The sequence below is a fragment of the Kitasatospora sp. NPDC096147 genome, from assembly GCF_044763225.1.
In the GTDB taxonomy this organism is placed as follows: domain Bacteria; phylum Actinomycetota; class Actinomycetes; order Streptomycetales; family Streptomycetaceae; genus Kitasatospora.
The window spans coordinates 1-55375 of record NZ_JBIWFX010000017.1 but is presented as its reverse complement, the minus strand read 5'-3'; the positions used below and the strand labels follow the sequence as shown (position 1 = coordinate 55375).

Below are 55375 nucleotides of genomic sequence, written 5' to 3'. Positions count from 1 at the left end.
GACCGCCGACGCCTGCGTCACGGTGGACGAGATCGGCGTCGGCGTCCGGGACGCACAGGACGCCAACCTCGACTACCCCGGCACCGCGACCGGCGTCACCGTCTGCCCCCAGGGGTACGTGCTCACCACCGGCGAGCGCTCCTTCGCCCGGGGGACGTACCGCGAGTTCGGCTGGTACCGGATCGGCACCGAGTACCACGACCTGCCCGCACGGACCCTGACGGTGCGTGAGCTGCCCGTACCGCCCGCCCCGCCCGTCCACGGCGAGCTGGTCTTCGACCAGACCTTCGACGGCCCGCTGGCCACCGGCACCACCTGGAACGCCTCGACCACCAGCGCCTACCGCTACGGCGACCACAATCCGGACGACGACAAGCTGGACTGGATCGACCCGTCGGCCGTCGCGACCTCCGGCGGGGTCTCCTCGTTCACCGCCGCCCCCGGCCCGCACGTGCTGGAGAACGGGCGCCGGGCCTGGGACACCGGCCTGCTCACCACCGAGAACACCGCGCAGGACTTCCTGGTCCGCCCGGGCGACTACGCCGAGGTCCGGCTCCAACTGCCCGGCGGCCAGGGCGCCTGGCCGGCCCTGTGGACCTGGAAGGACGGCGACAACGAGATCGACTCCTTCGAGTACCACCCCGACAACCCGAACCTGCTCGAACTCAGCAACCGCATCCGGCCCGCCTCCAGCTACTACACCGACCCCGACACCGTGTACCCAGGCGCCTGGATCACCATCGGCGTCCACTACGGCACCACCACCAACGACTTCTACGTCAACCACCGGCTGGTCTTCTCCGACCGCACCGGGGTCCCCGAGGACTGGTCCGCCCACCTGATCCTCAACCTCTCGGTGGACGCCGGGCAGTGGCACCCCGCCCCGGCCACCGACGACCCCATCGTGCTGAACGCCGACTTCCTCCGGGTCTGGCGCCCGGCCACCGGCTGACCCCGCGCACCCCGCACCCCGCACCTCGCACCTCGCAGAGCGGCGGTGCCGCGCCGACGCTCCGTCAGCGCAGCACCGCCGCCAGCAGGTCCGCCCCCAGGCTCGTGGTGGTGGCCAGGTCCAGGGCGTAGTGCACGTACCGGCCCTGCCGGCGGGTGGTGAGCAGCCCGGCCCGGCGCAGCACCGCGAGGTGCCGGGAGACCTCCGGGTCGGTCAGGTCCCATGCCCGGGCCAGCTCGCCGGTGGTGTGCGGCCCCCGGGCCAGCGAGCGGACCAGCCGCAGCCGGACGGGGTGGGCCAGGGCGTCCAGGCGCAGCCGGACGGCCTCCAGCGGCACCGGCTCGGGGTGTTCGGCTTCCCCGACGGGGTAGTGGACCACCGGCTGCCAGCCGACCGCGTTGACCGCGACCAGGTGCGGGTGACCGAAGACCGAGGGCAGGAAGGTCACCCCGGCCGGGCCCGCCTCGGCCGTGTTGTCCTGGAGCTTGTCGAGGACCAGCGAGCGGCCGTCCTCGGCCACCGTGATCGCGGTGGAGACGGCGGCCATCGCCGCGCCGAGGCCCTGACGCCGCATCAGGTCCTGCTTGGTCCGGACGTCCTGGGCCAGCCGGGCGGCGATGCCGGGCCAGGCCCGGTCGAAGAAGGCCGTGGCGCACTGCTCCAGGGTCTCCCGGATCCGGGCCCGGACGGCCGCCGGGTCGGTCAGCAGCCGCTCGGCGAACGCCTCCTGGGCCGCGCCGCGGGCCTGTGCCCGGCCCAGCGCGTCGGCCCGGACCACCGGGTCGGTCAGCGCGGAGCGGCCCGCGTGGGTCAGCCGGTTGCTGCCGCAGGTGGTGACCAGGGCGGAGCGCACGTACCGCTCGTCGTCGATCAGGTCCACCTCGTCCAGCTCCTCGGCGAGGGTGGCACGCGGCCGGGCCGGGACGAGGAAGTCGGCGCGCGAGGAGCGCCAGAGGAACTCCGCCTCCTGGAGCCGCTCGGCCAGGTCCGGGCGCAGCGCGGCGCGCGCCCCGGCCGCCCAGCCGGCCAGCTGCGGGTGGTGGTCGGGGGCGGCCAGCACGTGCAGCATCGCGGTGAGTTCGGCCAGCGGCGAGACCGCGAAGCGGATGTGCCGGGGCGGGGTGCCGGTGAGGTCGATGCGCAGGGTCACCCGGACATCCTCCCTGGTCCCGGGCGGTGCCGGGCCCCGGGTTGACGGGAATCGTCAACCGACGTGACCCGCGCCGCCGTCCGGCCGCACGGTGTCCGCCATGACCACCACCGCAGCGCGCCCCGCACCCCGACCCTCCCCCCGCCCCGTGCCCGGCTCCCCCACACTCCGTCAGCTGATGGCCGCCGGGGGCGGTCCGCGCTACGCCGTCGCCCTGGCGGTGGACGCCGTGGGCACCGGGCTGCTCCGGCCCTTCCTGCTGCTCTACGGCATCACCGTGCTCGGCCTGTCGGCGGCGGGGGCCGGCCTGGCCATGACGGTCGGGATCGTGGCGGGCCTGGCCTGCCTGCCCCCGCTGGGCCGCTGGCTCGACCGGGGTGCGCGCAGCACCGCCGTCGCCGCCTCGATGCTGATCCGGGTGGCCGGGGTGCTGGTGCTGCTGGCCGCACCGGCCGGGAGCACCGTGGCCTTCACCTGCGCGGCCCTGCTGCTCGGCATCGGCAACCAGTCCTGGCCGGCCGCCCACGCCGCCCTGATCTCCACGGTCAGCACCGGCCGGCTGCGGGACGCCGCGCTGGCGGGCGCCCGCTCGGTCCGCAACGCGGGCCTCGGCGTCGGGGCACTGCTGGCGGCCGGTGCGATGGCCGCCGGGCCGGGCGGGCTGCGGGTGCTGGCGGTGGGCTCGGGGGTCGGCTACCTGGTGGCGGCCGTGCTGGCCCGCTCGGTGCGGGTGAGCGCCGATCCGACGGTCCGTCAGGCGGCGGACGCCGGGCCCGCTCCCCGGATGGGAGCGCTGCTGGGGGCCAACGTGCTGTACGCGTTCTGCCTCAACGTGCCGGAGATCGCGGTGCCGCTGGTGCTGGTGACGGAGCTCGACGCCTCGCCGGCCTGGGCGGCGGCGGTGTTCGTCACCAACACCGTCCTGGTGGTGGCCTTCCAGGTACCGGTGACCACCTGGACCGCCCGCTGGTCGCGCGGGACGGTGCTGGTCGCCTCCGGGGTGGTGCTGGCGGTGGGCTACCTCGGTTTCCTGTTCGCCACCGACCTCGGCCCGGCGGCGGTCCTGCTGGTCTCGGTGCCCTTCACCTTCGGCGAGATCCTCTACGCGGGCAGCTCCACCGCCCTGGTCACCGCCCTCGCCCCGCCCGCCCTGTTGGGACGCGCCCTGGCCCGCTTCCAGTTCTCCACCGGCTTCGGGCTGGCCGTCTCCCCCGCCGCCATCACCGCCCTGGCCGCACACGGACCGGCCACCCTCTGGGGCGCCCTCGCCGCCGGCACGGCCGGCGCGTCCACCGCCGTCTGGCGGGGACGCCACCGCGCCTAGCGCGGCCTCCGGGGCCCGGCGGTGAGCAGCAGGCGTGCCCGACACCGGGCCGGACGCCCCGTCAGGTCACGGCAGCTCTGCCCGACGGCCGTGCCCGTCAGGGCTGCGCCGGGCCACCGGTCCGGCCCGCCCCGCGCACCTCGACCTCCCCGTAGACCGACAGCGCGACCGCCGGGTCACCGGTACCGCCCCGCAGGACCGCGTCCAGGAAGGCCAGCGTCGCCCCGGCCACCAGCCGGGGGCTCTCCGCCCGTCCCCGCGAACCGACGATCGACGGGACCGGCGGGAGGTACAACGGGCTGTCGGTGAAGGTGAGATGGGCCGCCCCCGGGACGGTCACCCGGTAGCCGGTGTCGTCGGAGGCCGCCAACGCCTCGGCGAGGCGCGGGAGGTAGCGCGGGTCGGTGTCCGGGGTGATCTGCTGGGTGAGGACCAGGGCGGGCCGGGTGAGGGCGGGCGAGGCCGGGCCGTGCGGGAAGCCGTCGAGGTCGACCACGGCGGCGAAGCGGTGGTCCTGCCGGGCCGCCTGGAGTGCGGCGGCCCCGCCCATCGAGTGGCCGGTCACCGCGGCCCGGCCGGTGTCCAGCCGCCCGGCCAGCGGATCGCCGCCGTCTCGGCGCCCGAGGGCTTCGAGCCGGGTGAGGACGAAGCCGAGGTCGGCCGCCCGGATCGCGGTCCAGCCGGCCGCGAGCTCCTCGTCCCGGTCCCGGTCCCCGGTGGAGGAGGTCGCGGTGCGGACCGTCCGGCCGTCGGCCAGGACCACGGCGGCGGAGTCGTAGGGGTGGTCCAGGGCGGCCACCAGGTACCCGTGGCTGGCCAACTCCTCGGCCCAGGCGGAGTTCTGGGTCCGCACCCCGGCCGAGCCGGGCGAGAACAGCACCACCGGGAACCGGCCGCCGTCCTCGGCCACCGGAGCGTCGGCGACCGCCCGGCTGCGGGCCCGGGTCACCCCGTCCAGCAGGAAGCCCGGCAGACCGACCCCCCGGGTGAGGGCCTCCGCGACGGTGCGCGCCTCGTCCTCCGTGCGCCCGAGGTACCGGGCGCGCTCCGTCCCGGCATCCACCGCCCGTGCGGGGTAACAGAGTTGGACCACTACGGTCCGGTGGTCCGACGGCTCGGCGGTGAAGGTCTCCGGCCGGCTCGGGTCGGTCCACTCCACCACCCGGGTCCCGACCGCGAAGGCCCCCGAAGGCTGCGGGAAGACCGGCACGGGGAAGGACCAGGCCGCCAGCGGACCGGCCGCGACCAGGCCGCCGCAGGCCAGCGTCCCGGGCAGCGCCAGCCACCACCGGGCCCGCCACCCGGTCCGGCCGGTCCGGGCCCGCAGCAGCGGCACCGCGAGGAACGGCAGGACGGCCGCCCCGCCCACCAGCACGGGTATCAGCTGCCACCGGACCCCCGTCACGGCGAGCGCGAGCGCGGTCGGCAGCCAGACCGCACCGGCCGCCGTCGCGACCCGGGGACGGGCGGCCGGGGGCAGCCAGCGTGCTGCCACCAGGACAGCGGCGCTCAGCACGAGGAGGAGTTCAAGGAGGGACATCGACGGTCCCGGGATGATCTGGTTCACCCGCTCATCGTCGGCGCCGCCCGCACGCCGCCACATCCTCCCCGGGGAGCCGATCCCCGCCTCCCGTGGTCGCAGCCGAACGGCCCGGACGGGCGGTCCCGTTGCGACCGTGGGAGGCATCCGGCCTCCTCCTGCGGTAGCACGGCGGCCGGCCGGAATCGGCCTGGGGGATCATGCCTCGCACCGGCCCGGCGCCTAGCGTGGCAGCGGTACGCCCCGGAGCGCGGGGCCGAGCGGGAGCAGGGGCACGTGATGACCGGGTCGGCCCGCAGCACCCTCCCGACCGCCGCTCTGCGCTGGGTGCGCCGGGTGCACCCCGTACTCGGGGACGCCGTCCTCCCGGCCCTGCTCCTGCTGAACGCCGCCACCACGCGCGGGCCGCAGGCCCTCCCGCTGGAGGTGGCACTCACCGCCGCCCTCTCCCTCCCCCTGCTCTGGCGGCGCCGGTCTCCCCTTCCGGTGTTCGGCGCGGTGGCCGCAGCCGCCGGCCTCCAGTGGCTGGCGGACGTCCAACTCCCGGCGGACGTGGCCCTGTTGATCGCCCTGTACACGGCCGCGGCCCACACCGGGCGACGGACCGCGCTGCTGGCCGCCGCGGTGGTGGAGGTCGGTGCGCTGCTGGCCTGTCTGCGCTGGGCCCCGGCGGGGGCGTTCCTGACGCCGTTCGTCGCGGTGACGGCGATGGTGGTCGCCGCCACCGCGCTCGGGCTGAACGTCCGTACCAACCGTGCCTATCTCGGCGTCCTGGAGGAGCGGGCGGCCCGACTGGTGGAGCACCGGGACCAGCAGGCACGGCTGGCCGCCGCCGGGGAGCGGACCCGGATCGCCCGGGAGATGCACGACATCGTCACCCACAACCTCTCGGTGATGGTCGCCCTCACCGACGCCGCCGTGCTCGCCAGGCCACGCGCGCCCGAGAAGGCCGACGCCGCGATGCTCCGGGTCGCGCAGACCGGCCGGCAGGCCCTCGCCGACATGCGCCGCGCCCTCGGCCTGCTCCGCACCGACGAACCCGACGCGGACCGCCACCCGCCGCCCGGCCACGACCAACTCCGGCCGCTGGCCGAGCAGATGACCGCCGCCGGTCTGCCGACCCGCCTGCACCTCCGGGGCGGGCACACCACCGTACCCGCCTCCACCCAGCTGACCGTCTACCGCCTGGTGCAGGAGGCCCTGACCAACACCCTCAAGCACGCCCCCGCCGGCACCGAGGCCGAGGTGCGGATCGACTGCTCACCTGCCGCCGTCACGGTGGAGATCACCGACACCGGCACCCCGAGCTCCCCGCCCCCCGCAACCGCCACCCCGGGCCACGGCCTGACCGGTATGGGCGAACGGGCCGCCGCGCACGGCGGGACGGTGCGGTCCGGCCCGCGCGCAGGTGGCGGCTGGACCGTCCACGCCCACCTCCCCCTCCAGGCCGACGACACCCCCACCCCCACTGGCACCGACCCCCGGACGGCACCCGCATGACGATCCGTGTCCTGATCGCCGACGACGAGGCCCTGCTCCGGATGGCCTTCGGCATGGTGCTGGAGGCCCAGCCCGACCTGCTCCCGGTCGGCGAGGCCGGCGACGGTGCCGAAGCCGTGCGCCTCGCCCGCGAGTTGGCTCCGGACGTGGTGCTGATGGACGTCCGGATGCCCGGCACCGACGGGATCGAGGCGACTCGTGAACTGGTCCGGAGCTGCCCGCGCAGCCGGGTGCTGATCCTCACCACCTTCGACCTGGACGAGTACGCCTTCGCCGGGCTCGAAGCCGGGGCCTCCGGCTTCCTCCTGAAGAACACCCGCCCCGAGGAACTCCTCGCCGCGATCCGGAACGTGGCGGCGGGCGACGCCGTGCTCTCCCCCCGGATCACCCGGCGCCTGCTGGAGCGGGCCGCCCCGCACCTCCGCTCCGGCGCGGGCGCCGAGCACGCGGAGCGGCTGGCCCGGCTCAGCCTCCGCGAGCGCGAGGTGCTCGTCCAGGTCGGCCACGGCCTGTCCAACGCCGAGATCGCCGCCACCCTGCACCTCGCGGAGGCCACGGTGAAGTCCCATCTCGGCCGGATCCTGCACAAGTTGGGCCTCCGGGACCGGATCCAGGCGGTGGTCCTCGCCCATCGCAGCCACCTCGTCCCCCCGGCCTGACCCGCCGACCGCCGCGCACACCGTCACGCCGATTGCGCCCAGGACGAAACGCCCTCGCCCGCCGGGCAGCGCCGGACTAGCTTGGCGGTCATGCACGAAGTGATCACCGAGGACGGCCGGACCCTGGCCGTCGAGGAGTGGGGCGTGCCGACCGGCCGCCCCGTCGTCTACCTGCACGGCAGCCCGATGAGCCGGCTCGCCCGCTACCCCGACGACGCGCTGTTCGACCGCCTGGACGTGCGGTTGATCACCTACGACCGCCCCGGCTTCGGCGGCTCCTCCCCGCAGCCAGGCCGCCGGGTGGTGGACGCGGCGGCCGACGTGGTCGCCATCGGCGACTACCTGGGCCTGGACCGGTTCCCGGTCTTCGGCGTCTCCGGCGGCGGCCCGCACGCGCTGGCCTTCGCCGCGCGGCACCCGGAGCGGGTGACCCGGGTGGGCGCGCTGGCGAGCCTGGCCCCGCGCGACGCGGCCGACCTCGACTGGACCGCCGCCATGAGCGAGGGCAACTCGCGCAGCGCCCGGATCGCCGTGACGGACCGTCAGTCCGTCGTGGAGCACCTGGCGAACGTGGGCACGGCCGCGATGCCGCCGCTCCCCGAGGTCGAGCAGGCGGTGCTCTCCCGGCCGGAGGTCGGCGCGATGCTCGGCGTGGCCTTCCGGGAGGCGGTCCGGCCGGGGCTGGACGGCTGGGTCGACGACGTCCGGGCCCTGTTCGGCACGCCCTGGGGCTTCGACCCGGCCGGGCTGTCCGTCCCCGTGCGGCTCTGGCACGGAGGGCTGGACACCCTGGTCCCGCCCGCGCACGGCCGCTGGCTCGCGGACCGGATACCCGACGCCGCCCTGACCGTCCGTGAGGACGCCGGCCACGCGGGCCACTTCGACGCCACCCCGGCCATGCTGGCCTGGCTGCTCGGCGACGACGACGCCTGACCGGGCCCGCCGCCGTCACCCGCGCGGACGACCCCTGGCCCCGGGTCAGCCGAGGGCCAACCAGCCGACCACGGTGGCCGCGACGGCCGCGACCGCCGCCAGGGCGGCCCACAGCACGCTGGTGCGGTGACCGAACGGGACCGGCACGGCGGGCGGTGCGGGCGTGGTGACGATGGTGATCGTCGTATGCGGCCCGGTGGTCAGGGTCACGGCCGGGCCCCGGTCGTCCTCGGGCTTCCGACGAGTGGTCATGGCTGCTCGCAATCAGGCGGATCGGGGCCCGACGGGGGCCGGTCGGTGACGGACGGGTCGCAGGGGAACCGGTCGGCGGGGAGCCGGTCAGCAGCGGCCGGCCAGGTCGGCGAGCTGGGGGGCGAGACGGCGGTCCGGGCGCTCGGCGATGCCGTCGAACTGCCCGGCGTCGTCGTCCGAGCGGGCCGAATCCCCGCAGACCACCAGGCTGTTGACCATCTCGGCGATCACCTCCGCCGAGCACTCCTGGCGGCGCGGGCGCTGCTCCGCCAAGGCCGGCACGGCCCGGTGGTAGCCCGCCACCCTGGGAGTGCTCGGCGGGACGGGCCCGCCGCCGCCCTCGGGGGTGGCACAGGACTCCAGGTACCACTGCACCGCGTCGGCCGTCTCCCCGCGCTTGAGGTGGTGCAGGTGCATCGCGTACGCGGCGTCCCGGTCGCCAGCCCCGGCGGCGATCTTCCACCAGAAGCTGGCGCTGACCGGGTGCCCGGCCAGGTGCAGCAGGTAGCCGAAGAGCAGCGCCCCGCTGATCTCGGTGTCCAGGTCCTCCTCGCTGAAGACGGCGTTCCGGGCCTGCACCTCGTACGGGTCGTGCTCGTCCCGGTCGGCGAACCGGGCCATCAGCTTGATGGCCGTCGGTCCGGCGATCGCCTGGCGGGCCATCAGGTCCAGCTGCAGCCGCGCCTGGGTGTACTCGTACCACCAGGCCGGCCGGTCGTGGTCGTACCGGTGGAAGGCACCGACGTTGGCCGAGATCCGGCGCAGCGCGTCCCCGATCCGGTCGCCGCCGTGCCCGGACGGCCGCCGGGCGGGCCGGGCGCGGCTGAGGAACTCGCCCAGCAGCAGGTCCCGTTCGGCCGGCCCGGGGTGCCGTACGGGGTCCGGCGTCCGGCTGCCCAGCAGCTGTTCGACGTCGCGGTCGTGGTCGGCGAGACGGTCGTCGGCGGCTCCGCCGGCGTTGGGTTCGGTGGTCACCGGCGGGCTCCTCTGCTGGGGCGGGGCTGGGTGGGGTTGAGCAGGCCGCGCGGCTCCAGGACGGTCTCCAGGTAGCCGATGGCCTTGGTGTAGCTGCGGTCGACGGTGGCCGGGTGGACGCCGAGCACGCTCGCCGCGAAGAGGGTGGTGCGGCCCATGACGCGCTTGAGCACCACGGTGTCGAACTCCCGCTGGGTGAGCCGCCCGAGGGCCTGGTAGAGGCCGACCTCGCTGTCCTGGGCGTCCGGGTCGTGCAGCAGCCGGCGCATCTGGTCCAGGATGTCCCGGGCCCGCACCATCCGGTCGCGGACGTCGGCGTCGAGGCCCCGGCAGATCGTCTGGACCCGCACCGCGGTGGTCAGCATCGACCAGCAGTGGTCGTCCAGGTTGGGCGCCCGCAGGATCACCTGCCAGTCGAGTGCCAGCTGGGTGAACACCTCGACGGTCAGGTCGGTCGCGACCTGTTCGTCCTCCAGCAGTTCGGTGGCGAACCCGACGAAGTCGTCGTAGTTGCCCAGGACGTAGGCCTCGAACTCCACGGGCAGGTTGTCCACCGGCTGCTCCACCCGGGCACCCCACACGGTGCCCTCGGGATCGGGGTCGGGCGAGCGGAACGGGCCGGACTGGCTCGGGTCGTCGTCCATCAGCCCCTCCTCCCCGCCCGGGGGAGCACGGTCGGTGCGCCGACCGCTCTGCCGAGGGTGCGGTGGCGCTTCCGGCGCCGGGGGCGGGCCGTGATCGAGGAGGTGTTCATGAGGTCCCTGGATTCTCTGAGGGTCGGTACGGGATCTGCTCGTTCCGGCCCGTTTCGGGCCTGTTCCCAGGAAAGCAACCGATCGGCCCCGTTCACGCACGCCGAAACCACCGATCCGCCCGGGTGATCCACGGCCGTGGCGCAGCGTCACCGGACCGGCCGGCCGGCAGCGGCCACGACCGGAGTCGGCACAGCTCGCCGCCGTCCTGGCGCCCCCTGGCAGCTGACCCTGCGTCAACTACCGTGCGTGGCCGATGTGACGGGCATCACGCGGGCCGATCGGAGGCCGTCGTGGAACGATCGACACCAGTCGCCGCATTGACCTGCCACGACCACTCCCGCCCCACCCGACACACCGCCCCACCCCCTGGAGGACCGATGGACGCCACCCGGATCGCCGAGCTCACCGCCGGACGGAGCGTCACCGTCCAGGCCGGCGGCCAGGATCTCGACCTGCTCTTCGAGGAGCCCTCGGCGGTCGAGGCCCTGCCCCGTGTGGAGCGCCTGCTGGCCGGGTTCGCCGCCGTCCGGGACCGCTCGACGGCCTACCTGTGGGAGTGGGACGCCGACGGCACCGAGGACGCCCGCGAGCGGGCCGCCTTCCTGGCCGCCCTGGTGCCGACCACCCTGGCCGTCACCGGCGCGGGCGGGCTCGTCCTGCACTACGAGGACATCGACGAGCGGTACCTGATGGACGGTTACTGGCCGGCCGTCCACCTCGACGCGGAGCTGGCCCCGGTCGAGGTGACCATCGAGTCCTGAGCGTCCCGACCTGGACCCCGGGCCGGCGGTGCGGCCCCGGGTCCGGGTCGGCACGCCGGGACACCGGGCCGGGATGTCAGGCCAGGCCCTGCTCCCGTGCCCAGCTCCGCAGCCGGGCCACCGCCTCCGCCCGCGCCAGCGGGCCGAGTTCGAGGTGCAGCTCCCGGAGGTGGCGGGTGGCGGCGCCGACCGACGGCCCGGGCGGCAGCCCCAGCAGTGCCATCACCTCCCGACCGTCCAGCGCCGCCGGCACCCCCTCGACCCGGCGGCGGCGCTCCGCCTCCACGGCGGCCGACACCGCCCGGTCCTCCTCGGCCGCCCACTCCTCGTAGCTCCCCACCCGCCCGGTCTCCCGGCCCGCCCGCCGCCACCCGTCCATGTCCCGCTCCCGGCCGAGCCCCAGCTCGGCGAACAGGTCGTCAGCACCGCGCGCCACCACACCGATCCGGGCCAGCGCGGCGTTGACCGGCCACTCCGTCCGCGCCCCGGTGAAGTCCCGGCTCCGCACCGGCCCCCACTCCCGCGCACCGCCCCGCCACACGGCGGCGCTCTGCTCCCCGACACCGCCGAAGAACTCCGCCGCCACCACCGCCAGCGGCCCGCCCGCCGACCACCGCGCGAGGGTCGTCCCGAGCGGCCGGTCGGCGACCGGCAGCAGGCCCATCCGCTGCCGGAGCGGGACGACCACGGCCTCACCGGTCTCCGCCGTGACGCTCCGGAGCAGGTCGAAGTCACCGATGACGGCTCTGAGTTCGTACGACATACCAGCAGGCTAGCGCCGTCCCCGTACCCTCCACCGGCGAGGTGTCCGGCCGGGCACGGGGGCCGCCGCAGGGGTGTCGGCGCCCCGGGCTATCCTTCCCCGGCACCGCACACCGACCGTGAGGATCCTCCGCAGTGACCGCCCTTCCCTCCTTCCCGCTTCCGTTCCAGAGTGCCGGTCCGGCGGCGTCCACGCCGCCCCTGACCCTGCGGGAGCTGGAGATGACGCGGTGCAGCGCACACCTGCGCGCCAAGCCCGCGTGGTTCGACAAGCTGCACGACGCCGAGATCACCGCCCGGTGGGCGCGGGAGGCCGTGGAGCAGGGGATGACGGAGGCTCAGGTCCGCTACGTCCTGGCCGAGCTGGCGCACTACGCCGCCCTGCGGGACGCCCGCACCGGCATCGAGGTCTCGGGGGTCGACGGCGTCTGGCAGTCGGACACCCTCGTCGACGAGCGGCTCCGGGCGCGGCTGCGCGAGGCGGTCCGGGTGCTGGAGGAGGTGCCGGAGGAGGCCCGCGACTGGCACCCGGGGTCCGACGGCCAGGTGCTGGACCTCGTCCACCCCTCCCTGTACTGCCTGGTCCGGGGAGTGAGCGGCGGCCCCGAGCGGGCCTGGGAGAACCCGGCGAGCGCGTACGCGAAGTACGAGTTCTCCGAGCGCTTCCAGTGGCTGCCCACGGACGCCGACGTCAGCGAGGACGGCACCGTCGCCTTCCGCTCGTACGTCAACAACGTGCATCCCGAGGAGCACCGCGCGCTGGCGTCCGTCCTGCCGGACCTGCTCGGCCGCCTGCTCCCGCTGTTCGAGAACGTGCTCACCGACCTGCACCACCCCCGGCCGCCGCGGATCGAGGCCGACCCCTGCGACTGGTACGACTCCGAGCCGCAGTACCCGAGCAGGGAGTCCCTCCCCGACGCCGACGCCTACCAGAAGGCCCGCGACGCGTTCCACCAGGAGTACGAGGCCTGGATCGAGAACCGCAGCCCGAAGGTCCCCGACGCCCCGGAGTTCAGCCCGCCCGCGCTGCCCGACGCCGCCCGGGTCCGCCTGCGCGGGCGCGGCCTCCAGGTCATCGTCAAGCTGGCCACCATCCACCTGACGCCGGATCAGCCCGAGTACGCCGGCGGCTCCTGGCACGTGGAGGGAATGCTGAACGAGCGGATCGTCTCCACCGGCATCTACTACTGGGACAGCGAGAACGTCACCGGGAGCCGGCTGGGCTTCCGCGCCGCCCTCGACGACCCGTGGTACGAGCAGAACGACGACGCCGGGGTGCGCGCGGTCTACGGCCTGGAGGACGAGACCGCCCTCAACCAGGTGCTGGGCTCGGTGCCGACCCCCGAGGGCCGCTGCCTGGCCTTCCCGAACGTCCTCCAGCACCGGGTGGACGCCTTCCGGCTCGCCGACCCCGCCCGGCCCGGGCACCGGAAGATCCTCGCGTTCTTCCTCGTCGATCCGTCCCGGCGGATCGTCTCCACGGCGGACGTGCCGCCGCAGCAGCCCTGGGCCCCGACCACGACCATGACGCCGGAGGAGGCCCGGGCCCACCGCGAGGAGCTGATGCGGGAGCGGAAGTACTTCGTGGGCGAGCACAACGAGCAGCTCTTCGAGCGCGCGTTCTCCCTCTGCGAGCACTGAGCCGGAGCGGCGGCCGGGCGGTGCGGTGGCCGCGCCGCCCGGGCCCGCGCGGCCGGCCCCGCGCCCCGGTGCACGGGACGCGGAGCCGGCCGGTACGGCGTCAGTTGCTGCAGAAGTAGGCGGTGTTGAGCCCGTTGTCGAAGATGGTGCCCACCGAGCACATCCGCTTGCTCGCCGGGACCCGCAGGTAGAACGAGAAGTTCTGGGTGGTCACCTCGTAGGACTGGGCGAGCCGGGTGACCGGGTCGTCGGTGATCTGCGAGTCGATCCGGCGGGCCCCGATGTACGAGGTGGTCCTGGTCCAGTTGCCCGAGCAGGCGGAGGACCAGCGCATCTCCACCAGGCCGATGGTGCTGCCGTTGCGGACGATCGGCGCGGAGGCGATGGTCCGCGCGTTGGGGCAGTCGTAGTAGGGGTTGCCGTCGCCGCCGAGGTCGGTGGCGGAGGCGCCGGTGGCGCCGCCGATCAGGCCGCCGCCGGCCAGCGCGAGGGCCAGGGTGAGGGTGGCGGTGCGTCGTCCGATCCGCATGTCGGTTCTCCTCCGGTGAGGGGGCGTCGAAGTGACGGGGCGTCGAAGTGCCCGAGACCGGTCTAGTGCCCCGCGCCGCCGCCCCGACAGGCCCGTCGGCCGCCCCGTACGAGGCCGTACGACCAGGCCACGAGGTCCGTACGGTCCCGTACGCCCCACCCCGTGCGCGTCAGCGGCAGGGCGGGGTAAAGGGCCGCTCCGGCACCAGCCGGGCCCACTCGGCCGCGGCCAGCGGTGCGCCGGCCGCCGCACACACCCGGGCGGCGGCCCGCCCGGGATCGGTCTCCCAGAGCCGGACGGCCCGGTCCCGGCCGCCCGCCGCCAGGGTGTGGCCGTCGGAAGCGAAGGCGACGGTGAGCAGGCCGTCCTCGGCGGCCTTCAGGGTGGCGGTGCCCACCGGATGCCGAGGGTCGGTCAGGTCCCAGAGCCAGACGGTGCGGTCGGTGCTGGCCACCGCGAGCAGCGGCCGGGTGGGACTGAAGGCGAGCTCGTACACCTCGCCGACCGGGCCGCCGAGCACCGGGCCCACGGGCTGCGGTGCGTCGGGCCGGGTGAGGTCGAAGAGCCGGACGGTGGAGTCGGCCCCCGCCAGCGCGAGCAGGCGTCCGCCGGGCCCGAAGGCCACCGCGTACAGCGCGGTGGTGGAGTGGGTGAAGGTGTGCAGCGCACGCGGGTGCCGCCGGTCCGCGACGTCCCAGAGGTAGGCCCGGCCGCTGCCGCCGGCCACGGCGAGCAGCCGGCCGTCGGGGCTGAACCGGACCCCGAAGCTGACCTCGTCCTGTCCCGGCAGCGCGGCGGTCACCTCCGGGCGGGCCGGGTCGGTCAGGTCCAGCAGGTGGACCGAGCCGTCGTCGCTGGTGACGGCGGCGGCGCTGCCGCCCGCCTCCAGCGCGACGGCCTGCACCGTCCGCCCGGCCACCGGGAGCGCCGGGCCGTACGGCACCGGCCGGGCCGGGTCGCGCAGGTCCCAGAGCCGGACGCTGCCGTCGGTGGCCCCGGCCACCGCCGTCCGGCCGTCGGCCGACAGCGCGGAGGCACCGGAGAGCGGGGCCGGGCCCTTCCCGTCCCCGGCCGGAGCACCGGCCGAACCAGCGCTCGCGGCGACCGAACCACCGTCCGCACCGGCCGAGTTGGTGATGACCGGCCCGGCGGCCGGGCCGTCCGGTGCACCGAGCTCCCACAGTCGCAGGGTGGCGTCCCCGGCACCGACCAGCAGCCGGGACCCGTCCGCCCCGAACGAGACCGAGAACACCTGCCCGGTGCTGCCGGTGAGTTCGGGCCCGGGGATGTCCCACTCGCGCAGCAGGCCGTCCCCGGCCAGGGTCTCCAGGCCGTGCGCGTCGCGGTAGCGCACCACCCCCACCGGAGCCGGGTGCGGGAGGGTGCCGAGCGGACGCCGGGTGCGCAGGTCCCAGCGCCAGAGCAGCGTGTCGGAGCTGCCGGCGGCCAGCGTGGCGCCGTCCGGGCTGAAGGCCAGCGCGTTGACCCAGCTGGCCGGACCGGTCAGCGGCGGGCCGCTCGGTACCGGGTGCCGGGGGTCGGTGATGTCCCAGGTGTGGACGGTGTGTTCGGCCGCCGTGCCGGCTGCCAGGGTACGGCCGTCGGGCGAGACCGCGACGGCGAAGACCCGGCTGGCGGGGCCCGTCAGCGTGGGCAGCGGCGCCGCCGGGCCACCGTCCGGGACGGCCCACAGCCGGACGGTGGTGTCGTCGCCGCCGGCCGCGAGCACCCGCCCGTCCGGGGTGAAGACGACGGCCTTGACCGCCGCCAGCGCACCGGTGAGCACCTCGGCCGGCCGCCGCCCGTCGAGGTCGGCCAGGTGCACCACCGCACCGGCCGTCCCGATCGCCAGCCGGTGGCCGTCCGGGGCGAACGCCAGGGTGGTGATCCGGTCCGGCCCGAGCGGGCCCGGATCGAACGGCACCCGCTCGAACGGGGCCGGGACGGGCGTCCCCGTCGCAGGCATCCCCGTCCCAGGCGTCCCCGTCCCAGGCGTCCCCGTCCCAGGCATCCCCGGAGCGGCCGGACCCGCAGCGGCCGGGCCCGGTGTCCGCCAGAGCGAGAGCCGCCCCGCAGCGTCACCGACCGCGAGCACCGTCCCGTCCGGGCTCAGCGCCAGCGCGCTCACCGGCCCGCCACCGGGCGGACGGACCGTCACCGACCAGTCTCCGCCGCCCTCCGGGCCGCCCGTGCCCGACGGCCCACCGTCCGCGAGCGGGTCGGGGGGCACCACCCGACCGTCCGCCGCCCGACCGTCCGCCGCCCGCTCGTGCCAGACCCGGATCTGCCCGTCCTCCGCCCCCGCCGCGAGCAGCCCGCCGCCCGCCGCCAGGGCGGTCGGCGTCCCGCCGGGCGGCCGGATCCGGCGGGGCAGCGGCCGGGCGGTGGAGTCCAGCAGGGCCGAGCGGGCCTCCGGCGTGCCGGCCACCGCATGGGCGGCCACGGCGAGTTGGGCGGCCAGGGCCGGGTCGGTGGTGCGCAGCCGGTCGGCCCGGACGGCCTCCTGCCGGGACAGTGAGGCGGCGGCCTCGCGGTCCGCCCGGGCCGCCGTCTGCCGGGCGTAGCCGCCGGCCCCGGCGGCGGCCAGGGCCAGCACCACCAGCAGGGCGACCAGGCGGCGCCCCCGGCCGACCCGGCGGCGTTCGGCGGCCCGCTCCGCCGCCTCGGCCTGCTCCGCGGCGGCCAGGAAGTCCCCTTCCAGCGGGTTGAGCGCGGCGGCGTGCTCGGGGTCGGCGGCCCACTCCAGCGCGGTGGCCAGTGCCGCACCCCGGTACAGCCCCTCCCCCGACCGGCCGCCGTCGCGCCAGGCCCGGGCCGCCGCCGTCAGCCGCCCGTGCACCAGGTGGCCGGCTCGGTCCTCGGCCAGCCAGTCGGCCAGCCGGGGCCAGGCGTGCAGCAGTGCCTCGTGACCGAGCTCCACCGTGCCGGGCCCGGCGCTGAGCAGCCGATGGCGGACGAACAGGTCCACCACCTCGGCCAGGTCGTCCGCCTGACGGGCCGTCCGCCCCTCGAACAGCTCCTCCGAGCCGACCCGCCGCCTGGTGTCGGCCGTCCCCTCCTCGGTCCGCACCAGGCGCAGGAACAGGTGCCGGGCCAGCGTCCGCCGCTCGGGCGGCAGCGTCCGGTAGACCTCCTCGGCGGTCCGCGCCACCGCGCCCCGGACCCCGCCGGCCGCCGTGTAGTGCGCGACCCCGACCGCCCGCGCCCCGGGGGCGTCCCGCCGGGCCAGAGCGACCACGGTGCGCAGCGTGTGTGAGAGCAGCGGCAGCACCCCGGGCTGCCCGGCGGTCTCCCGCAGCACCAACTCCACCAGGCCGTCCGCCAGTTCGAGGCCGACCGCGCGGGCCGGCCCGAGCACCACCGCGCGCAGCTCCTCGGCGGTCATCGGTCCCACCGGCAGTTGGGCGTGCCGCAGCGGCCCGGTGAGCTGGGGGTGGTGCAGCGCCCGGTCGTAGAAGTCGGAGCGCAGTCCCAGCACCACCGGGCCCGGGTGGGCGGTGAGCAGATCCAGGAACGCGTGCCTCTCCGCCTCGTCGGCGCAGAGGGTGAACAGCTCCTCGAACTGGTCGATCACCACGGTCACGTCGGGCCCGGCGAGCTCGGCGGCCCGGTCCGCCCACTGGCGCAGCGGCTCCGCGCCGGGGGTGAGCAGCACGGCCCGGCCGACCGCCGGCAGCAGCCCGGCCCGGAGCAGCGACGACTTCCCCGACCCGGACGGCCCCACCACCACCAGCGCGATCCCCGGGCCCCGGTGCCGCCGGACCGACGCCAGCACCTCGGCGGTCAACTCCACGCGCCCGAAGAACAGTTCGGCGTCCTCGGCCCGGAACGGCCGCAGTCCCCGGTACGGATTCGGGGTGGCGACGCCCCGCCCGGCCCGGGCCCGCAGCGCCCCGACCTCGTCCCACCAGCGATCCTGCTCGACCGCCTCCACCACCCCGAGGGCTGCCAGCAGGCGGCGGAACTCCCCCTGCACGGAGAGCTGCGGCAGGTGGCGGCCGGAGCAGTAGCCGGCCACCGTGTTGAACCCCAGGCCGCACTCCTCCGCCAGCCGGCGGTACGACTTCCCCGACCGCCTGCGCAGGACGTCCAGGCGGTGGGCGAACTCCTCAGCCGTTCCGATCTCCGCCGCCCCCTCGCACCGGTCCGCCGTGCAGCGGTGCGTCGAGCATCCCGCGTCCACCCGGGCAGCACCCGGCAGTTGGCCGCTTCGTGACCTGCGGGCGGGCCCGCCCGCCGGATGTGATCTCCCTCACCGGCCACCCCGGGGTCCTCCCGGTATTCGGCACCAACTGGCTCACCGCTACGGCGAGTTCCTCGCGCACCGGTCATCCGTGTACCGAGCGGGCCGGGAATCCGGTGTCAGTCGTACACGGGGCTTGGCTAGCGTGTCCCGTCGACACGAAGGGGAGATCCACTTGAGCAAGAATCCCGCACTGCGGCGCGCCGTGACGGCCGGTCTGGCCGTCGCCCTGGTGGTGGCCGCTGCGGCCGGCTGTGCCGGGGAGGCCGACGAGGCCAAGGCCGGCCCGGCCGGGACCGCCACGGCCGGTGCCGCGGAGACCGGCAAGGCCGCTCTCAGCGAGACGCCCAAGGCGCCGCCGGTGTTCGGCGCGGCCGGCTACCTGGGACTCACACCCGGGATGGCCAAGGAGGCCGCGCTGGCAGGCGGCGCGCTGGAGCCGGCGCCGGTCTCGCTGCTGGAGGGCTGCACCGACTTCACCTTCAAGGGCGGCCCGGCGCCCGACCCCGCGCGGATGGCCGCCGAGGCGGCGGTGGACAGCACCTACAAGGACCTGGCCGCCAAGGCGGACGCACCGAAGTCCGAGCCGGGCAGCAGCGGGACCCTCAAGCCCGGCAGCTCGGCCAAGGAGGCCGCTGAGAACGCCGCCAAGTCGGCCGCGTCGGCGCAGAAGTCGGCCGAGGGCGCCAAGGCGGCGGCGGACGCCGCGATGGCCCGGGTGAAGCTCCTGGAGGCGCGGGAGGCCCGGGACGCCGTCTTCCTCACCGCGGGCAAGGTCTCCTTCGGCGCCGAGGGCCTGCGGTGGCTGTCCGCCCCGGCCGCCGCCAAGACCGCCGAGGGCATCGGCGCCGGCTCCACGGTGGCCGCGCTCAAGGAGGCCTACGGCGCCAAGGGCCTCACCGAGGCCAAGGGCGGGATCCACGACCTGCCGGTGGACGGGAAGCCGGACTGGCACTACGAGTTCACCGTGGACGCCGAGAAGGTGACCGCCGTCGCGCTGGTCAACCGCACCATGAAGTGCGCCTGACGGAGGCTCGGCCATCGCCCGGTGCTCCGAGCACCTGCGGGGCCTGACTCCTTGGTGGGGCCGGCGGTGACAGAACGCGGCCCCACCGTACGGGCGGGCCTCGCCGAAGGGCCGCTCCTGCCCGTCGGCGGGCCAGGACGGCGCGTGCCCCGGCGGTGAGACCGGGGCCCTCCCGAAGCCCGGGGCACCGATGGCGGGGCGGGAGGCGGCGGGAGCGCATGCTCCAGCCCCTCCTGCCCTCGCCCTCTGCCCGGCCGCACCGGGGAACAAGTCGCTACCGCAGCAGCGCCCGGAGGTCCTCGCGGGAGGTAGGCAGACCGGCCCCGCGCAGCCAGACGTCGCGGTTGCCGATCCGGCCCCAGCACGGGTCGTGGTCCACCAGGGCGGCCAGGAAGGCGTGCTGAGCCGGGGTCAGCGGGGCCTCCGGCGCATGGGGTTCGGCGAAGGCGAAGGCCAGCAGCGGGCCCCACTCCCGGTCCACCGTGTACTGGCTGGAGCGCGGCACGAGGGCGAGGGCGGCCGGGAGCACCCGCTCGAACGAGTCGGCACGGTCCAGCAGTCCGTGCAGGACGGTGAACCGGAACCAGCCGTCCGTCTGCGGCAGCGGCTCGTCGAACCAGCCGTCCACCACCGCCGGATCGGCCAGCGCGGCCAGCAGGACCTCCACCGCCGCCGGGTCGGCGGTGCCGAGCGCGGCGCAGGTACGGACGGCGGGGTCGGGATCGTCCAGCTGCGCGGCGGTGTCCCGGCCCCACTGCGCCAGGGTGAGCAGCGCCGCCGCCCGCTCGCGCCGCCCGCCCGGCGTTCGGGCGATGTGCTCCAGCCGGTCGGCGGCGGCCTGCCGGGCGGCGAACCCGTCCGCCTCGGCCCCGGCTCCGAGCAGGTGCGTCACCACGCCGAGCGCCGCCTCCCGGACGCCGGGGTCGGCATCGTCCAGGAACGGCCGGACCGCCACCAGGACCTGGGGACGGACGGCCTGACAGGCCGTCACCGCCGCCAGGACCCCGGCCTCCTCCGGGTCGTCGGGGTCGATCCACTCCTCGCGGTCCAGCCCCGCCGAGTGGGCGAACTCCCCGAGCCACTCCAGCAGCGCCACCCGGAGCGGCCTCACCCTGTCGTCCCACGGGAAGAACCCCTCGTGCGCCACGAGCGTGCGCGGATCCGACAGGATCCCCGCGATGAACAGCGCGGCCGGCGCGGTGGCGGTGTACAGCGAACCCTGGTGGAGCACCGACATCTCCAGCGCACCCAGCGATCCGGCCTGCACCTCGGGGTCCTCGTCCAGCAACCCGAGCAGGTCCTCCGCCGTGCTCTCGGCCGGGCCGTACGCGTGGTCCAGCGCCGCCCAGTCGGTGCCCGCCAACACGGCAGCCGGGTCGGGCGGGGCCACGGCGGCGAGCGCGGCAGCGGAGGTGGGCGTGCGGGCGGGCAGCTCAGGTGACGGCATGCCCCGTATCCTCCAGCCCGCCACCGACACCCGACTCCCCGGCTCCCTCCCCGACGCCCCTGACCCAACGGCCACACCCGGGCCGCCGACGCCCCGGCCCCTCCGGCCACCCCTGGGCTCCCGACGCCCCGCCCCTACCCCCAGCACCCTCCACACCTCCCCGTCCCCGGCCCCGGCCCGCGTCCCCGGCCCGCGGCCGTCCGCTGACGCGTCCTCAGGACCCCGCCTCCCCTCCCTCCGCCCGGATCGGCGATGCTGGTGCGTATGCGTGCCGCCCGTCTGATCCGCATGGCCCTCCTGCTCCAGTCCACCCCAGGCCTGACCGCCGCCGAGCTGGCCCGGGAGCTGGAGATCTCCGAACGGACCGTCATCCGCGACGTCCAGGCGCTCCAGGCGGCCGGCGTGCCCGTCCACTCGGCGCGCGGCCGGGCCGGCGGCTACCGGCTCGCCCCGGGACATCGCACCCGCCTCACCACCCTGCACCCCAGCGAGGCCGAGACCCTCTACCTCTCCGGTCTGCCGACGGCCCTGCGCGACCTCGGGCTCTCCGACGCGGCCGGCACCGCCCGGCTGAAGCTCTCGGCCACCCTGCTCCCGTCCCTCCGGGAGGCCGCCGACTCCTCCACCCGGCGCTTCCACCTGGACGCCCCGGCCTGGTTCCGCGAACCGTCCGCCCCCGAGCTGCTGCCCGACCTGGCCCGCGCCCTCTGGGCGGACCGGGCCGTCGAGTTCGCCTACGCCCGCCCCGGCAGCGGCCCCGGTCCCGTGCGCCGGGTGGAGCCGTACGGGCTGGTCCTGAAGGCGGGGGTCTGGTACCTGGTCGGCCGCCTCCCCGGCCGCACCGGGTACCGCACCTTCCGCGCCGACCGGATCACCGCGCTGGGCACCCCTCCTGACGGAGTGTTCACCCGCGCCCCGGCCTTCGACCTGGCGGCCTACTGGCAGGAGCACAGCGCCCGGTTCGCCCTCACCCTGCTGCGCGCCACTGTCACGCTGCGGCTCACCCCGGAGGGCCTGCGCCGGCTTCCCGCCGTCACCGACCGGGGTGCCGCCGAACGGGCACTGGCCGCCGCTCCCCCACCGGCCCCGGACGGCCGCGTCACCCTCGCACTCGCGGTGGAGTCGGAGGAGGTCGCCTTCGCCGAGCTCAGCTCCCTGGGCGCCGAGGCCGAGGTACTGGCCCCGCCCACCCTCCGTACCCGCTTCGCCCGGCAGGCCCGGGCCCTCGCCGGGCTCTACCCCGACGAGGACCACGGCCCACCACCGCGCACCGGCACCGGTCAGCGGTAGTCCTCCACCGAGACCGCCTCCCCCCGCTCCGCCACCGCGTCGAAGTACGCCCAGGCGTCCGGCCGGCTGCCGTCCACGTCCGTGACGCCGTACACCCGGGCGAGCTCGGCGCTCGACGTCGACTTCCGGTTCCACCGCGCGGCCCGCTCGGGGTCCGCGGCCAGCGCGGCGACACCGCGCGCCAGGTACTGCGGCGACTCGGCGACGGCGAAGGTCGGCTCGACGGCGATGACGTCCCGCCAGTTCTCCTCCGCCACACCGAAGTGCGCGAGCATCTGCTCGGACCGCAGGAAGCCCGGGGTCACGCAGACCGCCGCGCCGCCGTACCCGGCGAGCTCCTCCCCCAGGCCGAAGGCCATCCGGATCGGCGCGTTCTTCGCCAGGTCGTAGAAGAGGTTCTCCCGGTACCGCCGGTTGGTCACCGCCGTGCCGTCGGTGACCTCGACCAGCAGCGGTCCGTCCGAGCGGACCAGCAGCGGCAGGCCGAGGGCGGCCGTGATCACGTGCGAGCGCACCCCCAGGTCGAGCATCCGCAGCCCGTCCGCCAGCGGCGTCTCCCAGCTCCGCTTCCCGAAGATCGACTCGACCGTCAGCCGCTCACCGCCCCACAGGTCGTTGACCAGGATGTCGAGGCGGCCCTGCTCCGCCTCGATCCGCCCGAACAACTCCCGCACCTGCCCTTCCTCCAGATGGTCCGTCGGCACCGCGACCCCCACCCCGCCGGCCGCCGTCACCAGCTCCCCCGTCTCCTCGATGGTCTCGCTCGCCCGGCCCACCTCGCTCACCCGCTCCCGGGTGGTGCGGCCGGTCACGTACACCGTCGCCCCGGCCCGGCCCAGCTCCACCGCCAGGGCCCGCCCCGCGCCCCTGGTCGCACCCGCCACCAGGGCGATCCGGCCTGCCAGGGCGCGACCGGGACGGTCCTCGGTCCGCGCGGTGCCCGTCATGTCCTCGTTGTCGTCCATGCCTTCAACGATGGACCCCAAAGGTGACAAGTCACGTCACCATTCGTTCCTTCACGCCTCGCTCACACCCTGCACACCCCTAGGGTGTCCCTGACGGGCACGACGCCAACTCTGGGGGTTCACAGTGCTGTTCGGGTCACGGGACGGATTCGCCCTGACGTTCGACGTCGAGCGGGATCCGGTCCTGCTCTGCGTGGACGTCTTCCTCGGCGGGCTCCACCTCAACACCTGGGACAACGCGTTCTACCCGCCGCTGCTGGTCAAGAAGCTCCGGGACGAGCTCACCCGCTTCGACACACCCGCGTCCCCGCCTCCGGGCTTCACCTCACCGGCCGAGTCCCTGCGCGCCGCCGAGGCCGGCCGCTACGAGGCGGCCGGGGCCGGAGCCGAACTCGCCCGGTACGCCTTCCTCGCGTGGGGCGAGTGCACCGACGACGTGTCGGCCTTCGCGTTCCCCGACGGCGACCTGGTGCACCTCGCCTGCCGCGTGCGTGACGGCGGCGGCCCGGCCTGGGGCACCGAGCCCCGCCGCGCACCGACGGTGGCCACGGTCAGCCGCACCGAGCTCCTCGACACCCTGGGCCAGGGCCTCATCGCCGCCGAGCGTGCGTGGTCCGCCCGCCTCACCGCCGCCTCGACACCGCCGTCCGCACGTGCCTGACCCACGCGTCCCCGGTCCGCACCAGGGTCCCCGGGCTTGACTTCCGGCCTGTCCGTGGCGGTTCGTCGTGGTTCGCCGCCGTTCTTGTGGTTGGCGGGGCGGGCGTACGCCTCACCGGCCGCCAGGAGAGCCGGGTCCACCATGCCCATCACAGCGGACTTCGCCTCAAATCCACTGTCTCTTGGTCGAGTTCAGGATTCCGCGAAAGCCGCACCCACACCCCGGAGACACCCGGACGAGCGATCCCCTCATCTGGTCGGAGCCGGGCTTCCTACCTGACAGAGCCTCATGCGATCAACGTTCCGCCGCCCGCCGCGACCGCTCGTTTCGAGCAAGAGCACCGATCCCGACGACGGTGAGGGCAACGACCCCGAGTTGCTTGACCGTATCGTCCCAGAGCAGGTTGATCATCCACTGAACTATGCCGTGCGTTTCATTCACGGAGGTGATCCTATGCGGCGCCTGAGTGCGTCTTTGCTGGTGAGAGCCGGATCGGGGCAACGATCTGGTGTCGGTTGAACACAGCGGGCGCGCTGGTCTCCCAGGAGCGCGGACGGGTCATCAGAGTGACTGCGGCCCGGTTCAAACGGGCCTCGGAAGGTTCGAGCAGGCGGCTCGTCGTCGCGGACGTTGCGGCGGCCCCGGAGCAGGCGCCATCGCCCCGGACGACGGCCCGTTGCGGGTGCGCCGCTCTTCGGGACGGCGGCCTGCACCGATCCCGGACTTCCCGGTCCGGGGCGTCTCGCCCACGATCGGCAGGAGGTTCGCAGTAGCCGGGGTGCCGATCTGACGTGGTGTCGGTCCGGTCGGTGTGCGGACGTCGATGGGTCGTTCCAGAAGCTCGTCAACGGCGGCTTGCCCGTCGTCCACGGCGGCGCGTTCGCCGTCCGTCGGCAGGACTGTGGCGAACATCTTCCGCAGGTTCTCCTTCGGCTCTGGGAGCCGGCACCTGGCGGATGCCTCCGAGGGGACCCGGTGGGCCGTGCAGTACCGACGGGCGGTCAGGCGCGGTGCCTCAGCACACGAAGGCAGCCGGGCGCTGCCCGAAAGGGCAGACCTCACCCGGGCCGCGCCCTGCCACCGGCCCTGGGCGAACCGGGGAGCGGCGGTGGCCGCGCGTCCGGGCGGTCCGCCGAAAGTGCCTCCTGACCAGGCCGGATACCTGCTCAGGAGCAGCGGGAACGCCGGCCTGGGTGCCCACCACTGGGGCCACCCCGCTCTCCCCACCCGCCGATCCGGGGCCCCGTGCTCGCCGAGCCGCTGGGAACCGGCCGCCGGGCGGCGGCGTGTTGTCGCTTTGCCGCGCTCGGCCGAGGCGGCCTAGTGACCCGTTCACGAGCAGGAGTCCGCGTTGAAGCTTCGCAAGCCGGTGGCCGCAGCCGCGTTGATGTGCGCCACCCTCACCCTGACGGCCTGCGGTTCCGACGGCGGCTCGACCGCCGCCCCGTCGGCCGCCCCGTCCGCGCCCGCCGCCCAGCCCAGCACCCAGCCGACCGCCCCGACCGCCTCGCCCACCGCAGGCGGCACGCAGTCCTCCGCGCCGGGCACCACCCCGTCCAGCGGGACCCCGGTCACCGGTGGGAAGCCCGCCGCCGACCTCCAGCCCTGCTACAGCGTCGAGAAGCAGAGCGACGCCAAGGCCGAGCTCGCCGAACTGGACACCAGCGGCAACCCGAGGATGGGCGCGGTGCTGAAGCTGACCAGCACCGGCACCACGGACTGCGTGCTGTTCGGTCAGCCCGACGTGCGCATCCACAGCGGCGGTGCGGTCTTCGACAAGCTCGTCTCCGCTCCGCTCGGTACCGCGAAGTTCAGCACCGACAAGGCCCACGGCGTGGTGCTGCGCGCGGGCGCCTCGCTCTACCAGCCGGTCGCCTGGTGGGCCTCGCCCCCGGCCACCGACACCCCGAACGCCGCCTGCGTCACCGGCTCGATGCTGGTGGTCGGCGCTTCGGAGAGCGCCCTCGTGCTGCCGGTCACCGTGAAGGACCTGCGGGTCTGCCCGGAGAAGCAGCAGGGGTCGGTCCAGGCCCGTCTCGGCCTGCCGCAGGCGAGCCTGGCCGAGGCCAAGGCCCAGCTGAAGAACGCCGCGAAGTAGCGGCCGGGCCCGACCGGGCCCGGAGGGGGAAGAGGGGGAAGAGGGGGAAGAGCCGACACCGGGATGGAGACCGGTGTCGGCCGGACCGCGGAGGCGGGGCGACCACGCCCGGCGCCCACCGGCCGGGCCGCAGGACCGCCCCCTGACGGCCCGTCGGACCATCTACCGACCGGACCCGCGATCTGCGCGAGCGCCCCCGCACCGCCCCCGCCCAGGAGGCCCGGAGGGCCAGGGGTAGGGTGATCGGCGGACCACGGCGGCCCCGACCGGAACGCCGCCCGAGGCCGTGCTCGCGTGACCCGCTTCTCCGCCCGGCGCAGGTCCCGCCCACCGCCCGTTCCGACCCACCGCGCCCGCTGAGGGCCGGTCAGAAACAGTGATCGTCGTGAGCACCGACCTGCCGACCGCCCTCGCCGGGCACCGCACCGAACCGCGCACCGAACCGAACACCGAACCCACCACCGGACCCGGCGCCGGTCGTCGCAACGAACCCCGCAGCGAGCCCGGTGGAGGGAAGCCCGGGACCGCCGCCAGACTCCGTGCCCTGACCGCCAGCCGGGCGCCGGCCCGCCCCGGACCGGCAGCCGCCGCGCACACGCTGGCCTCGGTGACCTCCGTCCTGCTCCTGCTGGTGGGGATCGGCGCCGCCGTCCACGAACCGCTGCTGATACCGCCGCTGGCGGCCACCGCCGCACTGATCCACAGCGTGCCGGGGCTGCCGCTGGCCCAGCCGCGCAGTGTGATCGGCGGTCACCTGCTCTGCGCCACCGTCGGGTTGACCGTGCACGCCGTCCTCGGCAGCTCGCTCTGGGCGGCGGCCGTGGCCGCCGGACTGGCCCTGGGCACCAACATGCTGGCCCGCACGCCGCACTCACCGGCCTGCGCCACGGCGGTCATCGCCGTCCTCCAGGGCCCGGCACCCGCCCGCTTCCTGGTCAGTCTGGCCCCGGCGGTCCTGCTGCTGGTCGGCGCGGGGGTGCTCGCCGCCCGGCTGCGCCCGACCGCACCGGCCTATCCGGCCTACTGGTGGTAGCGGCCTGACGCCCGGTCGGCCAACGGAACGAGTCGGTACCACCGCCGTCCCCGCCCGAGGGCGCCGCCCCCGGCGTCACCCCACCCGGCCGGGACGCGCCGGACCACCGCCCCGTAGATTCGGACCCGTCGCGCCGATCGGCCGACGCACACCCAAGCAGGAGTACGCACCATCACCACGCACACCGCAGGACCCCGGATCGACCTCCGGCCCACCACCACCGCCGACCTCGACGCGGTCACCGCCGTCACGGTGGACGAACCGGTCGGATGGATCGACGCCGAGCGCTACCGCGAGGAACTCGCCGAGCGGATGTACCGCCCCGAGTGGACCTGGATCGCCGAGCAGGACGGCCGGGTCCTGGCCCGCGGCCTCTGGTGGGGGCGGACCGACAGCGAGCACCCCGTCGCCCTGGACTGCCTCTGGGTCCACCCCTCGGTCGCCGACCGCGCGGCCCTCGGCGCCGCACTGATCCGGGCGGCGCTGGCCGCCTTCGCCGAGCAGGGCGCGGCCGAGCTCCCGCTCTACAACCTGACGCTCCCCCAGCACTGGCGCACCGACCCGGACGCGGTCGCGGCGGCGGGCTGGCGGGAGGCCGCGGCCCTCGACGCCGGCCTGACCGACGTGGTCGAGCGGCTGCGCCTGGAGTGGACCCCGGTCTCGGGGCTGCCCACCGCCTCCGGCCGGCTCCACTTCACCGAGGGCACCGACGAGGACTTCCTCGACGTCTTCCGCCGGATCGCCGAGGGCAGCCTCGACGCCGAGACCCGGCGCAACCTCACCCTGATCGGCGCCGAGGCCACCGCCCGGGAAGAGGTGGACTTCTACCTCGGCTGCCCGGGCGAGCGCTCCTGGTGGCGGCTGGCCCGCACCCCCGACGGCGCGGTCGCCGGCCTGGCCCTGCCCTCGGCCACGCCCTACAACCGCAACGTCGGCTACCTCGGCGTGGTCCCGGAGCTGCGCGGCCGGGGCTACGTGGACGAGATCCTCACCGAGATCACCCGGGTGCACGCCGAGGCCGGAGCCGAGCTGATCACCGCCACCACCGACACCGCCAACGCCCCGATGGCCGCCGCCTTCACCCGAGCCGGGTACCGGACCACGCAGACCCGCCTGATCTGGTCCGCACCGACACCGGATCCGGCCCCCGCTCCCTGAGACGGCCCCGGCGGCGCGGATCGCGGCGCGCCGCCGGGACTTGCCCCACTGCTCAGCCGGATCGGAACGGATCGTCGTCCGTGGGGATGAGGCCGGAATCGCCGTTCGCCGTGGTGGGCACCGGGGTGGGAGCACCGAAGGGTCACGGTCACGGATCACCGGGATCGGACGCACCGACGCCGAGAAGGTGCTGCTGCCGACCCCGCCTCCCATCGTTCCGACGCGTGAACCATCAGTGCCGGCAGGGTGGTTGGAAGGTTCGTTCGGATCCACCGGGACGATGCCGTAGCCCTTCGCCGCGCACACCCGCGATCCGCGAGCACGGACGGGGATCCGACGGGACCTCGCAGGCGAGCACGGTCAGCCGCAGACCTGGCGAGCACTCCCGGCTGATCCACGCGATCCGCGAGTGCCTGGTCGGCATGGGGCGAACCGACGGGCTTCGGCTGACGCGACTTCCGCGCCCTGATCGTCCGTGCCGCATCCGCATCAGCGGTCCGCTCGTACTCGTCCGGGGCCACGGCGCATCCACCTCGCACCGCTGCTGAAGGAGTTCTTCGCGAGACCGATGCGCACCGACTCACCGACCCGACAACCGTCCACGGCTCACACCGGCGACTACTGGTACCAGTCGTCACCACCCTTGGCGAGTGACCGGCCCAGGTAGTCCCTCAGGTCTCCTGCCACCCACCGACGGCTGTCGGTCTCGTGCTCCCAGACGAAGATGTCCGGACGCTGGGGTGTCCGCACGAACGCGAACTGATCGCCGCCCCCGTTGTCCCCGAAGAAGAGCAGGGCACCGAAGGGCATGTACAGCTCGGCGAGGGAGCTGTCGGAGCGGAAGAGGAGGTTCTGCTCGACGATCTTCTCGACGGGCCAGACGGTGCCCACCGTGCTCCGTCCGATGATCCCGTTGCTCTCCATGAGCAACTGCCGCAGTTCGGCAGGAAGCTGACAGCCGAGACGCCCCTCCGCATCCGCGAGGGCCGCCACCTGCACGGGACTCCGGAACGTCGCTTCCTTGAAGACCTCGAGGGCCGCTTCTCTCCACACGGTCCGGAGACTACCCAACGGCCGACCGGATCCTGAGCACGAGTCACTGGCCGCGAACCGGCCCGAACCGGACCACTGCCGTCCGGATGCTCCATCAACCTGACCCGACATCACGTGTTCCGTTCGCCGGCGGTATCGAGCGGCTGGTGACAGCAGGCGGCCGGGTCAGCGCCAGCCGCCGTGGCGAGGTTCCGTCCATTCGCCGAACGGTGGATCGAAGACCGCCCCGTCGTCGTCGGTCACGACGTAGTCCGGCTCGGTCTTCGAAGCGGCTGCGTGCAGCCGGACGACGAGGTCAGTGACGGGGACGACACTCAGCGACAGTGCTGCGGCCACCTGGGCAGCTTCAGCGTCGATGTCCGGGTTGTACGTGCCACGGGACCGTCGAAGGTGTTGAGCGGAGATCTGCATGACCTCCACATCGCCACCACCCGAGAACGAGAGGCAGTCCTGCCACTCCAGCCCGATGATGATCTCCAGGGCGTCCGCCAGGTCATCGGCGAGCAACCCGCCTTCTCCTTCGGAACTCGCGAACACCACCGGCCGGCGACCGTTCTGCTCACCGCACAGGAAGTACGCTCCACCGGCGGACTCCCCGGCGATCACCTCCAGCGGCGCACCCGAGGCAAGCCTCAAGTCATCGCCGTGGTACGTCCGGTGGATGTCGAAGGCGAACGACGATCCCAACAACAGACCGATTTCCGGAGTGGCCCGAATCAGGTCGAGCAGATGATCACTTGAGGTCATGGCCCGGACGGTACCGGGTGCCGCTGACGCACCGGCGCCGAGGCGAACAGCGCTGCCAGGTCCCCCCATGGGCGCCCCCGGGCATCGAGGGACAGTGCGAGCGGATCTGATCAACATTCCGGGATCGCCCAGCATTGAGCGGCCCGAGATCAGGAAGGATCCGGAGATCACGCTTCCTGCGCTGGCCGACGGCGCTGTCCTTCTCGGGCGAGGGTGAAGCTCGTGGTGAACGGAGCGTCACCCTTCCGAGCCGTGCAACACTCAACGCGTGATGACGCCCAGAGAGCTTCGCGAGGCATGCCCGTCCGGCGGCGGCCCGTATGCCTGCCCCTGCTGCAAGCTCCTCACCCTGGAAGCCCGCGGCCAGTACGAGATCTGCCACGAGTGCAGTTGGGAGGACGACGCCCAAGACGACCTGAACGCCGACGAGGTTTGGGGTGGCCCCAACGGGTCGGAAAGCCTGACCGACGCGCGTCTTCGCTACGCGCTGTATGTCGAGACGGCGAGAGCAACGGATCCGAGATCGGCAGTGAACGGCGGTCCGGGCACGTGGCTTTCCGCATGCCGGACAGCACGCCCCCGGCGACGCTGACACACCGTCCAGTACCCGGCAGCGATCTTCCTCGGTTCCGGCACTGGAACCATGCCGACCAGAACGACCGTCGCACCGGCTGTAGCCATGGGCGGCGGCAGGACTCTCGGCATGGTCGCGGGCTCGGCACAGGTCCACGATGATCAAATCGGTTCGGGTGATCCGGCTGACGGCCTTCGAGACGGAGCCGTCGACGCGCTGACGACGGATCAGCGCTCCGAGGTCCTCGATGGTGAACCAGGCAACCGTCGTCCCGGCGTCGACCGCCGACTGGCCGAGCGCCTCTTCGAGTGGGTGCCAGCGGTCGCTGAGCGGCACCACGGTTCTGGCCCATCCCCGGGCAGGGGCGGATCGTTCCGATCCGGCGGACGCCGGTCGCCGCAGCCTCGACCCGCCAGGCCGTAGCCTCCGGCCCGACCGTCAGGAACCGGGCCCCGGCCGGGTTCGTCGACTTCGGCGTGCGCTCGCCGCGCGGGGCGTCGGGGTAGTGCTCGTCGGCGATCCTCGGGCTGCCCGGCGTCGAGTGCGGGTGGCGGGTGACCTCGACCGCGCTGCCTGCGGCCATCGCGGTGACGATCAGAGATCTCGTGTCCACCAGCGGGGAGACCAACTGGCCCCCGGCGGCGGCGGAGCCTGCCGGGTCCTCTGACACTCGTCGGCTGACGAAGACTCAACACACCGACACCGTGATCGTGTTGTGGCTTCCACGAGCCGTCCCGCTCCTCCCATGGAGCAGCGGCAGCGACGTGTCGGTGAAGGCTGGGAGACTCTGGTCCGTGCAGATCAAGGGATACGACTACGGGCCGCTGGTTGCGGGTGAGCGGCTGCTTGAGCGCGCCGGGTTCTGGTCCAACCACCTGCTGGCCGCGTACCGGTCCACCGCGGGCGGGACCAGGCCGGAACCCGAGTGGTTCGGTGTTGACGGCGCGGATGCGGACGCCTTGGCCGAGGTCCTGCTGGACGATCAGGCCTGGCCGGCGCTCCGCATCCCGTTCCGAGGCGGTCACAGCGCTGTCGCCGTCTACCGCAACCTCATCGGTGACTACGGGATCGACTACCTGCTGACCCAACCGGACTGGTCTCGGACAGCGGACCTGTCCGGCTTCGACGGCGACTGGTACGGCCCTGGCCTGTCCTGGCGCGACATCGTGAACATCGCCGGGGCACCGGACCTGACCGCGCCCGGCGTGCACCACCCTGCGTCCAGGCTCCTGCTCCTGCTGCCGCTGCTCGCCGACGACGATCTGCCGCCGGGAGCGCACGCCCGGGTGGGTGCCGCTCTCGCGGCCATCGGAGCACCCGAGGACTCTGCCCGGGACACAGCCGACCATCTCCTCCGGAACAGGCGGTCCGCTGCCGGTCGCCCCGGCGATACCGACTCTCCTCTGAGCGGCGGCAGCCACCGACGCACCGCACCGGAGTCCGATGAGTCGGCCGTGCTGTGGGCACTGGACCTCACTCGATCCCAGAGCGATGCTCTCGCCGACGCGCTGGGCAGCAGACCTCTGCCTACGCCCTGAAGGCCGCTCCCTGGTTCCAGGCGCAGTGACCACGGCCGGGATGATCTCGCCATGGCCGGTGTGATCACGGCGTCGGAACCCTTCACGCGGCTGAGCCCGCGCAACTCCCGCGAGCTGAGGACGGTGCACCGTCGAGAGAACGCCGACATCGTGCGGCCCGGCCGGCCTCGGACTCTTCACGGCCTGGCGGCCCGATCGTGATGGCCCGGGCCTACGCCCGGCCCCGCCTGACAGTCGGCCCAAGGGAGCTGACGACCGCGAACACCGAGTGGGACACCGCGTTCCGACGACCCACCCGTGCCCCGACCCTCATTGACGGCTGCCTCGACGCACCCGCTCTCGCACTCACCCGACCACCCACGTCGGCCTTCCTGTCGTCACGGGCGAACGACGGTCGCAGTTGCTTCGGGCGGATACAGGTCGAGCACGATGTCCAGGCCGAGTGCACCGACCTCGGCTAGCAGGCGTGCCGGCAGGACACAGCCCCCTTGGCCGTTCTCGCTGCCGAAGCCGAGGAGCAGCTCCAGATCGCAGTCGACGGACAGGCCCGCCAACTCCGCGCGACGGCCGTCCACGAGTGCCACCAGCACTCGCACGTGGTCCGTGAGGTCACTGTCATCAGGCAGCCCACTCCGCCTGATCCAGACGCTGCTCTCCCGTCGGGCACTGGCCGGATTGCGGGGGCTCATCAGGCTGCCCCGCTCGAACTGATGGTCCGCCGTGATCCCCAGGCGCCCCGAGATCTCGGCGGCCGTGACCGTGGCGCTCGTGATCCGGATCGACCCGGCCGACCACTTCGTGACCGGCTCTGCCGGCCGCATTCTCAGGTCCTCTGACACATCCTCACGATCGCAGGGCGACCGACTGGACGCGAACCCATTTCCGCAGGCCCCGTGCACGGAGTGGAGACCGGCGCAGCCGACATAACGAGTTCAGGTTCAGTAGTACGACCGCCGCAGGTCGTGATCTTCATGCTTGCTGAGCCCGACGTCGACCACGCGATCCGATGGCGGACCACTGCGACGCTTTCGAAGCGTGGCTCCGCAGCCCGGGATGCAGCAGTTGCCCTGCGCGATCGGCCCGGCCGAGGCGAAGACCGCGCAGTCCGAGAGCACCGCGAAGGCATACCGGCCCTCGCCGGCGGCCTTCCGCAGCTTGCGGTACAGGTTGACGGTGGCGATGTCGATCACCAGGGCTCGCATCAGCGGGTCCCAGGTGGGGACAATCACCACGCATCGACGACCGAGGAGCGGGGTTTCGGATGGGTGACCGGCCACCGGAGGTGACCGAGGTGCTGGAGGCGTCGGGATGGAGACCCGGACGGAGGGTGGACACGTCCCGCTGGCGATCGGCCTTCGAGGCAGTCGGCCTCGGCATGCACGATGCGGCGGACGCCTTCCTGGGCGAGTTCGGCGGTCTGACCGTGGACATCGGCGGGCCGGGCGTCAACCGCGCCCGCACACCGTTCGAGCTTGACCCCGAGCTGGCCTGGGGCGAGGAGGACCGGTTCGCGGAGTGGAGCGAGGTGATCGGGCGCCACCTCTACCCGATCGGCGAGCTGGACCACGGGCGATTCTTCCTCGGCATCGACGATCTGGGCGTGATCTGGCTCGTCGCGAACTGGATCGCCGAGTTCGGGCCTGCGCCGCAGGCCGTCGAGAGTCTGGTGCTCGGCATCGCGCCACGCCGGATCGACCAGTGGGACGAGTCCAGGGGCAACCGTCCTGACGGACCGTTCGCCGACCGGGGGCCGCCGGACGACGACGGGTCCCGGCCGTAGCGCTACGGCCGGGACCCGTCGGGCGGAGTCCGGGATCAGTGACCGGTCGGGATCAGCAGGACCGCACCGGGCCAGAGGTCGAGGGAGTTGCCGACGTTGGAGCCGGTCGCGGTCACCGAGGTGACGTTGGCGTAGTTGGAGGAGACGCCACCGCCGTCGGCGCCCGAGCCCTGACCGATGGCGACGTTGCCGCTACCGGCCTGACCTGCTGCGTTGTCCGCGAAAGCGGTGGTGGGGAGGGCCGAGAGAGCGCATGCCGCAATGAAGGCGCCGAACGCCTTGCCGAAGGTTCGCATGAGTCCGATCATGGCAAACGGCCGAGTGTGAAGTCACGCTCCGTGACCCTTTCGGCCGCACGGCCAACCCCAATGGCCGCACCGCCACCCGATCGGCCCCTCCCGACCGGGCCCTCCCGACCGGGCCCGGTCCCGTCACCGGCAGCCCCGCGCCACCGTGCAGGCGGGCTCGTGCCAGGTGGTGCGCACCACCTGGCCGCCCCGGTCACGGTGCTCGCTGGACCAGGTCCGGCAGCAGCCGACCCGACCCGACGGCCGGGCTGGCGCGGGAGAACGGTGGGCGGGCGAGCCGTTCGCCGCAGAGCGGGCCGAACGGCGGCGAGGACGGGGGCGGTGGCCGCCGGAGGTCGAGTTCGTCACGGACGGGCTCTGCCCGCCCCCGCCCGCACTCGAACCTCAACCCACCCGAAGGGAGGACGTACCCTCCTCCCGGCCACCACGTCCCGCCCCGCCATCGGCCCCACGCCACCTCGCGCCCGAGCCCCAGCCCGAGCCCGAGCCCGAGCGCAAGACCGCCCCGCCCCGCCCCGCGTCAGCGGAAGAGCGGCAGATGCTCGCCGAGGAACGCCTCCAGGGTGCGCGAAGCCCGGCCGGTGACCCGCTCGAAGGTGCCGTCCGGCCGCTCCTCCCGCTCCACCGCGAGCCGCTGGATCTCCACCACGTGGGCGGCCAGCCACTCCGGCATGCCGGCCCGGCCGACCAGGTGGTCGCGCAGCCCGTCCGGGCCGAGGTCCAGGTAGCGGACCTCACGTCCGATCAACTCACCGAGCAGCTCGGTCAGTTCGGGGTAGCTGTAGGCCCGGCCGCCGGTCAGCGGATACGTACCGCCGGCCAGCTCGGGGCGGGTGAGGGTGGCGGCGGCGAACTCCCCGATGTCCCGGACGTCGACGTAGTTGCACCGGGCCACCCCCATCGCGCCGGGCAGCACCCCGGCCGCCGCGATTCCGGGCGCGAGCAGCAGGAGCTTCTGCATGAACGCGTACGGCCGCAGGACGGTGGTGGTGATGCCGGAGGCGCGCAACCGCTCCTCGATCAGGTGGTGGCCGCGCGAGATCACCACGGGCGAGTCCGGCTCGGCCGCCGGGGCCGAGATCTTGACGACGTGTCGGATCCCGCTCTCCAGCGCCGCTTCGACCGCGTTCAGCTCGTACCGCACCTGGACCGGGCTGTTGGCCATGGTCAGGAAGAGCTGCTCGGCCCCCTCGAAGGCGGCCCGCAGCGAGCCGGGGTCCGCCGCATCGGCGCCGACCACCCGGGTGGTGGCGAGCGTCGGCCCGTCCAGTGCGGCGGCCAGGCCGTCCGGGTCACGGCTCAGCGCACGGCTCTGCACGCCCAGGGCGGCGAGCGCGTGCAGGGCGGCGCCCCCGGTGGCGCCGGCGGCGCCCATCACGACGATCACGACAGCTGCCCTTCGAGCCGCTCGGCGGCCTCCTCGGCCCGGACCGTGCTGCGGCTCCCGCCCTGCTCCCCCGACCGCGAGGCCTCGACCCCAACACCAGCCCCAACCTCAGCCTCAGCCTTCGCCTTGGCCTGCGCAGCCCGGCTGCCCCGCCAGCGGAAGGTGGCGATGGTGCCCGCTATCAGCGAGGAGATCGCGAAGTCGCCGGGCAGGCGGCCCGGCCACGGGTTGCCGTCGAGCGCCGGGACCAGTCCGAGGAGTTGGGAGACGCCGAAGCCGACCACCAGCCCGACCACCGCCGCGCCGAGGCCGACGACGAGGGCCGCGGGCAGGCGGGGCGCACGGTGCGGGCGGACCGGCCGCCGGTGCAGGCGGACGGTGAGCAGCGCGGCCACCACGGCCGAGCTCAGACCGATGGTGGTCGGTGCCGCCACGGCCAGCTCCGGCTGATCGGAGAGGAGCCCGGCGGTGCCCGCCATCACGGTCGGCATCAGGTAGGCCGGAAGCACCTCCTGCCACAGTACGTACGGCTTCGGAGCGCCCGAAGGTCTCTTGCGCATGAACAGTCCCTTTCCAGGAGCCGACGGGGAGCCCAAGCCTTGTACTTAGGCCCCTAATCAATCGGGTCGAAAGAAGGCGGGCCACCAGCGGGCCCGCCTGATCGGAGGTCAGTCCTCGGTGAGCGCGTCCATGCCCGCCACCACCCGGGCGAGCAGGTCGAGGAAGGTGCCGCGCTCGTCTGCGGACAGCCCACCCACCAACGCCTGCATTCGGCCGAAGTGATCCGGCGCCAGCTCGCGCAGGCGCCCGGCGCCGCGCGCGGTGAGCACCACCACGTTCCCCCGCCCGTCCTCGGCGGACGGCCGCCGGACCACCAGCCCGTCCCGCTCCAGACCGTCCACCAGACCGGTCACGGTCGCCCGGGAGACCCCGAGCCCGGCCGCCAGTTGGGACGGTGACTTCTCGCCACCGTGGTCCTCCAGGTCGGCCAGCAGCCGGTACCGGCCGGTGGAGAGACCGAAGCGGCCGAAGTGCACCTCGCCGGCCTGGCTGATCCGGCTGCCCGCCGCCATCAGCCGGGCCGCGACCAGGACCGCCTGCGGATCGGCGTCGAGGCCGTAGCGGGCGATCTGGCGCTGCGCCTGTTCGAGCGTGGGCGCACCGGGGTCGGTCTCGGGCTGCTGGGTCACATGAAGAAATATGGCGCCTAACCAGCCTCCGGTCAAGGATTCACCACCCGCATTCCACCCACTGGACCGGCCCGCCCGCCGCCCCTGACCCTCCGTCAGGTCCGGCTGCCACCAAGCCCGGTGGCAGCCGGACCGGAAGAGTCCAGGTCAGCGCTTGCGCGCGACCGTGACGCCGTCGCGCAGCGGCAGCATCACCGCCTCCACCCGGGGGTCGGCCGCCACGAAGGCGTTCAGCTCGCGCACGGCCCGGTGATCCGGACCGTCGAAGGCAGGGTCGAGGACCCGGCCGCCGAGGAAGACGTTGTCCAGCACGATCAGGCCGCCCGGCCGGAGCCGGGGCACCAACTCCTCGTAGTAGGCCGGGTAGCCCGCCTTGTCCGCGTCCACGAACGCGAGGTCCACCTCGGGAGCGGCCGGCAGCGCGCGCAGCGTCTCCAGGGCGGGGGCGATCACCAGGTCGATCCGGTCCGCGACACCGGCCCGTTCCCAGTGGCGGCGGGCGATCCCGCCCCACTCCTCGTTCACGTCGCAGGCCAGCAGGCGTCCGCCCTCGGCCAGCCCCCGGGCGATGCAGAGCGAGGAGTACCCGGTGAAGACGCCGACCTCGACGGCGGACCGGGCTCCGGTGAGCCGGGTCAGCAGGGTCAGGAACGCCCCTTCGTCGTGCGAGACCTGCATCCGGGCCGCCCCGCCGGGAAGCGCCCGGGTCTCGGCCGCCAGTTCGCGCAGCACCCGGTCGGCCGGGGTGCAGTGGTCGAGCACGTACTGCGCGGCGACGGGGTGGGTGGTCTCCACCTCGTCCCCACCGTAGGGGGCACTCCACTCCGCACCCCGAAGGGCCGGCCGCGCACTGACGGACCGTCGCAGGTCGGCCAGCACCTCCGGGTCGGCGGCGGCGAGGGTCACCTCCAGCGCGTCGGGGGCGACGGCGACGACGCAGCCCGCGCCTTCCGCGCGGAGCTCGGCGGCCAGGGCGTCGAGTTGCCCGACGGAGATGCCGGCGGTGGGGACCAGGGTGGTGGTGATGGGCACGGTGCAGACCTCCGGAGAGCAGACAAGCATCGAGGAAAGCCGACGCTTTCAGGCCCGTGCAGTCTCACCGCCATCGACCCCGATTGTCAAAGCATCCGGTTCCATGGACACTTCCCCCATGGAACCCCCCGAGGACGAGCAGCCGATGACGCTGGACTCCCCCGCGCACTTCAAGGCCCTCGGCCATCCCGTCCGCCACAAGATGGTCAACGCGCTGCGCCAACGCCCGGCCACCCTGCGGCAGTTGTCGGAGGTGACCGGGCTGGCCAAGGGCACCGTCAGCCACCACGTCCAGGTCCTCCGGCAGGCCGGGCTGGTCCGCGTCGCGGAGACCCGGCAGGTGCGCGGCGGCACCGAGCAGTCCTTCGCCCTGGTCAGCCGGGGCTTCCGGCTCTCCGAGGAGCAGGGCGGCGGCCGGTTCCTGGTCGAGGCCGCGCTCGCCGAGATGCTGCCGGAGCAGGACGACGCCACCACCCACACCCGTCTCGACCACCTCTGGCTCACCCCGGCCCAGGCCCGCGCGCTGGTCGAGTCGGTCGAAAGCCGGGCCCCGCACCCCGACCAGGACGGCGACCACGGCGAGGCCTACGGCCTGCTGGTCAGCCTCTACCGCGCCGACATCCCCCGCCTCGCCCCCGAGCAGAGCTGACAGGCCACCGACAGAAATCATCCTCGAGGCGGAACCGCTCGCCCGGCCGGGACGTGCAGGATGTGAGCCCGTCACCACGACGGGCCTTCCACCGTCCCGGGAGCCCTCCTTGAAACACCGTCACCTCTCCGCCACCGCCGCCCTGGCCTGCGCGGTCCTCGCACTGACCGCCTGCAGCTCCGCCAAGACCCCGGTGGCGGCCGGTGACGCCAAGTCCTCCGCTCCCGCCTCCGCCACTCCCGGGGCTGGCACCACGGCGGCCCAGCCGACGCTGACCCCCAGCACCTCCGCGAGCCAGACCCAGGGCCAGGACCAGGCCCCGTCCCAGCCGGCCCCGACCGGCGGGGCCATCGCCGTCGCCGAGGCCTGCCGCGGTTCGGAGCAGGAGAGCGACGTCTCCGGCGTGCTCACCGGCACGGACCGGAGCGCCACCCCGCGGGTCACCGGCATCGTCAAGCTCACCAACACCTCCACCCGGCCCTGCGAGCTCTACGGCCCGGCCGACGTCCGCACCACCGGGCCGACCGTCACCAAGCTGGTCACCGCAGTCCTGGGGGATGTCGAGTTCCCCGCCGGCAAGGGCAAGGGCACCGTGCTGCAGCCGGGCAAGTCGGCCTACCAGGCGGTCAGTTGGCTGGAGTCCCCGCCGACCGCCCCGAACGCCGAGTGCACCACGGGCGACCTGCTGATCCTGGCCCGGAACGACGGCGCGATCGACATCAAGGTGCCGGCCAAGGGCGCTCGCTTCTGCCCCGTCAAGGAGAGCGGCTCGGCCCAGGTGGCGATCGGCGCCCCCCTGGCCGACGAAGCCCAGGCCCGGGTCCAGCTGGAGGCCCTCAGCACCAAGAAGAGGTGACCACCCGTCAGTCCTCCGTCCCCACCCCGCCGCCTCCCGCCCGCCGACGCCTCGCACACCGGTGCGATGATGGTCCGGCAGGACGGGGCCGGGACGGAGGACTGACGCGGTGACGTACGAACTGGCGGACCGACTGGTGCTCGGTGTGGCCTCCAGTGCCCTGTTCGACCTGGGCGAGTCGGACGCGGTCTTCCGCGAGCAGGGCGAGGAGGGCTACCGCGCCTACCAGGAACGCCACCTCTCCGACACCCTCCGCCCCGGCGTGGCCTTCCCCTTCGTCCGGCGGCTGCTCTCGCTCAACGACCTCGACCCGGACGACCCGCCGGTCGAGGTGATCGTGCTCTCCCGCAACGACCCGGACACCGGCCTGCGGGTGATGCGGTCGATAGCGGCGCACGGACTGCCGATCACCCGGGCGGTCTTCACCCAGGGCCGCTCGCCGCACCGCTTCGTCCCCGCGCTCAACATGTCGCTCTTCCTCTCCGCGAACCAGGACGACGTCCGCGAGGCCGTCCGGGCCGGCCTGCCCGCCGGCCGCGTGCTCGGCCCCGACCCGTCCTCCGGCGCCGACAACGCCACCGGTGCCACCGGGTTCGACGGCCTGGACGACCTCGACGACCCGGAGCTGCGGATCTCCTTCGACTTCGACGGCATCCTGGCGACCGACGCCTCCGAACGCGTCTACCAGAGCGGTGGTCTGGCCGGCTTCCGCGAGCACGAACTCGCCAACGCCGACGTGCCGCACGACGCCGGTCCGCTCAAGGACTTCCTCACCGCGGTGAACCGGATCCAGCTGCGGGAGGAGCAGGAGCACCAGAAGGACCCCTCCTACCGGCCCCGCGTCCGGGTGTCGATCGTCACCGCCCGCAACGCGCCCGCCCACGAACGGGCCGTCATGAGCCTGAAGCGCTGGGGAGTGCGGGTGAACGACGCCTTCTTCCTCGGCGGCATCGACAAGGGCGCCATCATGGCCGTCCTGCGCCCGCACCTGTTCTTCGACGACCAGGCCGCGCACCTGGCCACCACCGCCCGCACCACCCCCAGCGTCCACGTCCCGTTCGGACGGCTCAACGGGGCGGACTGACGCTCCCTCCGGCCGCCCGGACATGGGCCGGCACCTCGTCCGCCGGCCGGCCGTCCACCCGTCGGGGCAGACTGTGACCGAGCCCTCGGCCGGTCTCGGCCGCGCCGGGCCCCGGCAGCTCCGCCGGCCCCCGGGGTAGGCTGCCGGGATGTCCCTGCACAGCCTGCACGACCGGGCCGCCATCAGCGCCCGCCTGCTCCGCGACCCGGCGCCCCACCTGCTCGAACTCGGCGACCTGGACGACCTGCTGTGGCCGCACACCAGCTGGTACGCCATCAGCGAGGACGGCCCGCTGGCCCTGCTGTACGCCGTCGGCGACACCCCGACGGTGCTGGTGTCCGCCCGCCCCGAGCGAGCCGCGCAGGCCGAGGAGCTGACCGCCGCGCTGCTCCCGGTGCTGCCGCGCCGCTTCATCGGCCACGTCCCGGAGGGCGCCGCCAAGCTGCTGGCCGGCGCGTACCGGGTCACCGGCGCCGACACCCTGCTGCGGATGGTGCTCACCGACCCCGCCCCGGCCGCCGCCCACGACGAAGGCCAGTGGCGGCCCGCCGTCCTCGACCGCTCCGAACTCCCCGAGCTGCTGGAGCTGTTCGCCGCCGCCTACCCCGGCAACTGGTTCGACGACCGGATGCTCGACACCGGCCAGTACGTGGGCCTGCGCCACGAAGGCCGGCTGGCCGCCGTCGCCGGCGTGCACGCCTGGTCCCCGGCGCAGCGCGTCGCGGTACTCGGCAACGTCACCACCCTCCCCGACCTGCGCGGCCGGGGCGCAGCCGCCGCCTGCGTCGCCGCCCTCTGCCGCCAACTGGCCGCCAGCGCCGACCACATTGGCCTCAACGTCCGCGCCGACAACGCCACCGCCGTGCGCCTCTACGAACGCCTCGGCTTCACCGGCGTGACCACCTTCACCGAGGCGGTCTTCACCGCTCTCCCCTGACCGGCGACCCGCTGGGAGGTACGGACCACGCTGCCACGCCCACCGTGCAGCGAGCGGACCAACAGGTTCGGATCGCCCTCGTTCCAGGCCACCACCGTCAGCCCCGACCGCACCGCGTGCCCGAGCGGGGTCAGGCCCGCCGTGCCGTTCCGGACCACGGTCTGCCGGCTCTCCGGGCCGAACCACCGGTCCGTCCCGCAGCGCGCCACCGCTCCGGTAGGCCGTCCACCACGCATCGGTGCCGTCCGGGAAGCGGGACCAGCGGCGCTCGGCCGGCCGCACCGTGCGGGACGGGGGCAGGTGGACGCCCCGGGCGGACCGCCTCAGCGGACCCAGGGCCCCGGAAGGTCTCCACGGATCCTCTCAAGATCGGCGCTCGTGCGCCCGCGTGCGTGGATCCAGGACTGGTCTTGGACGCCGTCGCGGCGCACCAGCCGGCCGGGGGCCGAGTACCAGCGCACGGGCGAATCCTCCTCGCTCGCCCACATGGGGTGATCAGGCAGGTCAACCCGCAAGTAGCCGGAGTGGAGAGCCGGCAGCAGCGGATCCGGCAGCTCACAGGCGTCGTAGTGGCCGTTCGAGCCGAAGAGGAATTCACTCAGAACGAGTTCCACCCATGCCACGGACGTCCGTTCCAGGAAGGGGATCCAGTCCTGACCTGACTCCACCAGCACTGGTGGATCTTCCTGCTCGATCCGGGTCAGGGGGATTCCCCAGGACGCGCAATCCTGGTTCTCGCGCCGGAAGACCAGGACGCCGCCCAGAGCCTCGTCGACGTGGAGTCCGGCCGGCCGGACCAGCGGGTCCTGCCGGCGGGTCAGGTCGTGTCGGCGGCCGAAGAGCGCGTAGCCCGCACGCAAGGCAGCCGGCAGCCCGAAGCCCAGATCGGCCTCTGCGGCGGCCAACTCCTCCTCCGGGCAACCGTCTTCCCGTTGCAGTGGACGGCCCGCCCATGCGTCGGCGAACCACCGTACGAAGTCCATGGCTTGGGCGTGGGACCGGACACCGCCCTGCAGCATCACCGACACGTCAGGACCATCCAGCATGACGAGGAGGCTACCGCCTTCCCGGGCCATTCACGGAGCTTCCACCGCCGCGGGCCCGTCACCGCCGTCCCGACTCTCGACCCACCGACGACACGAGATGTCTTCGACGGCGCGGCGGGGCTCCACCCCGCCCCGCTGACGGGCGGCCTCGGGGGGCAGGCCGCCGGTCAGCGCCGGATCGTCGGCGGTGCGTCAGGACGGCACCGGATCGTGGCCGCCCGCCGTGCCCGGGCGGCAGCGCCGCAGCCGACCCGCCGTCAGCCGGGCGGCGCGCAGCGCGCCGTGCCGGTGCAGCGCCTGGACGGCGTACGTCGAGCAGGTCGGGGTGTACGGGCAGCAGGCCGGCCGGGTCGGGCTGATCCGGGTGCGGTAGTGCTCCACCGCACCGTTCATGAAGGCGGCGGCCCGGCCACCCGGCAGCCGGGGGGCGCGGTGGGCGTTCAGCAGGGCGCGCAGCCCTGAGGTGAACACCACCGGGATCATCGCGATCAGGCAGACGTCACAGCCGCCGCCACCCCCGCCACCACCACAGCCGTTGCCGCCACCACCCCGGCCTCCGCCGCCGCAGCCACCTCCTCCGCCGCCGCCCCCGCCCGTGCAGCAGTCCAGCAGGTCGGTCGGGTCGTTGTCCTTCTGCTGCTGCGACTTGTAGCGCTCCCAGGCGCGGCGCCGCTCGCGCCGGGCCCGCCGCTCCTCCTTGGGCAGCCACCACCAAGCCCGTTCGAAGTAGGGGGGTCTGGGTGCGGGTGGGTACATCGAGTACCGCCTCTCCACTCGGATGACACTTCTGCCGGGACATCCTGCCGTACCGCCCCGTCGCAGTACGAAGAGCATCTAGGGTGACCGCCTGACGGACCGTCATCCAGCCGCCGCAGAGAGGCCCAGCACCGTGTACGCGAAGCAGTACGAGCTCACCCTGCCCGCCGACTACGACATGGGGATCATCCGCAAGCGGGTGGCGGCCGGCGGCCACGTGCTGGACGACCGGGCCGGGCTCGGGCTGAAGGCGTACCTGATCCGGGAGCGCGGCCAGCAGGGTTCGCCGGTGAACCAGTACGCGCCGTTCTACCTCTGGAACGACACCGGGGCGATGGCCGGCTTCCTGGTCGGGGGCGGCGGCTTCCAGAACATCGTCCGGGACTTCGGCCGCCCGTCCGCGCTGCACTGGACCGGCCTCGCCTGCCACGCCGGGCCGGCCCGGGGCGCCGTGCCCCGCTCCGCCTCCCGCCGCCTCACCACCGTGCCCGTCGACCCGGACCCGGAGCGCACCGGGCTCGGGCTCTCCGCCCTGATCGCCGAGGAGTGCGAGCAGCTCGCCGACCTGGCCCGCCGACCGGACGTGCACACCGCCGCCCTGGCGCTGGACCCGCACCACTGGCAGTTGCTCCGCTTCGTCCTCCGGGCCGGGTCCGAGGACACCACCAAGGACGCCCCGACGAACACCGCCACGGACACCGCCACGGAGGCCGACGCCACCGAGCACTACCAGGTGCTGCACCTCTCCGCGCCCGGCCTGGCCGACCTCCCGGAGGGCCGCACCTGGTGACCACCCGTCAGCCCGCCCGGCCGCCGACCCTCAGCCCGCCCGGCCCGCCAGCACGTCCACGGCGGCCATCCCGGCCGCGGCCGCCGCCCGCAGGCCGAGGGCGGAGTCCTCGAAGACCAGGCAGTGCTCCGGGGCGACGCCGAGTCGCCGCGCCGCGAGCAGGAATCCCTCCGGGTCGGGCTTGGGCCGGCTGACGTCCTCCGCGCAGACCAGGGTCTCGAACCTGTCCGCCACGCCGAGCGCCGTGAGCGAGGCCTGCACCGATTCCCGGGTGCTGCCGGAGACCACGGCCGAGCGCAGCTCCCGGTGGGCGTGCTCGACGTGCGGCAGGATGCCGGGCAGCAGCCCGACCTCGGGCAGCAGCTCGCGGTAGAGCTCCTCCCGCCGCCGGGCCACCTCGGCCACCGGCATGGCCAGGCCCTGACGCTCGTTCAGATCGGCGAGGATGTCCGCGACCGGCCGGCCGCCCCAGGCGTGGAACAGGTCCTCGGCGAACTCGCCGCCCCACTCCCCGACCGCCCTGCTCCAGGCCCGGTAGTGCACCGGCATCGAGTCGGCGACGGTCCCGTCGCAGTCGAACAGGTAGGCCCGGAAGTCGCCTCGCGGCAGCGGAATGATCACTGCTCCACCCTACCCACCGGACCGTCCGGGCCTCGGGGCATACTGCTGCCGTGCCGACTTCCGATGATCACACTCCCCGCCGCCCCGACGACTCCGATCCCTTCGACGGCCTGGTCCTGGACGAGGACTTCGTCAAGGGCGCCACCTCCCAGGAGGGTTCGGCCCGCTCCCGGCGGCTCGCCGCCGAGTGGCAGGACCGCGCCCCCGTCGACCCGGGCGGCCGCACCTGGTCCCCCGCCGACCCGGTCTCGGCGAAGGCCTCCCGCTGGCTGGACCGCCACGGCCGGCTGGCCCTCACCGTGCTCTGCTGCTGCGGCATCGTCCTCTCGGCCGTCGCCTACTTCGTCTCCGCCCGCCGACTCCCCGCTCCCGCCCCCCACTCCCACCCCTTCCCCCTCCCTCCGAACCGCGACTGAGTCACCGTCACCCGCCCCACGCGTCACTCCGGTTGCCCCGCATTGCATGGCGTGAACATTTCATAACGGCCGCGCCAATCCCCGGCCCCGCCCGCCCCGCGCCCTCTAGCGTCGAACGACCCCGTCCGTACTCGACGCACCGGAGGACCCCGTGCGCACCAGGCTGACCCTCGCCGCCACCGCAGCCGCCGTCCTGCTCCTGGCCCAACCCGCCACCGCGGGCTCCGCCCCCTTCGGCGCACCCGGCGTCGGCGACCCGTACTACCCGGACTACGGCAACGGCGGCTACGACGTCTCGCACTACGACCTAAGGCTGACCTACCAGCCGGCCACCGACCAGCTCTCCGGCACCGCCACCATCCTGGCCACCACCACCGAGACACTGGCCCGGTTCAACCTGGACTTCGCGCTGGCCGTCCAGGAGGTCCAGGTGAACGGCCGTCAGGCCCGGTTCGCCGCCACCGGCGACCACGAGCTGGAGATCACCCCGGCCACCCCGCTGGCCAAGGGCAAGAAGGTCACCGTCGTGGTCCGCTACGCCGACGTGCCCTCCACCAAGAAGGTGTACGGCTGGACGGGCTGGCTGCGCACCCCGGACGGCGGTGTCGCGGCGAACGAGCCCGAGGGCTCCTGGTGGTGGTACCCGAGCAACGACCACCCCACCGACAAGGCCACCTTCGACGTCTCGGTCAACGTCCCGGACGGCACCCAGGCGATCAGCAACGGTGCCCTGGTCGGCCAGAGCTCCAAGCTCGGCTGGACTCGGTACAGCTGGCGCCAGACCAGCCCGCAGGCCACCTACCTGGCCACCCTCGCGGTCGGGAAGTTCGACCTCGACGCGGGCGGCAACACCACCGCCGCCGGCGTCCCGGTGATCACCGCCTACAGCCGCGACCTCGGCGAGAACGAGAGCGCCGCCCGCGCCAGTGTGGAGCGCACCGGCGAGATCACCGACTACCTGGCCACCCTCTTCGGCCCGTACCCCTTCGCCACCGTCGGCGGCTACGTGCCCAACACCCAGACCCGGTACGCCCTGGAGACGCAGGGTCAGGTCTACTACAGCCCGAAGATCTTCGCGGCCGGCTCCAACACCTCGATCGTGGTCCACGAGCTGGCCCACCAGTGGTACGGCGACAGCGTCTCGCTGGAGCGCTGGAGCGACATCTGGCTGAACGAGGGCTTCGCCCGCTACGCCCAGTGGCTCTGGTCCGAGCACGAGGGCGAGGGCACCGCCCAGGAACTGGCCGACTGGACGTACGCCTCCCGCCCGGCCGAGGACCCGTGGTGGCAGGTGCTGCCCGGCGACCCGGGGCCGGACAACCAGTTCCACTCGGCCGTCTACGACCGGGGAGCGCTGGCCGTCCAGGCGCTCCGCAACGCCGTCGGCGAGCAGGCGTTCTTCCGCATCCTGCGCGGCTGGCCGACCGAGCACCGGCACGGCAACGCCACCCTCGCCGACTTCCGCGCCTACGCCGAGCGGATCTCCGGCAAGCCGCTCGGCGCCCTGCTGGACAGCTGGCTGCTCACCCCGGGCCGGCCCGCCCCCGGCACCGCCACCTCCCCCACCCCGACGACCGCACCGACGACCGCCCTGACGACCGCCCCACCGACCGCCCGGTCGGGCCTGCGGCCGGCCACGGCCCCGCAGGAGCCGAAGTCCTGGCAGAAGATCAAGGCCACCGACGAGGCGCACCACGACCACTGACGGAGCGTCACCCGGCACGGCCCCCGCCCACCACGGCCGGGGCCCTGCCGGGCGACACGCCGAGGGCGACGAGGCCCCGGACCGGGGCGCCCCGGGCTGGAAAACTCGAGGTCATGAACGCCCAGGCCCGTAGTGAAGCTGTGAAATGGACCACCCTCGTACCCGTACTCGCCTTCGTGCTGCTCGCCTGCACGTGGGGGCGCTCGCTCTCCGGCCCGCTGGTCGCGGTGGTGGCGGTGTTCCTGGCGGGCTCCGTGCTCGCGGCGGTGCACCACGCGGAGGTGATCGCCCACCGGGTCGGTGAACCGTTCGGCTCCCTGGTGTTGGCCGTGGCGGTCACCATCATCGAGGTCGCGCTGATCGTCACGCTGATGGCCGACGGCAGTGAGAAGAACGCCACGCTGGCCCGGGACACCGTCTTCGCCGCCGTGATGATCACCTGCAACGGGATCGTCGGCCTCTCCATCCTGGTTGGCGCGATCAAGCACCGGGTCGCGGTGTTCAACCCCGAGGGCACGGGTGCCGCGTTCAGCGCCATCGCCACCCTGGCCACCCTGAGCATGGTGCTGCCCACCTTCACCACCAGCGAGCCCGGCCCGCAGTTCTCCACCACCCAGCTGGTCTTCGCCGCCACCGCCTCGCTGCTGGTCTACGGGCTGTTCGTCGGCACCCTGACGGTCCGCCACCGCGACTACTTCTTGCCGATCACCGCGACCGGCCGGATCCTGGACGACGGCGGGCTCGACGACGACCACGCGGACCCGCCGACCCGGCTCCAGACCTGGATCAGCCTGGGCCTGCTGGGTGTGGCCCTGATCTCGGTGGTCGGCCTCGGCAAGGGCGTCTCCCCCACCATCGAGAGCACCGTGGAGGACGCCGGCCTGCCGCTGTCGGTGGTCGGCGTGGTGATCGCCATGCTGGTGCTCGCCCCCGAGACCATCGCCGCCGTCCGGGCGGCCGGCCGGGACCGGATGCAGACCAGCCTCAACCTCGCCCACGGCTCCGCCCTCGCCTCGATCGGCCTCACCATCCCGGCCGTCGCGGTCGCCTCGGTCTTCCTGGACGGCCCGCTGGTGCTCGGCCTGGACGCGACCCACATGGTGCTGCTCGCCCTCACCATCGCCGTCGGCACCCTGACCGTCATGCCCGGCCGCGCCACCCCCCTGCAGGGCGGTGTCCACCTCGCCGTGATGGGCTCCTACCTCGTCCTGGCGGTCAGCCCCTGACCCAACCCCACCCCGTACGGGCCCCGCCACCGCCACCCGGTGCCGGGGCCCGTCCGCGTCCGAAACCCCCTTGACCACGCAGCTTCCCGCCCGCTTCGCTACCCCTCATGACCGACCTTCAGATCCGGCCGGTGGACGCCGGCTCCGACGCCGACCTGCGCGCCTGGCAGCACGTCCACAACACGATCATCCCCACCCACCTGCTCACCCTCGACGAGATCCGCGAGCGCGCCGCCCGCAACCGCCTCACCCTCGCCCACCTCGGCCCCGACCTGATCGGCTGCGCCACCGTCCGCCCGCCCACCGAGGACACCCCCGCTGCCACCGTGATCGCCCGCATCCTCCCGCCCCACCGCCGCCAGGGCCACGGCACCACCCTCTACCGCCACGAACTCGCCCACGCCCGCCGCACCGGCGCCCCCGTCATCGACACCGTGGTCCTCGCCACCAACCCCGACGGCCTGCACTTCGCCCACCACCACGGCTTCACCGAGACCGACCGCTACACCCTCCCCGGCGACACCGTCCCGTACGTCGACCTCCGCCTCACCGAAGCCACCTGAGGGAGCAGCACCCGTGCGCGTCCTCCTCCTGGAACCTCCGCTCTGGCCGTACGAGACCCCTGCCGCCCTGCTGTCCCGAGCCCTCCCGGCCCCGGTCCTCCGTTTCAGCAGCCTGATCCGCGACCAGCTCGACCGGGGCACACCAGCCGGCATCCGGATCCGCGAACGGATCGAGAGCGGCAGCCTGGTGACGGATGATCTGGCACGCGGGGCCGTCCGTGAGCACCTGAGCCGGAGCGCACCCACCGCCTTCCTCCTCACCGGCTTCCCCTTCAACCCGGCGCTGGCCGCCGCCTTCGACACCGACCTGCACGAGCGGGGAACGCCCCTCGACGCCGTCCTGCTGTTGCGACCCACCGAGCCCGCCGTCGACCAGTTCGTCCGCCACCGGGCGACCCGCCGTTCCTGCCCGGTCGACGGCCCCCAGGTCTACGGGCCGAACCCCGCCGGCGACCCCTGCCGGACCTGCGGTGGCGAGCTCGTCCAGCGCCCGGGCGACCACCCCGAGGAGAGCCGCCGCAAGATCGACGGCATCTCCTCGACCCTCGACGGCATCGCCCGGCACTACGCCGCCCAGCACCTCCTGCGCACCGTCGACGCCCTCCCCTCCGCCGAAGACAGCACCGCCCTGGCCCTCGCCGCGCTGCGTGCCGGACGCCCTGGACCGGACGCCCGTCCCACCGGGGCCGTCTTGTAGCGACCCCTACCCTTCGCTACGTTGGTGCCATGAAGCAACTGAACGTCCGGCTGGACGACGGGGTGCACGAGGCACTGGAGCAGCGCGCCGAGGCGGCCGGGATGACCCTGCCGGACTACGCCCGCAAGGTGCTGGCCGAGGAGGCCGACGAGCGGCGCGAGCGCTTCCTCACCGCTGCCGCCCACTTCGCCTCCGCCTGGGGGCCGGCCTTCGAGGCCGAGTTCGGGCCGTACCCGGCCGCCGGGCGGTCGAAGGCCGGGCCCCGGGCGGACGCCGCGTGATCCTCCGCGTCGACCGGGCCTGGCTGCTGGACATCGCCCACCAGTTCCTCCGCTCCGACCCGGACGTCACCGACTACGGCACGCTGGCCGCCGCCGTCGCCCGCCACGTCGACGAGGTGATGGAGGTCCCCGTCTACGGCGCCGTCAACCAGCGCGCCGCCGCCCTGATGCACCAACTGGTCCGGGTCCCCGCCCTGGAGTTCGGCAACGAGCACTTCGCCGCCGTGGTCGCCGCCTCCTACCTGGCCGCCTCCGGCGTGATCGTCACCGCCGAACCCAAGCACGCCGTCGACCTGGCCACCCGCATCCGCGAGGGCCGGGCCGACGTCCGCGAGACCGCCACCGCCATCCGCGCCTGGTACCGCTGACTCCCACCGTCCCCGGGCTTGCAGTTGACGCTGCGGCAGCTTCTACGGTCATGACCAGGGCCGGAACGACCGGCCCGGCGAGAGTGGGTACGGAGCGACCACCATGGACCTGTCCATCGCGGAGGTGGCCCGGCTGTCGGGTGTGACCGCCCGGACACTGCGGCACTACGACGAGATCGGCCTGCTGCCGCCGGCCCGGATCGCCGGCAACGGGCACCGCCACTACGGGGAGCGGCAACTCCTGCTGCTGCAACAGATCCTCGTACTCCGCGCGCTCGGGGTCGGCCTCCCGGAGATCGGCCGGATCCTCACCGAGCAGGTGGACGAGGTGGAGGCCCTGCGCGGCCACCACCACCGCCTGCTCGCCGAACGGGACCGGCTGGACGCCCTGGCCACCACCGTCGCCCGCACCCTCGCCGACCTGGAACGCTCCAGAGAGGACGGCCACCCCATGACCATCAACCGCCCGGAGAACCTCTTCGAAGGCATCACCCCCGACCGGTACGAGGACGGTCTCCAGGACTTCCCCGCCCTGGCCGAGGCCACCGCCCGCCGCACCGCCACCATGGACGCCACCGCCGTCGAGGCCGGCCAGCGGGAGCGGACGGCCGCCATGATCCGCCTCGCCGAGCACCTGACCGCCGGCACCCCGGCCTCCGCCGCCCCCGTCCAGGCCGAGATCGACGCCCAGTACCGCTCCCTCGCCGAGCTGCACCCCGTCACCCCGGAGGAGTTTCGCGCCATGGGCCTCGGCTGCGTGCGGAACCCGTCCTGGCGCGCCGCCTACGAGGCCGTCACCCCGGGCCTGGCCGACTACCAGCACACCGCCATCGAGTTCTACGCCACCACCCGCCTTTCCTGACCCCCGTCCGCGTCCGGACCGACCCGGGGCCAGCGGGACGGGCCGTCGTCAGATGCCGTCCGCCCAGGCGGCCAGGCGCTCGAAGTGACCGGTCGTCAGGCCGGTCCTCGGGTCGATCCGGAGCAGCAGCGCGGGGCCCGCATGGTGGGCGCGGACCCACTCCGTGTCGGCCTCGGTGATCAGGTCGTCGACCCAGGCGAAGGCACGGCCCCGGGCCCAGGCCACGACGTCCGGGGTCTTCCAGAAGACACCGCCACCGGGCTCGGGGCGGGGCCTCGACCAGGTGATGACGGGCAGTCGGGGCAGGCCGAGGAGCGGCGCCAGGTGGGAGTTCGCTTCCTCCTCCCAGGTCGTCGCCCAGACCGGATCGAAGGGCAGCGCGGTGAGCGCCGGGCCGTGGGTCTCGTTCAGCCAGACCCGCAGCGGCTTGACCGGCCGGTTCGGCTGCCCGTCGTCGTCCAGGCGCCGCCGCTCCCTCGCCTTCCAGCTCGGCGTGATCAGCCGGTGCGTCCCGTAGCCCTCGGGCCGCCGGTACGGCTTCGCCGCATAGGGGTTCAACGGCCCGTCCACGTCCAGCAGCAACAACGGTCGCATCGTCCGCCCTCCCGAAGATCGTTCCCGGACGGTACCGACTCCCCGTCAGCAGGGCGACTCCTTATCGTCCTTCGGGCGAGGGCCTCGGCGGCAGAGCGAGAGCGCGCTCGATGCCGTGCCGGACGAAGGCCCGGGTCCGCAGCCCCCGGCGGACCCGGCGGAGCGGGTTGACCGGGGCGGGGGCCGCGTAGCGGCGGTCGCGGATGCCCTGGACCAGGTCGGCGGGCGCGCCCATCGCGAGCAGCTCGGTGAGGGCCTCGCCCTTGGTGATCAGCCGGTCCTCGCGCAGGGTGACGGTGGCGCGGGCCAGCACCACGGGGCCGAAGTCCACCCAGACGTCCCGGAGCCAGAGGAGGGGGCGACGGGTGGCCGGGAGCCAGAACTCGGCGAGGTCCTGCCGGATGAAGGAGGCCAACTGGCCCGGGAGCAGCGGCGGGAGGAGCTCCACCGGGGCCGGGCCGTGGAAGGTGAGTCCGCCGTCGAGGAGTTCACGGCGCGACACCGGGGTCACGGGGCGCTTCAGCATCCCGCCGTGGGCCCAGGTGAGGTGGTCGGCCCCTGCCTCGGCGAGCGCGTCGCGGGCGAGGTAGGAGCAGTGCAGCTTCTCCGCCGTCGGCTCCTCCGCCCGAAGCCGCCGGTGCAGGCCGACCAACCGCTCCCGGGTCTCCGCGGACGGGGCTTCCGCGAGCACCGCGATCAGGTCCAGGTCACTGCGCCCGGGCTGGAAGTCACCGAGGGCAAGCGACCCGTGGGCCCAGACCGCCACCGTCGGCACCGCCCGCCGTACCCGGTCGACGAAGCTTCGCAGCATCGGATCCGTCCCGGTGTCCCCCATGCCTTGATCCTCGCACCCACCCGCCCACCGCGTGGCCGGTTCGACACGAACGATCCGTCAGAGGTCGAAGAGGGTCTGTTCCAGGCACAAGGGCTCGGGCTCGGGCTCGAGGAGGGCGCGCAGGCGGCGGACGTCCTGCCGCCAGGCCCGGCCATCCGCTTCCTCGTCCCAGAGCTCGGCGAGTTCGGAGCCCTCGGCCACCACCCGGTCGAGGGCTCCGACGGCGAGCGGGCGGAGGTCGGGGGTGAGGGCGGGGAACGGCTCGTCGGGGGCGTAGACGGTGTCGAGGGGCGGTCCGCCCGGGCACCGGGCAGCGACCAGGGCGGCAGCGGCGACGGCCACCATGCCCACGGGGGCGTCGAGTTCGACGGGGGCCGCCGGGGTGTCGGCGGCGCGGACCAGGGCGGTGCGCACCATCGCCACCCGCTCGGCGGCGGGTGCCTCGTCCAGGTCGTCGGCGAAGTCGGCAGCGGTGTCGTTGTCGAAGGGTCCGATGTCCCAGGTGCCCATGGCGCTGTTCTCCTCCTGCACGGTCGAGCGGTGATCGTCGCACTGGCCGCCGACAGCACCGGGAGAATGCGCTTGAGTCTCCCGTGGGTGGAGACCGGAGAGTACGGGCATGGACGGCGACACGCTCTTCACGATCGGGGCCCTGGCCCGGCGGACCGGACTGACGGTCAAGACCATCAGGTACTACTCGGACGAGGGGATCGTGCCGCCGACGGACCGCAGTCCGTCCGGCTACCGGCTGTACGACGTCGGGGCGCTGGCCCGCCTGGACCTGGTGCGCACCCTGCGCGACCTCGGACTCGAACTCGCCGTGATCCGGCGGGTGGTGGAGAACGAGATCACGGTGCCCGAGGTCGCGGCGGCGCACGCCGACGCCCTGGAGGTGCAGATCCGCACCCTCCGCCTGCGACGCGCCGTACTGCGCGCGGTGGCCGAACGAGGCTCCACGACCGAGGAGATGACACTCATGCACAGGCTCGCCAAGCTCTCCGACGAGGAACGCCGCCGCCTCGTCGCCGATTTCGTCGACGACACCTTCGGCCGGCACGACGCCAACCCCGAACTGGTCGAGATGCTCCGCGCCGCCGCGCCGGTCCTGCCCGACGACCCGGAGCCGGCCCAGGTGGAGGCCTGGGTGGAGCTCGCCGAACTCATCCAGGACCCCGAATTCCGGTCCGCCGTCCGGAGGATGGCGGAGTACCAGGCCGCCGAGCGGGCCCGGGGCGACCGGACCGGCCTGCACCACGAGCTCACCGAGGCGGTCCGCGAGGCCGTCGGCCGGGCACGGGCCGAGGGCGTCTCCCCCGCGTCGGCCGAAGCGGCCCCGGTGGTCGACCGGCTGACGGCCCGCTATGCCGCCACCTTCGGACGCCCGGACGACGCCGAGCTGCGACGGTGGCTGCTGAACCGTCTGGAGGCGGCGGGCGACCCCAGGACCGAGCGGTACTGGCAGCTGCTCGCGACGGTCAACGGCTGGCCCGTCCCGGACAGCCTGGCCCCCGTCCTCGCATGGTTCGCCGGGGCACTGCGCGCCCACCCCGCCGCCGCCTAACGCACGGCTGGCGGGAGAACCGCAGGGGCTCCCCGGTCGGCACGCTTCGACGTGCCGGCCGGGGAGCCCTTTTCGTTCGGCGGGGGCCGTCCACCCGCGGATCATTGCACCTCAAAGCTGCCGAAACATGCATGAAATCACCCGCCCTTCACCTGACGAGCCTTCGGACCACGCTTGCCCAAGGTACCCCCCGGGGGTATAAATGTACTCAGCAAGGGATACCCCCCATGGGTATCTGAGACTCCTCGTCCCCCTGGAGAAACGCCATGTCCTGCTGCTCCCCCACCGGCACCTGCTCGACCACCGCGACCGTCGAACCGCCCACGGTCTCCCCGGACACCACCACCGTCCAGGCGTCCGACGAGGCGCCTGACGAGGCGTCCGACCGGACGGGCACCGACCGCCCGACCGACCGGATCTGAGAACCGGCCCCCTCCGTCCCCTGCACGAGCCAGCGAGGAGCAGCACGATGACCACCCAGGCACCCGCCTCCACCGAGGTGGAACTCGAGATCGGCGGCATGACCTGCGCGTCGTGCGCCGCCCGGATCGAGAAGAAGCTCAACCGGATGGACGGCGTCGAAGCCACCGTCAACTACGCCACCGAGAAGGCGAAGGTCGCCTTCGCCGCCGACACCGTGCGGGTGACGGACCTGATCGCCACCGTCGAGGCGACCGGCTACACCGCCGCCGTCCCCCGGCCCGCCCCGACCGCCGACACCGACACCGCCACGGCCACCGCCGACGGTGAGCCGGACCCGCTGGTGTCACTGCGGCAGCGCCTGGTCACCGCCGTGGTGCTCAGCCTCCCGGTGGTGGCGATGGCGATGGTCCCGGCGCTGCAGTTCGACAACTGGCAGTGGCTCTCGCTCACCCTGGCCGCCCCGGTGGTGACGTACGCCGCCTGGCCGTTCCACCGGGCGGCCTGGACCAACCTCCGGCACGGCGCCGCGACCATGGACACCCTGGTCTCGGTCGGGACCGGGGCGGCCTTCCTCTGGTCGCTGTGGGCACTGTTCTTCGGACACGCGGGCATGCCGGGGATGCGGCACGGCTTCGAGTTCACCATCGCCCGCTCCGACGGTGCGTCGAACATCTACCTGGAGGCGGCGGCCGGGGTCACCGCCTTCGTCCTGGCCGGGCGGTACTTCGAGACACGCTCGAAGCGGACCGCGGGCGCCGCGCTCAAGGCGCTCCTCCACCTCGGCGCCAAGGACGTGGCGGTCCTGCGGGACGGCGTGGAAGTCCGGGTACCGACCGACCGGTTGACGGTCGGTGAGCTGTTCGTGGTCCGGCCCGGGGAGAAGATCGCCACCGACGGCACCGTGGTCGAGGGCTCCTCCGCCGTGGACGCCTCGATGCTCACCGGCGAGTCCGTCCCCGTCGAGGTCGGCATCGGCGACACCGTCACCGGCGCCACCGTCAACGCCGGCGGCCGCCTGGTGGTCGAGGCCACCCGGGTCGGCGCCGACACCCAACTCGCCCGGATGGCCAAGCTGGTCGAGGACGCACAGAACGGCAAGGCCGCCGCCCAACGCCTCGCCGACCGGATCTCCGCCGTCTTCGTCCCCGTCGTCATCGTCCTGGCCCTGGCCACCCTGGCGTTCTGGCTCGCCACCGGCGAGGGGTGGTCGGCCGCGTTCACGGCCGCCGTGGCGGTGCTGATCATCGCCTGCCCCTGCGCCCTCGGCCTCGCCACCCCCACCGCCCTGATGGTCGGCACCGGACGCGGCGCCCAGCTCGGCATCCTCATCAAGGGCCCCGAGGTACTGGAGACCACCCGCTCGGTCGACACCGTCGTCCTCGACAAGACCGGCACCGTCACCACCGGCACCATGACTCTCCTCGCCATCCACACCACCGACGAAGTGACGGACGATCAGGTCCTCCGCCTCGCCGGTGCCCTCGAACACGCCTCCGAACACCCCATCGCCACCGCCATCACCGCCGCCGCCACCCAACGCCACGGCACCCTCCCGCCGGTGAAGGACTTCCACAACCTGCCCGGCCGAGGCGTCACCGGCACCGTCGACGGCCACACCGTCACCGCCGGCCGCGAAGCCCTCCTCGCCGACCACGCCCAACACCTCACCCCCGAACTGGCCAACGCCAAGGCTGCCGCCGAGGCCGCCGGACGCACCGCCGTCGCCGTCGGCTGGGACGGCCGGGTCCGGGCCGTCCTGGTGGTCGCCGACGCGGTGAAGCCCACCAGCGCCGAAGCCGTCACCCGCCTGCGCGCCCTGGGCCTGCGCCCCGTCCTGCTCA

General features: G+C 74.1%; 57 protein-coding genes (1 of these 57 cut by a window edge). 32 read left to right on the top strand and 25 right to left on the bottom strand.

Annotated features, from left to right (window positions below):
• Positions 1-952: the 3' portion of a hypothetical protein gene (locus ACIRBX_RS33725; protein ID WP_402303171.1), read on the top strand. It extends 458 nt beyond the left edge of the window; the window shows 952 of its 1410 coding nt (coding positions 459-1410); the start codon falls outside the window, past its left edge; its stop codon occupies positions 950-952.
• Between the two features lie 64 nt (positions 953-1016).
• Here the strand turns inward: ACIRBX_RS33725 and ACIRBX_RS33720 are convergent, their stop codons facing one another.
• A complete protein-coding gene (locus ACIRBX_RS33720) occupies positions 1017-2102 on the bottom strand; it encodes a DUF5937 family protein (RefSeq protein WP_402303168.1) in 1086 nt (361 codons plus the stop codon).
• A 100-nt stretch (positions 2103-2202) separates the two neighbouring features.
• On the opposite strand from ACIRBX_RS33720, the gene ACIRBX_RS33715 reads away from it, so the two are divergent.
• A complete protein-coding gene (locus ACIRBX_RS33715; RefSeq protein ID WP_402303165.1) occupies positions 2203-3426 on the top strand; it encodes an MFS transporter in 1224 nt (407 codons plus the stop codon).
• 97 nt (positions 3427-3523) lie between these two features.
• On the opposite strand, the gene ACIRBX_RS33710 is transcribed toward ACIRBX_RS33715, so the two are convergent.
• Positions 3524-5029 carry an alpha/beta hydrolase family protein gene (locus ACIRBX_RS33710; RefSeq protein ID WP_402303164.1) on the bottom strand — a complete coding sequence of 502 codons (1506 nt, stop codon included), beginning with the start codon at positions 5027-5029 and terminating at the stop codon, positions 3524-3526.
• Between the two features lie 216 nt (positions 5030-5245).
• Here ACIRBX_RS33710 and ACIRBX_RS33705 point away from each other — a divergent pair, with 216 nt between their 5' ends.
• The 3 genes from ACIRBX_RS33705 to ACIRBX_RS33695 all read left to right on the top strand — a co-directional run bounded on the left by ACIRBX_RS33705 (position 5246) and on the right by ACIRBX_RS33695 (position 8058).
• Positions 5246-6466 (top strand): sensor histidine kinase, encoded by a 1221-nt coding sequence (locus tag ACIRBX_RS33705; protein ID WP_402303161.1) that lies wholly within the window; start codon positions 5246-5248, stop codon positions 6464-6466.
• Complete coding sequence (locus tag ACIRBX_RS33700; RefSeq protein WP_402303159.1) at positions 6463-7125, top strand: response regulator; 663 nt, start codon at positions 6463-6465, stop codon at positions 7123-7125. The genes ACIRBX_RS33705 and ACIRBX_RS33700 overlap by 4 nt, the downstream gene beginning before the upstream one ends.
• 90 nt (positions 7126-7215) lie before the next feature.
• Entirely contained in the window at positions 7216-8058 is an 843-nt protein-coding gene (locus ACIRBX_RS33695) for an alpha/beta fold hydrolase (protein WP_402303157.1), read from the top strand.
• A gap of 45 nt (positions 8059-8103) precedes the next feature.
• Here ACIRBX_RS33695 and ACIRBX_RS33690 read toward each other — a convergent pair whose 3' ends face one another.
• From ACIRBX_RS33690 to ACIRBX_RS33680, 3 genes are all read right to left on the bottom strand, one after another.
• Entirely contained in the window at positions 8104-8310 is a 207-nt protein-coding gene (locus ACIRBX_RS33690) for a hypothetical protein (protein ID WP_402303155.1), read from the bottom strand.
• 87 nt (positions 8311-8397) lie between these two features.
• Positions 8398-9285 (bottom strand): hypothetical protein, encoded by an 888-nt coding sequence (locus ACIRBX_RS33685; RefSeq protein ID WP_402303153.1) that lies wholly within the window; start codon positions 9283-9285, stop codon positions 8398-8400.
• Positions 9282-9929, bottom strand: a complete 648-nt coding sequence (locus ACIRBX_RS33680) for a hypothetical protein (RefSeq protein ID WP_402303151.1) — start codon at positions 9927-9929, stop codon at positions 9282-9284. Before ACIRBX_RS33680 ends, ACIRBX_RS33685 begins: the two co-directional genes overlap by 4 nt.
• A 488-nt stretch (positions 9930-10417) precedes the next feature.
• On the opposite strand from ACIRBX_RS33680, the gene ACIRBX_RS33675 reads away from it, so the two are divergent.
• Positions 10418-10801, top strand: a complete 384-nt coding sequence (locus ACIRBX_RS33675) for a hypothetical protein (protein WP_402303149.1) — start codon at positions 10418-10420, stop codon at positions 10799-10801.
• A gap of 76 nt (positions 10802-10877) precedes the next feature.
• On the opposite strand, the gene ACIRBX_RS33670 is transcribed toward ACIRBX_RS33675, so the two are convergent.
• The gene (locus ACIRBX_RS33670) at positions 10878-11564 is read right to left on the bottom strand and encodes a hypothetical protein (protein WP_402303147.1); all 687 of its coding nucleotides are present in this window, start codon (positions 11562-11564) and stop codon (positions 10878-10880) included.
• Positions 11565-11698: 134 nt separating this feature from the next.
• Here ACIRBX_RS33670 and ACIRBX_RS33665 point away from each other — a divergent pair, with 134 nt between their 5' ends.
• Positions 11699-13204: a DUF4246 domain-containing protein gene (locus tag ACIRBX_RS33665; protein WP_402303144.1), complete on the top strand. Its 1506-nt coding sequence runs from the start codon at positions 11699-11701 to the stop codon at positions 13202-13204.
• A 100-nt stretch (positions 13205-13304) separates the two neighbouring features.
• On the opposite strand, the gene ACIRBX_RS33660 is transcribed toward ACIRBX_RS33665, so the two are convergent.
• Positions 13305-13733 carry a hypothetical protein gene (locus ACIRBX_RS33660; protein WP_402303142.1) on the bottom strand — a complete coding sequence of 143 codons (429 nt, stop codon included), beginning with the start codon at positions 13731-13733 and terminating at the stop codon, positions 13305-13307.
• 169 nt (positions 13734-13902) lie between these two features.
• Positions 13903-17916, bottom strand: a complete 4014-nt coding sequence (locus ACIRBX_RS33655; protein ID WP_402303140.1) for a helix-turn-helix domain-containing protein — start codon at positions 17914-17916, stop codon at positions 13903-13905.
• Between the two features lie 235 nt (positions 17917-18151).
• Between ACIRBX_RS33655 and ACIRBX_RS33650 the strand changes: the two genes are divergently transcribed.
• Entirely contained in the window at positions 18152-19003 is an 852-nt protein-coding gene (locus tag ACIRBX_RS33650) for a hypothetical protein (RefSeq protein ID WP_402303137.1), read from the top strand.
• A gap of 274 nt (positions 19004-19277) precedes the next feature.
• On the opposite strand, the gene ACIRBX_RS33645 is transcribed toward ACIRBX_RS33650, so the two are convergent.
• Entirely contained in the window at positions 19278-20450 is a 1173-nt protein-coding gene (locus tag ACIRBX_RS33645; protein ID WP_402303133.1) for a HEAT repeat domain-containing protein, read from the bottom strand.
• A gap of 264 nt (positions 20451-20714) precedes the next feature.
• On the opposite strand from ACIRBX_RS33645, the gene ACIRBX_RS33640 reads away from it, so the two are divergent.
• On the top strand, positions 20715-21740 hold the full coding sequence (locus ACIRBX_RS33640; protein ID WP_402303131.1) for a helix-turn-helix transcriptional regulator: 1026 nt from the start codon (positions 20715-20717) through the stop codon (positions 21738-21740).
• On the opposite strand, the gene ACIRBX_RS33635 is transcribed toward ACIRBX_RS33640, so the two are convergent.
• Positions 21731-22705, bottom strand: a complete 975-nt coding sequence (locus ACIRBX_RS33635; RefSeq protein WP_402303129.1) for an SDR family oxidoreductase — start codon at positions 22703-22705, stop codon at positions 21731-21733. The genes ACIRBX_RS33640 and ACIRBX_RS33635 overlap by 10 nt on opposite strands.
• Positions 22706-22829: 124 nt before the next feature.
• On the opposite strand from ACIRBX_RS33635, the gene ACIRBX_RS33630 reads away from it, so the two are divergent.
• The 4 genes from ACIRBX_RS33630 to ACIRBX_RS33615 all read left to right on the top strand — a co-directional run bounded on the left by ACIRBX_RS33630 (position 22830) and on the right by ACIRBX_RS33615 (position 27655).
• Positions 22830-23366: a hypothetical protein gene (locus ACIRBX_RS33630; protein ID WP_402303126.1), complete on the top strand. Its 537-nt coding sequence runs from the start codon at positions 22830-22832 to the stop codon at positions 23364-23366.
• Positions 23367-24717: 1351 nt separating this feature from the next.
• Complete coding sequence (locus ACIRBX_RS33625) at positions 24718-25464, top strand: DUF4232 domain-containing protein (RefSeq protein ID WP_402303124.1); 747 nt, start codon at positions 24718-24720, stop codon at positions 25462-25464.
• Positions 25465-25849: 385 nt separating this feature from the next.
• Positions 25850-26497, top strand: a complete 648-nt coding sequence (locus ACIRBX_RS33620; protein ID WP_402303123.1) for an HPP family protein — start codon at positions 25850-25852, stop codon at positions 26495-26497.
• 252 nt (positions 26498-26749) lie between these two features.
• The gene (locus ACIRBX_RS33615) at positions 26750-27655 is read left to right on the top strand and encodes a GNAT family N-acetyltransferase (protein ID WP_402303121.1); all 906 of its coding nucleotides are present in this window, start codon (positions 26750-26752) and stop codon (positions 27653-27655) included.
• A gap of 618 nt (positions 27656-28273) precedes the next feature.
• Here the strand turns inward: ACIRBX_RS33615 and ACIRBX_RS33610 are convergent.
• Both ACIRBX_RS33610 and ACIRBX_RS33605 read right to left on the bottom strand, forming a co-directional pair.
• Entirely contained in the window at positions 28274-28819 is a 546-nt protein-coding gene (locus ACIRBX_RS33610) for an SMI1/KNR4 family protein (RefSeq protein ID WP_402303119.1), read from the bottom strand.
• 54 nt (positions 28820-28873) lie between these two features.
• The gene (locus ACIRBX_RS33605) at positions 28874-29455 is read right to left on the bottom strand and encodes a hypothetical protein (protein WP_402303117.1); all 582 of its coding nucleotides are present in this window, start codon (positions 29453-29455) and stop codon (positions 28874-28876) included.
• Between the two features lie 271 nt (positions 29456-29726).
• Between ACIRBX_RS33605 and ACIRBX_RS33600 the strand changes: the two genes are divergently transcribed.
• Together ACIRBX_RS33600 and ACIRBX_RS33595 are read left to right on the top strand one after the other, a co-directional pair.
• Positions 29727-30047 carry a CPCC family cysteine-rich protein gene (locus ACIRBX_RS33600; RefSeq protein ID WP_402303305.1) on the top strand — a complete coding sequence of 107 codons (321 nt, stop codon included), beginning with the start codon at positions 29727-29729 and terminating at the stop codon, positions 30045-30047.
• Between the two features lie 776 nt (positions 30048-30823).
• The gene (locus tag ACIRBX_RS33595) at positions 30824-31567 is read left to right on the top strand and encodes a hypothetical protein (RefSeq protein WP_402303116.1); all 744 of its coding nucleotides are present in this window, start codon (positions 30824-30826) and stop codon (positions 31565-31567) included.
• Positions 31568-31944: 377 nt separating this feature from the next.
• On the opposite strand, the gene ACIRBX_RS33590 is transcribed toward ACIRBX_RS33595, so the two are convergent.
• Together ACIRBX_RS33590 and ACIRBX_RS33585 are read right to left on the bottom strand one after the other, a co-directional pair.
• Positions 31945-32406 carry a DUF4279 domain-containing protein gene (locus ACIRBX_RS33590; RefSeq protein WP_402303114.1) on the bottom strand — a complete coding sequence of 154 codons (462 nt, stop codon included), beginning with the start codon at positions 32404-32406 and terminating at the stop codon, positions 31945-31947.
• Positions 32407-32505: 99 nt separating this feature from the next.
• Positions 32506-32769 (bottom strand): hypothetical protein, encoded by a 264-nt coding sequence (locus tag ACIRBX_RS33585; protein WP_402303112.1) that lies wholly within the window; start codon positions 32767-32769, stop codon positions 32506-32508.
• A gap of 59 nt (positions 32770-32828) precedes the next feature.
• Here ACIRBX_RS33585 and ACIRBX_RS33580 point away from each other — a divergent pair, with 59 nt between their 5' ends.
• Positions 32829-33347 (top strand): SUKH-3 domain-containing protein, encoded by a 519-nt coding sequence (locus tag ACIRBX_RS33580; protein WP_402303110.1) that lies wholly within the window; start codon positions 32829-32831, stop codon positions 33345-33347.
• A 35-nt stretch (positions 33348-33382) separates the two neighbouring features.
• Here the strand turns inward: ACIRBX_RS33580 and ACIRBX_RS33575 are convergent, their stop codons facing one another.
• The 5 genes from ACIRBX_RS33575 to ACIRBX_RS33555 form a co-directional block, all read right to left on the bottom strand.
• Complete coding sequence (locus ACIRBX_RS33575; protein WP_402303107.1) at positions 33383-33643, bottom strand: hypothetical protein; 261 nt, start codon at positions 33641-33643, stop codon at positions 33383-33385.
• Between the two features lie 532 nt (positions 33644-34175).
• A complete protein-coding gene (locus ACIRBX_RS33570; RefSeq protein ID WP_402303104.1) occupies positions 34176-35042 on the bottom strand; it encodes an NmrA family NAD(P)-binding protein in 867 nt (288 codons plus the stop codon).
• Positions 35039-35602 carry a hypothetical protein gene (locus ACIRBX_RS33565; RefSeq protein WP_402303102.1) on the bottom strand — a complete coding sequence of 188 codons (564 nt, stop codon included), beginning with the start codon at positions 35600-35602 and terminating at the stop codon, positions 35039-35041. The genes ACIRBX_RS33570 and ACIRBX_RS33565 overlap by 4 nt, the downstream gene beginning before the upstream one ends.
• A 108-nt stretch (positions 35603-35710) precedes the next feature.
• Positions 35711-36232: a MarR family winged helix-turn-helix transcriptional regulator gene (locus ACIRBX_RS33560; RefSeq protein ID WP_402303099.1), complete on the bottom strand. Its 522-nt coding sequence runs from the start codon at positions 36230-36232 to the stop codon at positions 35711-35713.
• A 147-nt stretch (positions 36233-36379) separates the two neighbouring features.
• The gene (locus ACIRBX_RS33555; protein WP_402303097.1) at positions 36380-37264 is read right to left on the bottom strand and encodes an O-methyltransferase; all 885 of its coding nucleotides are present in this window, start codon (positions 37262-37264) and stop codon (positions 36380-36382) included.
• A 118-nt stretch (positions 37265-37382) separates the two neighbouring features.
• Here ACIRBX_RS33555 and ACIRBX_RS33550 point away from each other — a divergent pair, with 118 nt between their 5' ends.
• The 4 genes from ACIRBX_RS33550 (at position 37383) to ACIRBX_RS33535 (ending at position 40790) form a co-directional block, all read left to right on the top strand.
• Positions 37383-37913: an ArsR/SmtB family transcription factor gene (locus tag ACIRBX_RS33550; RefSeq protein ID WP_402303094.1), complete on the top strand. Its 531-nt coding sequence runs from the start codon at positions 37383-37385 to the stop codon at positions 37911-37913.
• Positions 37914-38022: 109 nt separating this feature from the next.
• Positions 38023-38769 carry a DUF4232 domain-containing protein gene (locus ACIRBX_RS33545; protein ID WP_402303091.1) on the top strand — a complete coding sequence of 249 codons (747 nt, stop codon included), beginning with the start codon at positions 38023-38025 and terminating at the stop codon, positions 38767-38769.
• A gap of 109 nt (positions 38770-38878) precedes the next feature.
• Complete coding sequence (locus ACIRBX_RS33540; protein ID WP_402303088.1) at positions 38879-39853, top strand: 5'-nucleotidase; 975 nt, start codon at positions 38879-38881, stop codon at positions 39851-39853.
• Between the two features lie 148 nt (positions 39854-40001).
• Positions 40002-40790 carry a GNAT family N-acetyltransferase gene (locus tag ACIRBX_RS33535; RefSeq protein WP_402303087.1) on the top strand — a complete coding sequence of 263 codons (789 nt, stop codon included), beginning with the start codon at positions 40002-40004 and terminating at the stop codon, positions 40788-40790.
• Positions 40791-41113: 323 nt separating this feature from the next.
• Here ACIRBX_RS33535 and ACIRBX_RS33530 read toward each other — a convergent pair whose 3' ends face one another.
• Positions 41114-41836 carry an SMI1/KNR4 family protein gene (locus tag ACIRBX_RS33530; RefSeq protein WP_402303084.1) on the bottom strand — a complete coding sequence of 241 codons (723 nt, stop codon included), beginning with the start codon at positions 41834-41836 and terminating at the stop codon, positions 41114-41116.
• A gap of 192 nt (positions 41837-42028) precedes the next feature.
• Positions 42029-42592, bottom strand: coding sequence for a membrane protein insertion efficiency factor YidD (yidD, locus tag ACIRBX_RS33525; RefSeq protein ID WP_402303082.1), 564 nt, complete (start codon positions 42590-42592; stop codon positions 42029-42031).
• A gap of 133 nt (positions 42593-42725) precedes the next feature.
• Here yidD and ACIRBX_RS33520 point away from each other — a divergent pair, with 133 nt between their 5' ends.
• The gene (locus tag ACIRBX_RS33520; RefSeq protein WP_402303080.1) at positions 42726-43382 is read left to right on the top strand and encodes a DUF4865 family protein; all 657 of its coding nucleotides are present in this window, start codon (positions 42726-42728) and stop codon (positions 43380-43382) included.
• Between the two features lie 30 nt (positions 43383-43412).
• On the opposite strand, the gene ACIRBX_RS33515 is transcribed toward ACIRBX_RS33520, so the two are convergent.
• On the bottom strand, positions 43413-44003 hold the full coding sequence (locus ACIRBX_RS33515) for an HAD family hydrolase (protein WP_402303077.1): 591 nt from the start codon (positions 44001-44003) through the stop codon (positions 43413-43415).
• Positions 44004-44053: 50 nt separating this feature from the next.
• Here ACIRBX_RS33515 and ACIRBX_RS33510 point away from each other — a divergent pair, with 50 nt between their 5' ends.
• The 8 genes from ACIRBX_RS33510 (at position 44054) to ACIRBX_RS33475 (ending at position 50121) form a co-directional block, all read left to right on the top strand.
• Complete coding sequence (locus ACIRBX_RS33510; protein ID WP_402303075.1) at positions 44054-44419, top strand: hypothetical protein; 366 nt, start codon at positions 44054-44056, stop codon at positions 44417-44419.
• Between the two features lie 151 nt (positions 44420-44570).
• Complete coding sequence (locus ACIRBX_RS33505; protein WP_402303073.1) at positions 44571-46124, top strand: M1 family metallopeptidase; 1554 nt, start codon at positions 44571-44573, stop codon at positions 46122-46124.
• 113 nt (positions 46125-46237) lie between these two features.
• Positions 46238-47350 (top strand): calcium:proton antiporter, encoded by a 1113-nt coding sequence (locus ACIRBX_RS33500; protein ID WP_402303070.1) that lies wholly within the window; start codon positions 46238-46240, stop codon positions 47348-47350.
• A gap of 107 nt (positions 47351-47457) precedes the next feature.
• On the top strand, positions 47458-47913 hold the full coding sequence (locus tag ACIRBX_RS33495) for a GNAT family N-acetyltransferase (protein ID WP_402303069.1): 456 nt from the start codon (positions 47458-47460) through the stop codon (positions 47911-47913).
• A gap of 13 nt (positions 47914-47926) precedes the next feature.
• Positions 47927-48610, top strand: a complete 684-nt coding sequence (locus ACIRBX_RS33490; RefSeq protein ID WP_402303067.1) for an adenylate kinase family protein — start codon at positions 47927-47929, stop codon at positions 48608-48610.
• A gap of 29 nt (positions 48611-48639) precedes the next feature.
• Positions 48640-48891 carry a hypothetical protein gene (locus tag ACIRBX_RS33485; RefSeq protein ID WP_402303064.1) on the top strand — a complete coding sequence of 84 codons (252 nt, stop codon included), beginning with the start codon at positions 48640-48642 and terminating at the stop codon, positions 48889-48891.
• A complete protein-coding gene (locus ACIRBX_RS33480) occupies positions 48888-49259 on the top strand; it encodes a fic family toxin-antitoxin system, toxin component (RefSeq protein ID WP_402303061.1) in 372 nt (123 codons plus the stop codon). Before ACIRBX_RS33485 ends, ACIRBX_RS33480 begins: the two co-directional genes overlap by 4 nt.
• A gap of 103 nt (positions 49260-49362) precedes the next feature.
• Positions 49363-50121: a MerR family transcriptional regulator gene (locus tag ACIRBX_RS33475; RefSeq protein WP_402303058.1), complete on the top strand. Its 759-nt coding sequence runs from the start codon at positions 49363-49365 to the stop codon at positions 50119-50121.
• A gap of 48 nt (positions 50122-50169) precedes the next feature.
• Here the strand turns inward: ACIRBX_RS33475 and ACIRBX_RS33470 are convergent, their stop codons facing one another.
• The 3 genes from ACIRBX_RS33470 to ACIRBX_RS33460 form a co-directional block, all read right to left on the bottom strand.
• Positions 50170-50715 (bottom strand): hypothetical protein, encoded by a 546-nt coding sequence (locus ACIRBX_RS33470; protein ID WP_402303057.1) that lies wholly within the window; start codon positions 50713-50715, stop codon positions 50170-50172.
• Between the two features lie 61 nt (positions 50716-50776).
• The gene (locus ACIRBX_RS33465) at positions 50777-51550 is read right to left on the bottom strand and encodes a nucleotidyltransferase domain-containing protein (protein ID WP_402303055.1); all 774 of its coding nucleotides are present in this window, start codon (positions 51548-51550) and stop codon (positions 50777-50779) included.
• 57 nt (positions 51551-51607) lie between these two features.
• On the bottom strand, positions 51608-52060 hold the full coding sequence (locus ACIRBX_RS33460; RefSeq protein ID WP_402303053.1) for a DUF4259 domain-containing protein: 453 nt from the start codon (positions 52058-52060) through the stop codon (positions 51608-51610).
• A 109-nt stretch (positions 52061-52169) separates the two neighbouring features.
• Between ACIRBX_RS33460 and ACIRBX_RS33455 the strand changes: the two genes are divergently transcribed.
• The 3 genes from ACIRBX_RS33455 to ACIRBX_RS33445 form a co-directional block, all read left to right on the top strand.
• Positions 52170-53111 carry a MerR family transcriptional regulator gene (locus tag ACIRBX_RS33455; RefSeq protein WP_402303050.1) on the top strand — a complete coding sequence of 314 codons (942 nt, stop codon included), beginning with the start codon at positions 52170-52172 and terminating at the stop codon, positions 53109-53111.
• 266 nt (positions 53112-53377) lie between these two features.
• The gene (locus ACIRBX_RS33450) at positions 53378-53533 is read left to right on the top strand and encodes a hypothetical protein (protein WP_402303048.1); all 156 of its coding nucleotides are present in this window, start codon (positions 53378-53380) and stop codon (positions 53531-53533) included.
• 47 nt (positions 53534-53580) lie between these two features.
• A partial coding sequence (locus tag ACIRBX_RS33445; protein ID WP_402303046.1) for a heavy metal translocating P-type ATPase occupies positions 53581-55375 on the top strand: 1795 nt, incomplete at its 3' end.

Bases quoted from the DNA above. Each gene is read 5' to 3' on its own strand.
- ACIRBX_RS33715 (WP_402303165.1), top strand. From the start codon at position 2,203: ATGACCACCACCGCAGCGCGCCCCGCACCCCGACCCTCCCCCCGCCCC.
- ACIRBX_RS33710 (WP_402303164.1), bottom strand. From the start codon at position 5,029: ATGTGGCGGCGTGCGGGCGGCGCCGACGATGAGCGGGTGAACCAGATC.
- ACIRBX_RS33705 (WP_402303161.1), top strand. From the start codon at position 5,246: ATGACCGGGTCGGCCCGCAGCACCCTCCCGACCGCCGCTCTGCGCTGG.
- ACIRBX_RS33700 (WP_402303159.1), top strand. From the start codon at position 6,463: ATGACGATCCGTGTCCTGATCGCCGACGACGAGGCCCTGCTCCGGATG.
- ACIRBX_RS33695 (WP_402303157.1), top strand. From the start codon at position 7,216: ATGCACGAAGTGATCACCGAGGACGGCCGGACCCTGGCCGTCGAGGAG.
- ACIRBX_RS33690 (WP_402303155.1), bottom strand. From the start codon at position 8,310: ATGACCACTCGTCGGAAGCCCGAGGACGACCGGGGCCCGGCCGTGACC.
- ACIRBX_RS33680 (WP_402303151.1), bottom strand. From the start codon at position 9,929: ATGGACGACGACCCGAGCCAGTCCGGCCCGTTCCGCTCGCCCGACCCC.
- ACIRBX_RS33675 (WP_402303149.1), top strand. From the start codon at position 10,418: ATGGACGCCACCCGGATCGCCGAGCTCACCGCCGGACGGAGCGTCACC.
- ACIRBX_RS33670 (WP_402303147.1), bottom strand. From the start codon at position 11,564: ATGTCGTACGAACTCAGAGCCGTCATCGGTGACTTCGACCTGCTCCGG.
- ACIRBX_RS33660 (WP_402303142.1), bottom strand. From the start codon at position 13,733: ATGCGGATCGGACGACGCACCGCCACCCTCACCCTGGCCCTCGCGCTG.
- ACIRBX_RS33645 (WP_402303133.1), bottom strand. From the start codon at position 20,450: ATGCCGTCACCTGAGCTGCCCGCCCGCACGCCCACCTCCGCTGCCGCG.
- ACIRBX_RS33640 (WP_402303131.1), top strand. From the start codon at position 20,715: ATGCGTGCCGCCCGTCTGATCCGCATGGCCCTCCTGCTCCAGTCCACC.
- ACIRBX_RS33635 (WP_402303129.1), bottom strand. From the start codon at position 22,705: ATGGACGACAACGAGGACATGACGGGCACCGCGCGGACCGAGGACCGT.
- ACIRBX_RS33610 (WP_402303119.1), bottom strand. From the start codon at position 28,819: ATGTCGGGTCAGGTTGATGGAGCATCCGGACGGCAGTGGTCCGGTTCG.
- ACIRBX_RS33605 (WP_402303117.1), bottom strand. From the start codon at position 29,455: ATGACCTCAAGTGATCATCTGCTCGACCTGATTCGGGCCACTCCGGAA.
- ACIRBX_RS33600 (WP_402303305.1), top strand. From the start codon at position 29,727: ATGACGCCCAGAGAGCTTCGCGAGGCATGCCCGTCCGGCGGCGGCCCG.
- ACIRBX_RS33585 (WP_402303112.1), bottom strand. From the start codon at position 32,769: ATGCGAGCCCTGGTGATCGACATCGCCACCGTCAACCTGTACCGCAAG.
- ACIRBX_RS33580 (WP_402303110.1), top strand. From the start codon at position 32,829: ATGGGTGACCGGCCACCGGAGGTGACCGAGGTGCTGGAGGCGTCGGGA.
- ACIRBX_RS33575 (WP_402303107.1), bottom strand. From the start codon at position 33,643: ATGCGAACCTTCGGCAAGGCGTTCGGCGCCTTCATTGCGGCATGCGCT.
- ACIRBX_RS33565 (WP_402303102.1), bottom strand. From the start codon at position 35,602: ATGCGCAAGAGACCTTCGGGCGCTCCGAAGCCGTACGTACTGTGGCAG.
- ACIRBX_RS33550 (WP_402303094.1), top strand. From the start codon at position 37,383: ATGGAACCCCCCGAGGACGAGCAGCCGATGACGCTGGACTCCCCCGCG.
- ACIRBX_RS33535 (WP_402303087.1), top strand. From the start codon at position 40,002: ATGTCCCTGCACAGCCTGCACGACCGGGCCGCCATCAGCGCCCGCCTG.
- ACIRBX_RS33530 (WP_402303084.1), bottom strand. From the start codon at position 41,836: ATGCTGGATGGTCCTGACGTGTCGGTGATGCTGCAGGGCGGTGTCCGG.
- yidD (WP_402303082.1), bottom strand. From the start codon at position 42,592: ATGTACCCACCCGCACCCAGACCCCCCTACTTCGAACGGGCTTGGTGG.
- ACIRBX_RS33500 (WP_402303070.1), top strand. From the start codon at position 46,238: ATGAACGCCCAGGCCCGTAGTGAAGCTGTGAAATGGACCACCCTCGTA.
- ACIRBX_RS33495 (WP_402303069.1), top strand. From the start codon at position 47,458: ATGACCGACCTTCAGATCCGGCCGGTGGACGCCGGCTCCGACGCCGAC.
- ACIRBX_RS33485 (WP_402303064.1), top strand. From the start codon at position 48,640: ATGAAGCAACTGAACGTCCGGCTGGACGACGGGGTGCACGAGGCACTG.
- ACIRBX_RS33475 (WP_402303058.1), top strand. From the start codon at position 49,363: ATGGACCTGTCCATCGCGGAGGTGGCCCGGCTGTCGGGTGTGACCGCC.
- ACIRBX_RS33470 (WP_402303057.1), bottom strand. From the start codon at position 50,715: ATGCGACCGTTGTTGCTGCTGGACGTGGACGGGCCGTTGAACCCCTAT.
- ACIRBX_RS33465 (WP_402303055.1), bottom strand. From the start codon at position 51,550: ATGGGGGACACCGGGACGGATCCGATGCTGCGAAGCTTCGTCGACCGG.
- ACIRBX_RS33460 (WP_402303053.1), bottom strand. From the start codon at position 52,060: ATGGGCACCTGGGACATCGGACCCTTCGACAACGACACCGCTGCCGAC.
- ACIRBX_RS33455 (WP_402303050.1), top strand. From the start codon at position 52,170: ATGGACGGCGACACGCTCTTCACGATCGGGGCCCTGGCCCGGCGGACC.
- ACIRBX_RS33450 (WP_402303048.1), top strand. From the start codon at position 53,378: ATGTCCTGCTGCTCCCCCACCGGCACCTGCTCGACCACCGCGACCGTC.